This window comes from Actinokineospora inagensis DSM 44258 (assembly GCF_000482865.1).
In the GTDB taxonomy this organism is placed as follows: domain Bacteria; phylum Actinomycetota; class Actinomycetes; order Mycobacteriales; family Pseudonocardiaceae; genus Actinokineospora; species Actinokineospora inagensis.
Map to the genome: position 1 here is coordinate 1 of NZ_AXWW01000058.1, position 46,888 is coordinate 46,888.

The following is a 46,888-nucleotide window of genomic DNA, read 5'->3' on the forward strand; positions in this document are numbered from 1 at the left end:
CCCCCAAACAAAACAACTTCACCACAACGGGCGGTTGGTATCGGCGGGTTTCGAGGCGCGCGGTGCCGGTTGGTGGGCTTCGTCGATGGGCCGGGGGTTTGGTTTGAGGCGCGCGGGGCGGGTTGGCGCCCCTCGTCGATGTGGGGCGGGTTTCGAGGGGGGCGGGGGTGGGAGTGTGTGTGGTGGTGGGGCCTTTGAGCTGCGGGTTTGTTCTTGTGGTGGATGCCCCGCTCGGCACCGCTTGGGGGCTGGTGCCGGGCGGGGGCGTACCGAGGGGCGTGGTCAGCTCACGCTGAGGAGGTCGACGATGAAGATGAGGGTTTCGCCGGGTTTGATGGCGGCGCCTGCGCCGCGGTCGCCGTAGCCCAGGTGTGGGGGGATGACGAGGCGGCGGCGGCCGCCGACGCGCATGCCGGTGACGCCGTGGTCCCAGCCCGCGATGACGCGGCCGCCGCCGAGGGGGAAGGCGAAGGTTTCGCCGCGGTCCCAGGAGGCGTCGAACTGTTCGCCGGTGGAGTGGGCGACGCCGACGTAGTGGACTGAGACGAGCCTGCCCGGGGTGGCCTCTTCGCCGTCGCCGACTGAGAGGTCGTCGACGACGAGGTCGGCGGGTGGGGGGCCGTCGATCGGGTCGACCTCGGGCTTCTGCAGAGCCATGCGCGCTCCTCGCGTGGGGTGTTGGACCCGGTAATCCTCTCTTGGGCGGGTCGTGGCTGCGCGACGGACCCCGGGGCCTCAGCGGAGCACGAGGGGGAGGGCGCTGCGGACGACTTCCTCGGCGACCTGGGCGATTTTCAGGTTGTGGTTGCGGGCGAGGCGGCGGAGCTCCTGGAAGGACTCGGTGAGGCGGATGCCCTTGCGTTCGGCGAGAACGCCCTTGGCCTGTTCGATGACGACGCGGCTGTCGAGGGCGGACTGGAGTTGGTCGGCGAGGGTTTGGCGTTGCCGCACGGCGCGTTCGGTGGTGATGCCGATGGCGGCCATGTCGGCGAGGGACTGGGCGGCGGACAGCTCGTCGGCGGTGAAGGCGCGGTCCTCGACGCGGTAGAGGCACACGGCGCCGATGGGGGTGCCGCGCAGGCGCATGGGGATGCCGTGGGCGTGGTGGAAGCCCGCCGCGGTGGCGGTGTGCGCGAAATCGGGCCAGCGGGTGACGGGGCCGCCCTCGGGGACGCCGGTGGCGCAGGCGAGGGCGCCGGGGCCCGCGAGGCACTGGAGGTCGCGCAGGGCGGCCCGCCGGGGATCGCCCGGTCGGGCGTCGACCGTGTGCGGGGAGCCGTCGCTGTCGGCGATGAGGATGCCGGTGGCGTCGGCGTCGGCGAAGCGGGCGCAGTGGCCTGCCAGGACGCCGAGGTAGGTCGGCAGGTCGAAGCCGGGTGCCAGCGTGTCGGAGAGATCGATCAGCACATCGGCCGGCAGTGCCCGCGTCGCCATGGTTCGCGCCTCGCTTTGGATATTCGGAAATCAGTTCAGGTTATGCCCCGAATGGCGGTCACCCGACCACTGCGGGGTTGGTGCTTCCAGTGATACCGTTCCGCCTTGGCCAGGTCATCCTCGGAAGTTCAACGTTCGGTCAACGAGGAACGGAAGTGGAATCCGAAACCACCGACCGCCCCGCGGTGCTGCTCGTCGAGGACGAGCCCGACCTCGCCGCGATGGCGAGGGACTACCTGGTCCGCGACGGCTTCCAGGTGCTGCCCGCCGTCGACGTGCGGGCCGGGCTGCGGCTGCTCGAATCCGCGCACGTCGACCTGGTCGTGCTCGACCTCGGTCTGCCGGACGGCAACGGTCTGGACCTGTTGCGGACGTTGCGCGGCCGGGACAACCCGATGCCGGTCATCGTGGTCACCGGGCGCGGCGAGGAGGCGGACCGGGTCGTCGGCTTGGAGTTGGGCGCCGATGACTACCTGGTCAAGCCGTACTCCCAACGCGAGTTGGCCGCCCGCATCCGCGCCGTGCTGCGCCGGTCCACGGCCACACCGCCCGCGACGACGGCCATCCGGATCGGCGGTCTGGTGATCGACACCGGCGCCCGCGAGGTGCGCCGCGCGGGCACCCCGATCGCGCTCACCCCGCGCGAGTACGGCCTCGTCGAGTTCCTCGCTTCCGCGCCGGGGCAGGTGTTCTCCCGCGAACAGTTGCTGGACAACGTGTGGGGGTCGTCGTCGCGGTGGCAGGCGGCGACCACAGTGGACGAACACGTCTACCGGGTGCGCCGCAAGCTGCTCGCCGCCGGTGTCACCGAGCCGAGGATCACCACCGTGCGCGGGTTCGGCTACCGACTGGACCTGTGATGGACTTCCGCCTGCTGTTCGAATGCACCCCGTCGCCCTATTTGGTGTTGACCCCGGACCTGGTGATCTGCGAGGTCAACCCGGCCTATTTGACGGCGACAGCGGCGAAACGTGAAGACCTGCTCGGGAAACACATTTTCACCGCTTTCCCGGACAATCCCGATGACCCGGCCGCCGACGGTGTGCGGAACCTGCGCCGCTCGCTGGACGCGGTCCTGGCGACCGGGCGGCCGGACTCGATGCCGGTCCAGCGCTACGACATCGCGGTCGGTCCGGACGGTCGGTTCGAGGAACGGCACTGGAGCCCGGTGAACACGCCGCTGCTGGACGCGGACGGGGTGATCCGGTACGTGCTGCACCGGGTCGAGGACGTCACCGAGCTGGTCGGGTCGCGCGCGCCGGACGAGCGGGTGGAGCGGCTGGAGGTCGACCTGTTCGTCCGGTCCCGCGAGCTGAAGGCCGCCAACGACCGGCTGGCCGACACCACCGCCGCGCTGCGCCGCGAGCACCTGGCCAAGGACCGCTACTTCGCCGCTGTCGCGCACGAGTTGCGCAACCCGTTGGGCGCGCTGCGGGCCGCCGCCGAGGTGCTGGCCATGGACGTGGTCGAGCACCCGGCGCTGGGCGTGCTCGACCGGCAGGTGTCCGCGCTGAGCAGGCTGACCGGTGACCTGCTCGACGCGGGCCGGGTGATCGCCGGCGGGTTGCGGCTGGAGCGGGTGCCGCTGGACCTGCGCGGCCTGGTCCGGGAGTCGGTGGCCGACGGGGTCGACGGCCGGGTGGTGTCCCTCGCGGTGCCCGACGAGCCGGTGCGGGTGCTCGGTGACCGGGTGCGGCTGGGGCAGGTGCTGGGCAACCTGCTGTCCAACGCGGCGAAGTACAGCCAACCGGACACCGCCATCGAGGTCGGGCTCGGCGCCGCCGGGTCGACGGCCGAGCTCACCGTGGTGGACGCCGGGATCGGGTTCGACCCGGCCGCCGCGGAGTCGCTGTTCGAGGCGTTCACCCGGGTGGCGGAGTCGTACGCGGGTGGACTCGGGTTGGGCCTGCTCGTGGTGCGTGGCGTGGTCCGGGTGCACGGCGGGACGGTGGTAGCGCACAGCGACGGCCCGGGTACCGGTGCCCGGTTCACCGTCCGGCTTCCGCTCATCGGGTGACACCGTCCACTCCGGAGCGCCACCACCCGGGGACACCAGCCACGGCGCGTGCGGGTGGATCCCACTCGGCCCGGTAACACACCCCCCGCCCGTGGCGACACCACTATCGCGGCCCTGTCACCCCCCGACGGCAGGGCCGCTCTCTTCTTCCCGGGGCCGGGTACCGCCATCACCCCGCCATCGGGATGCTCCGCCAAGTTCATTCTTTAGTCGGTTACCGCATGGCACCCTTTCACTCGATAGTGAATGCCAAGTCACGCTCTGTCGACTTTGGTCACCTGTCGGGGAGAGGACACCGCCCGTGCGCTCCAGCCGCTGGTCCCTGTTAGCCCTGCTGGCCTGCCTCGCCACCGTCGTCGTGGCGCTGCAGGCCAGGCCAACCGCCGTCGCGACGCCGCTTGCCACCGCGCCGATCACTGTCGCGCAGGCCGTCGCCACCCAGAACGGCTCGTCGGCCACCGTCCGCGGTTACGTCGTCGGCCAGCCCACCGCGACCACCACCGTCATCCGGTCCGGCTACCCGAACGACTACGCCCTCGCGCTCGCCGACTCGGCCGCCGAGACGAACACCTCGCGCATGGTCTACGTCCAGATCACCACGTCGTTCCGCACCGGCTACGGCCTCAAGACCAACCCGTCGTTGCTCGGCGTCCAACTCGACGTCACCGGGGCCTTGAGCGCGTACTTCGCCCACCCGGGCCTCACCTCGACCACGGCGTTCGCCCGCGTCGACTCCGGGCCGACCACCACCACTCCACCGTCGACCACAACGCCGTCGACCACCACCGCGCCGCCCACAACCGGGCCGACCGATGACTACTACCGCTCCGCGCTCGGCAAGACCGGTCCGGCGCTCAAGACCGCGTTGAACCAGATCATCCGCACCAACGCCAAGGTCGGCTACGACCAGGTGTGGGACGCGCTCAAGGTCACCGACCAGGACCCGGCGAACTCGAACAACGTCATCGAGATCTACAGCGGCCGGTCCATCAGCAAGGCCAGTTCCGGCGGCGGCGCGCACGACTGGAACCGCGAGCACGTCTGGGCCAAGTCGCACGGTGACTTCGGCACCGCCACCGGCCCCGGCACCGACCTGCACCACCTGCGCCCCGAGGACGTCACGGTCAACAGCGAGCGCGGCAACAAGGACTTCGACAACGGCGGCAGCACCGTCGCCGACGCCCCGGGCAACAAGACCGACGCCGACTCCTGGGAGCCCCGGGACGCGGTCAAGGGCGACATCGCCCGGATGATCTTCTACATGGCCGTCCGCTACCAGGGCGGCGACGGCTTCCCGGACCTCGAGGTCGACGACACGGTCAACAACGGCACCCAGCCGTACATGGGCAAGCTGTCCACGCTGCGGCAGTGGAACGCCCAGGACCCGCCGGACGACTTCGAGCGGCACCGCAACCAGGTCATCTACGACACGTACCAGCACAACCGCAACCCGTTCATCGACCACCCGGAGTGGGTCGCGTCGATCTTCGGCTGAGGTTCTTCCGGCGGCCGGCCCGGGGATTGCTCCCCGGGCCGGCCGTTTCACATCCGGGCGTGGAACTCGTCGAGGGTGTCGAGCAGCCAGAACTCCTTGCCCTGGTTGGTTTCCCGGCGCAGCGCGCGAAGCGGTTCGCTGCGCGCCAAGTGCGCGGAGATGTCCCCGACGACGGCCAGCGGAATCCGGTACGACACGAACTTCCCCACAATCGCCCCGGCTATCCCACTGCTCAACGCGAAGAACGCCGGGTCGAGCCGCGACACCGGGACAACCACGGCACGCGCGCCGCGCCCCCACACGTCGCCGATGATGTCGACCGCGTCGCTCTCGCCTGCGAGCAGCGGACCATCCGGGGCCAGGTAAAGCACGTCGGGGTGGGTCATCAGGTCTCCTCACCGGGTTCGAGCACGGCACTGACCACGTTGAGCAAGTCGGCCGTGTCGGTGAGCCCACCGAGCAGCATCACCGTAAGACTCGCTCGTTCCTGGTTATAGGAGAGCTGCACGCGCGCGCCGCTCGCGGTAAGCAGAGTCGCCACCCGGTCCATGTCGGACCGCGTGATGGCGTCGACCCGAACCGTGGTCGCCACCTCCACCCGCCTGTGCGACGGCGGCGTCCCGGTGACGGCCTGCAGATCCCCACGCGCGATCCGGTACTGCTTCCCGATCCGGACCGCCTTGAGCTTCCCGTCCCGCACATACCCGCGCACGGTCCGCACATGGAGCCCCAACTCCTCGGCGACCTGCTCCACGGACAGCCACTCCATGTGAGTAAACTACCCTATGGGTGGCTCGATAGGGAAGTTTAGGGAGTGTTAAGGGTGGTTACGACTTTCTCGATCCGCCGCAGCCGAGTCGCCTCGGTCTTCGCGTCGGTCACCGACAAGACGTGCGCCCGCTGGTGGCTGTAGGAGAGCTTGTCGAACGCCGCCCTGGCGCCCCCCTCGGCCAACGCGTCCGCGAGGTCCTCGGGCACCTCCACAACCCGGGGCTCGGTGTCCAACTCGATGTCCACATCGACACTGTCCCCAGCCGCCACCCCAGCCGCCTTCCGGTTCTCCGCACTCAACGGCACGAAGTACCCACCCGCATGCGGCCCAATCGACGTGCGGTACGTGTACCCGCCCACGGTGACCTTGACGGCCACCCGCTTCTTCGACCCGAGCGCGACAAGAACGTCGTCAGGCACCCGAAGCCCAGTAGCACTCTTCCCGCTTTGCTCGACTGTCGTGGAAAATCGCATGGCGGGAGTATCACCCGGCTCCCACCGGTTCGGCAGCACCTGTGGCCCAACTCGTGTCGACGGCGGTGTGGGTCCTCTCGGTCCTCTCGGTGGCCGTCACCCGTGGTCGCAGACGAGTCGCCCGTACCGGCTTCGCCTTCGCCGCAACAACAAGGACCCAGCCCAGCCCCCACCCAGCCCCCACCCAGTCCCGGGGGGCGTCCCTGGTCCAGTCTACCGGCACCACCCGACGGGGCATAGGACCCGTCCGAAGCTGTGCACGATCGCCGTGGTTGTGGATAACTCGCCGAGCGTTGCCCACCCGCATCGGGTTGATGCAGGCACTCGACAGCGCGCGGTGGTCAAGCTGCTTTGACCTGGGCCGCGACCCCGTCCAGCATTGTGCGCAAGCCCGTGGTGAAGCTCTGGCGGGCCTCGTTCTCCATGTACGGCAGTGACTCGTCGAATTCCTTGTCTGACTCCAGGCGGGTCAGCAGGGGGTATCGGTCGGCGAAGTCGGGGGCGACGGTGGTAAGTTCGGCGGAGCGGGCGTACCACCAGTCCTCATCGGACTGGCCGGTTTCCCTCGCGGCGTGTCGGGCGTCGTTCATGAACGCGGCCGCGCCTTGGACGAAGTAGGTCAGGCCGCTGACCACGCCGCGGACGACGGGGCCGCGCAGACCGGCGGGTTCGAGGGCGCGGAGCAGGCGTTCGACGAGGTTCAGTTCGTGCGGTCCCAGCACCGGTCGCGCCATCGATACCTGTGCCGCCCAGGGGTGTCGGAGGTAGAACTCGAACAGTTCCTCCGCCCACGCCGTCACCCCGTCCCGCCAGTTCGGCTGGGCGTCGGCGACCAGTTCGCCGTGTACGTGGTCGTACATCAGGTCGAGCAGTTCGCTCTTGTCCGCGACGTAGGTGTACAGCGCCATCGCGGTGCGGCCCAGGCGTTCGCCGACCGCGCGCATCGATAGTCCCGCCATGCCCGCCGTGTCGGCGATCGCGATGGCGGCGTCGACGATCGCGTTCACGGTCAGCGACTGGCGCGGACCTGGGCGGACCGGCTCGTCGGTGGGTACCCGCCAGAGCAGGGCCATCGTCCGGCGCGGGTCGCCCTGGGCGGCGAAAACCCCCACGACTATCTCCTTATGGCGTAAAGTGACCGGGCCGATATCAGTTTACGCCGTAAGGACGCACCTCATGCAGCAAGCCCACCCCGCGGACCGGCACGACGTCATCCAGGTTCGCGGCGCCCGGGAGAACAACCTCGCCGACGTGTCGCTGGACATCCCGAAGCGGCGGCTGACCGTGTTCACCGGCGTTTCCGGCTCCGGCAAGTCCTCGCTGGTCTTCGGGACCATCGCGGCCGAGTCGCGGCGGATGATCAACGAGACGCACACCGCGTTCGTCCAGTCGTTCATGCCGCACCAGAGCAGGCCGGACGTCGACGCGCTGCGCAACCTCAGCGCCGCGATCATCGTCGACCAGGAGCGGATGGGCGCCAACTCCCGCTCCACCGTCGGCACCGCCACCGACGCGTTCACCATGCTCCGCATCCTGTTCAGCAGGCTGGGCACCCCGCGTATCGGCGGCGCGGGCCTGTTCAGCTTCAACCACCCCGAGGGCATGTGCCCGGAGTGCGACGGCATCGGCCGGGTGTCCACCATCGACGTGGACGCCATGGTCGACCGGGACCGCTCGCTCAACGAGGGGGCGATCACCGCGCCCAACTTCGGCGTCGACTCCTGGTACTGGCGGGTCTTCGCGGGCAGCGGCCTGTTCGACCCGGACACCAAGATCCGCGACTTCACCGCGGCGGAACTGGCCGACTTCCTGCACAAGCCCGCCACCAAGATCAAGGCGGGCGGGATCAACACGACCTACGAGGGCTTGGTCGTCAAGGTGCAGCGGCTGTACCTGGCCAAGGAGCGCGAATCGACGCAGCCGCACATCCGCGCGTTCGTCGACCGGGTCGCCACCTTCGGCACCTGCCCGGCCTGCGCGGGCGCCCGGCTCGGCGCGGCGGCCCGCTCGGTGACCATCGACGGCCGCACCATCGCCGAGTGCGCCGCGATGCAGATCAGCGACCTGGCCGAGTTCGTCGGCAAGGTCTCCGACGAGTCGGTGCGGCCGGTGCTCGCCGTGCTGGGCGAGACGCTGGACTCGCTGGTGGAGATCGGTTTGGGCTACCTGAGCCTGGACCGCGAGTCGGCGACCCTGTCCGGCGGCGAGTCGCAGCGGGTGAAGATGGTGCGCCACATCGGATCCAGCCTCACCGACGTCACCTACGTCTTCGACGAGCCGACCACCGGGCTGCACCCGCACGACATCGCGCGGATGAACGACCTGCTGCTGCGCCTGCGGGACAAGGGCAACACGGTCCTGGTCGTCGAGCACAAGCCCGAGGTCATCCGGATCGCGGACCACGTCGTCGACCTCGGTCCCGGTGCCGGTAGCGCGGGCGGGCGCCTCTGTTACGCCGGTGACTACGCGGGTCTTGCCGCGTCGGACACCTTGACTGGTCGTCACCTCGGTCACCGCGCGCGGCTGCGCGACAACCCGCGCGCCGCGACCGGTCAGATCCAGATCCGGGGCGCGAACACGCACAACCTGCGGGACGTCGATGTCGATGTGCCCCTTGGTGTTCTTACCGTCGTGACCGGGGTCGCCGGTTCCGGTAAGAGCTCGCTGATCCACGGGTCGATGTCCGAGCGCGGGGACGTCATTGTTGTCGACCAGTCCGCCATCCGCGGGTCGCGGCGCAGCAACCCCGCCACTTACACCGGCCTGCTCGACCCGATCCGCGCCGCCTTCGCCAAGGCCAACGGGGTCAAACCGGCGCTGTTCAGCGCCAACTCCGAAGGCGCCTGCCCGACCTGCAAGGGCATCGGGCTGGTGTACAGCGACCTGGCGATGATGGCCGGGGTCGCGTCGGTGTGCGAGGACTGCGACGGCCGCCGGTTCACCCCGGAGGTGTTGGCGCTCAAGCTCGACGGCCGCTCGATCGGCGACGTGCTCGGCATGTCGGTCACCGAGGCGCACGGGTTCCTCGCCCAGGGATCGATCAGGGGCCCGGCGGGCCGCAAGATCCTGGACCGGCTCGTCGACGTCGGCCTGGGCTACCTGACCCTCGGCCAACCCTTGACCACGCTGTCCGGCGGCGAGCGGCAGCGGCTCAAGCTGGCCATCCGGATGGCCGGGTCCGGCTCGACCTACGTCCTCGACGAACCCACCACCGGCCTGCACCTCGCCGACGTCGACCAGCTACTCGCCCTGCTCGACCGCCTGGTCGACGCGGGCAACACCGTCGTCGTCATCGAGCACCACCAGGCCGTCATGGCGCACGCCGACTGGATCGTCGACCTCGGCCCCGGCGCGGGCCACGACGGCGGCCGGGTCGTCTTCACCGGCACCCCGGCCGACCTGGTCGCCACCGGGGACACCCGCACCGCTCGGCACCTCCGCGAATACGTGTCTGTCACGTGACGTCCACGGCTGGACCGGCTGCGTAACATCGAACCCGGGTGGGGTTGACGCGCTGCTGGGCGAGGAGGCGTGTGTGGACGGCATCGGCATCTCGGTGACGCTGGACGGGGGCCACCTGTCGGTCACCCCCACCAACGCCATCGGCAGGCTCGCCCTCGGCGGTGGACCGCTGACCGTCGACCTGCGCGACATCGCCGCCGTCACCGTGCACGACGCCGGTCCGCTGCGCAACGGCAGGCTCGACCTGCGGCTGCGCGACGGCCGCAGCTACCAACTCGCGTTCACCCGGGCGCACCAGGACGAGTTCGCCCGGCTGCAGGGGATCCTCGCCGCGCGACGGGGGCCGCAGGTGCCGCTTCCGCGCGAGGCGGACCTGGCGACCCCGTTGCGCGGGAAGGGGTTCTTCACCCTGCCGGTGGTGGAGGAGCCCGCGGTGGTGCGCGCGCTCGCCGGTCCCGCGTGGGTGGGGGATCGGGTCTCCCAAGCGGAACTACGGTTGCGCGACGGTGAAATCCAGGTGTTGGTGGAGGGTTACGCGGTCGGCGTGCTGCCCGCGGACGCCGCTCTCGCCTACCGGGTGCCGCTGGAACGCGTTGGTGGATCTGGTCGATGTCGTGTGCGGTTGTGGTGGACTCGCGAACACCCCCGGTTCGCGGGCGCGGTCACCCTGGACATCGCCGAACCGGAGTTCGTGCTGCCGGTGAACACCGTGGACCCGCGCGCGCTGCGCGTCCCACCCGGGCGACCGTTCCAGATGACCCGCGAACGCGACCACATGGACGTCCTCGTCCCCCTGATGGACCGCGCCTACCTCCCCGGCAAGGCCCTCGTCGTCGCCAGCCTGCACCTGGAGGAGCGCCCCGGGCCGCGGTCGACCAGCGTCGTGGTCGCCCTGCGGGTCGACGGCGCCGAGATCGGCGAGCTGGGCAGGCAGACCTCGGGGCGGTTCCGCCCGCTCGTCGGACCGCTGGCGGAGGCCGGGCTGCCCTGCTACGCCGATGTCGTCCTGGTCGGCAACGCGTTCGCCGTCGAGGGCCGGGTGCTGCTGACCCCGCCGGAGGAGCTGCCGGACGAGTTCATCCAGCGCGTCCAGGGCCTTCTCCGCGCCTGACCTGCTGGATCAACCGGTCGAGCACCGTGCCGTCGCTGACCCGCAGGCCGTCGTGCTCGTACTCCGCCGTCAGCCACGGCCGCGCCCCCGCGATGGTCCGCGCCGTCTCCAACGACAACTCCCGCGCCACGTACATGTCGTCGTGGTACACCGCCGCCGCGACCGGGACCCGGTTGGCCCGCAGGCGCTCGACGTCGTACAGCTCCGGCCACTCCTCCCGCTCGGCCAGCAGGTGCGCGGTCTCCCGGAACGGCATCAGCGCCGGGTCCGTGTCGAACACCTCGGGGTAGATCATCTCCCCGGTGAACATGACCGGCCGGTCCTGCTCGAACTCCGGGAACTCCCGCCGTACCCGCCACGCCGCCCACCGCGTCGGCTGCCGCCCCTGCGCGTAAGACGCCTCGTGCAACAGGAAGTACAGCGGCGCCCCTGACGCCCACGACAACTCCCGTTCGACGTCCGCCAGGAAGGCGTCCGCCAACCGGCTCCCGTCGAACGCGGACTCCAGCAGGTAGTGCAACCGCGTGCTCCCGGTCGACGACCCCAGCAGGTTCCCCAGTGACTGGAAGGCCGCCACGGTCAGCGGGCGGCCGTTCGGCAGCAACTCCGGCTGCTGCCGCAACCTGCGCACCACCTCCCGCGCCAGCTCGACGTCCTCCGGGAACCGCTCGTAGTGCTTGGTGTTCTTCCCGACGACCGTCTGGTAGAGCACCCGGTACACATCGTCCGCAGTGGACTCAACCGGCGGCAATCCCCCGGTGACGAAGACTTCCGTGATCCCCTCGGGGGCGATCGACAAGTACGTCGTGGCGCAGTACCCGCCGAAACTCTGCCCCAGCACACTCCACTTGTCACCGCCCAACGCCGCACGCACCACTTCGGCGTCCCGCACAATGGAATCAGCCCGGAAATGCCCGAGGTACTCGGCTTGTTCGCGTGCGTTCCCCACCCCAGCAAGGGAATACCGGGTCACCGGCGCCGACCGGCCGGTTCCCCGCTGGTCCAACAACACCACCTGGTAGTCGGCCAACGCCCGCCGTAACCACCCCTCCCCGCCCAGCGGCCGCGGCGCCGGAAGTCCCGGACCCCCGTTCAGGTACAGCAGGTAGGGCAACTCCCGTCCACTCGACAGGATTCGCGCGTACACGTCGATGAACCCCCTACCGGGATTCCCGTGGTCCAACGGAACCGTGAACCAGCGGTCACCAGCCGCGAATTCCATTCGCCCCCCAATCCGGACCTCTTGGATCCGGACTGTACCCACTCTCCCCACACCGGCGACCGTTCCCGCTTGCCACTCATCCCCTGGGAACCCACCCCGACAGTCGGCGGGTTCCCAGGGGCCGACCACCTGGGCCGGGCGGCTCACCCACCGCCGTGGTCGGAAACCCGCCGTCGCGACCGGTGAACCACCGTTCAGCGGCCCGTGCCGCGTGCCTGCCCGAGGGCCGCCCGTGCCGCGTCCGGTCGGGTCTCGGCGGCGGGCGGGGGAGCTATCCGGACACCGGCGCCGGTCAAGATCCCCAGGTCGAGGTCCCAGGTCGTCCGCGACCGCCGCTGCCACACCGCGAACGCCTCTTGCACGTGGGCCTCCGCCGCGGCCTCGGACCACCCGGTGACCGCGACCAGGTGGGCCAGCGCCTGCTCGGCAACCCCCTTGACCTGCGCGAGTCCGAAGTGGGTCGTGCGGTGGCAGTCGGTGCACACGCAGATCAACCGGCGCAGGACCTGGACCGCAGGGGCCTCGTACGACCACCGTTCGTGCACCTCAAGCCACCGCTGCCCCGCGCGGTCCTCGCCGCGCAGGCAGATCTCACACGTCCGCCCGGCCCGTCCGACGACCATCCGCCGCAACCGCTCCCAGTCGCGCTGGTCCACACAGGACCGCACGTTGGTGAACCAGCACGAGCTCGGCACCAGGTCGACGAACAACCCCGAACCGAACCCGCGGTCCTCGCCGGGCAGCAACTCCGGGATCGCGGGCGCCGCCGCCCACCGGTCGAGCTCGGCTATTCCCGCCCGCGGCGCGTACCAGCGCTTGGCCCCGGGATCCCACTTCGCGCCGAGCGACTTGGCCTCGTCCTTGTCCTGGTACGGAACATCGAGCCACGTTCGATCACCCATGCCCGCAGTACAGCCGATCTCGGGCCGGTGCGGAACGCGACTGGCCGTGGCGCTCGTCGCGGGAACCCGACACGTTCCCGACGCGGCCGACCGTGGGCCCGGTCAGGCGGCTACCGCCTGGGGAATCCCGGGTCTACGCTCACCGCCGTGACGACCCGTGAGACCCCGGACTGGCCCGCGCTGGAGCACGCCTACGGGACCGCACAGGACATCCCGGAGTTGCTGGCGAGCCTGCGCGGGCAGGAGTGGGCGGAGGCCGTCGACGAGCTGTCGGCGTCGATCCTGCACCAGGGGAGTGTCTACCCGGCGACGGTGGCGGCGGTGCCGTTCCTGGTGGACGTGGCGCGCGACGCCGGGTCTGAAGGGCGGCTGGGGGCCTTGTGGCTGCTGACCTCCTACGCCGAGTCGATCGAAGCTGGGGCCAGTCGATCGGAGACCTACCTGCCCGAGGGCATCGACATCGAGGAGTTCGATCGGGACGCCCAAGCCGCGCTGGCGGCGGCGAACCGGGGACTACTGTCCCTTGTGGATGATCAGGACCATGAGGTGCGGTCGGCGGTGTACGGGTTCGTGGCGGTCGCGCCGGAATGCGCCGAGGAGGTGCGGGCGCGGTTCGATGTGGAGCGTGACGCCGCCGTCGCACTGGTGGAAGCGTTGGTACGACACAGGAAATTCGACGAACGCGATCTCGATGTGCTGCTGGAGCGCGGCGATGACGCCGTCACCTTCGCCGCGGCGTGGTCGGCGGTCGCGGTAGGCGCGGACATCCCCGACGCGGTCGACCACCTCGTACGGCTGTGGCCGGACCACGCCGAGGACTACCCGGGGTCCGGACCGTCCATCTACTTCCTGGCGCGAGCCGGAGGCGCCGACGCGATCGCTGCGCTGCGGCGACTCCAACCAGGTCTTGAGGTCGCGGAGGCCGCTCGCGCGTGGACCGAGATCGCGGGGGCATCCAGGTCGTCGGCATCGCCCGCCGTGGACGGATTGCTCGCGCTCGACCCGCGCACCGACGACGTCGTGACAGCGCTGGTCCAGGTCTTACCCGGCGCACCCGACCGGACCGCCGAGGTCTGCGACGCCGTCGCCGGTTTCGAAACCCCCGCCGCGGCCGCGATCCTGTTCACCGCACGAGATCCCCGATGGGTGCCGGTCGCCTCAGCGGTGATCGCCGGGTCCGAGCCCGGCAACGACTTCGCCTACGCCCTAGCTGGATACCCCGCACAGCGCCGGGACATCGAGTGGGCGGCTGCGGACCTGCTTGCCATCACCGCTCAGGCCATCGAGGCGTGGGGTCTGGCCACCTGGGTTGACCTGCTCGCGCTGTTCCCGCCATCCGAGGCCGTGCTCCGCGCCGCCCTGCCCGCCCTGGAGTCCGCGCCGAAGGCGGTGGCCCAGGTGATCGCCCGCACCCCGTCCGTGATCCCCCCGGACCTCCGCGCCCACCTCGACTCGGCCCTGTCGGCCGTCCACCCCGAGAACGACTCGACCGCGGGCTGGATCACCGCCGCCCTCAGCAACCCCGACTTCGCCGCCGCCTGGACCCTCACCGGCGAAGACACCAACCTGCTCAACGTATGGGCCGCCTACCCATCCCCATCCCTCGACGCCGCCTGCTTAGCACTACTCGACGGCACCGCCCGCACCTCTTACCCCGGCCGACAATGCCAACTCGCCGCCGCAAGAGCTCTCGATGACCCTGCCCGCTCCTGGCCCACCGTCCTCGCCATCGTCAACGAAGCCGGTCAACCCCTCGAAGACGCCATTGCCCTGGCCCGCACCTACGACCACCGCGACGCCCTCGTCACCACCCTCCGCGACATCGCCGACAACGGCCGCGACACGTGGTCCGGCCCCGACACCCGGGCCACCGCCATCGCCCTCGCCGCCCTCCAAGACCTCGGCGAACTCCCCCCGCCCGAGGCAGTGGACCGCGCCCTGGCCACCCTCCACTCCTCCCTCACCCACCTCACCACGGCCCGCACAGCCCCCACCATCGCCGCCATCCTCCACACCGCCCTGGCCGCCGACCCCACCCTCCGCCCCACCATCACCGCCGCCCTACACCCCTTGATCGACACCGACCACCGCTTCCCCACCACCAGCGAAACCATCGAGGACGACACGACCATCCTCACCGCCCTCCGCTCGGTCCTCGCCTGACAGCGGTCGTCGGTCGACAGCCGCCGTTGGTCAACGGTGTTCGGCCCGGTCGCCGTTCGCAGTGGTGATCTCGCCCCACCAGAGGAAATCCCTGGCCCGGGTCGCGGCGACCAAGTTCTGCCGGTCGCGCAGGTCCGCCTCCTCCTGTGCCGACTCCCGGTCCGACGGGTGGTCGGCGGCCTCGCGAACGACGAGCACCGCCTGGAAGTCCAGGCCCTTGGCCCGGTGCACCGTGCCGATCTTCAGCCGGTCGTCCCGCTCACCCCGGTACCCGGTCAACGACCTGGTCTCGATCCCGGCCTCGCGCAAGATCGCCTCGCACGCCTTGAGCTGCCGGTTGCTGAACGCGATCAGCGCTGTCTGGCCGAGCGGTACCGGCAGCCCGCGGATCACCTCGACCAGTTTCGCGGGCAACTCGCCCGGCGTCCCCTGCCAGGAACCCGCGGTGCCACCGGGGTTGACGGCCTCGGCGTCACGCAACGCCACCCCCGAACCGCCGTCCAGGTCGTCCACCTGGTTCTTCGCGTCGAACCGCTGGGCGAACCCCAACACGGTCGCCCGGTTCCGGTAGTTGACCCGCAGCACCTCACCCCGACCCTGGACGGAGATGTCCGCGTCCGAGAGCCGCCAGCCGCCCGGGTAGACCTGTTGTTGCCCGTCCCCGACGAGCAGCAACCGGTTGCTGCCGGTCCCCGCCAAGGCGTTGAGCAGACGCAGACCGACCAGGGTGATGTCCTGGACTTCATCGACGATCACCGCCGCGTACGGGTTCTCCAGCGGCCGCGCGGTCACCTCGTCGAGTGCCCTGGCGATCACGTCGTTGAAGTCGTCGACTTCCCGCTGCCGGAGCTTCTTCTGGTAGGTCTCGTACAGCGCCCACACGGCCTCGCGTGCCCGGGGATTCAACCCCCTTGTCCGGCCGAGGCGTTCCACGCCGCGGTATTCGTCGAACGTGCGCAGACCACGCCCCTTGAGCACGCGATCGATCTCCGACCGCCAGTAGTCGACCGGTTCGAGTTCCTCGAGCCTGTCGCGGTGGACCAGCCAGGCCCGGCTGAACGCGTCGTCGGCCTTGCCGTGGTTCAGCCGCGCGGCGCGGTCGCGGGACCGCAGGAAGTCGAGTGCCCAAGCATGCAGGTTGGTGAACTCCACCCGGTCGCCGATTTCCGGGGCGAAGTCGTGGAACAACGTCCGGTGCACGGCGGGCAACGTCCGCACGAAGGTGGTGAACAGCAACGGACCGGTACTCCGCCGGGCCAGGTACCGGAGCCGGTGCAGGGCGACCACGGTCTTGCCGGTGCCCGCCGGGCCGCTGATCCGGGCGGGGCCGCTGTAGTGGCGGGTGGCGACAGCGTGCTGGTCCGGGTGCAGGAACATCTGCCACGACTCGAAAGACCGCCGCTGGGCCGCCTCGACCTGGTCGGCGGCGAGGTCCTCCGCCTCGAGCAGCCCCGCAGCCTCGGCCGGGCGTTCGGGTGCCGTGACCCGCAGCCGCCGGTACCCGGTCAGGTGCTCCGCCGCCGCGTCGGCGAACCGCTCGGCCGAACGGCGGTCCAGTCGCGCGGCCGATCCGGTGAACAGCGACGGTAGTTCGCCCTCGGTGATCCCGTGGTATAGGCGGCTGTCCCGGGCGGGGTGGCCCGGCCCGGCGCCGGGCAGAACCACGACGAGGCTGACCGCCGACTCGGGCAACACCCGGCCGCCCGGACCGGGAACGCCCGCGCACCGCTGTTCCGCGTGCCACAGGACCGCCCTGGCCGCGGTGTCATCCGGGGGTTCGTCCGCGACCAGCACGGCGAACACCCCACCACGCCCGATCAGGAACGCCGTGGCCGTGTTCGGTGACCGGTCCGCCCGCACGAACAGGTGCCACCCCGTCGCGGTGTGGGTGAGCAGGGCGGTGAGCACCCGCCTTTCCGACGGGCGCGGCCACGGGAGTTCGCGGTTGAGCATTTCCCCGGCTTGTTTCGCGATCAGCCGTCGTGCCTGGCTGCTCAGCCCCATTCAATCCCCCCTCGCGCCCGTTGATCACCGTAGAGCGGAATGCGAACCGCGGACCGGCGGTACCGCGCAATCACTCGAATGTCCCAACGGGTGTTGTCGAACACCAGTTCGCCGATTCGGGGTTGTCCGGGTGCCGGGTTCCGCCGCGGCGGTGCTTGGTTTAATGCTTTCACCGCTGGACAGGCAGATCGTGGGGGACTGGTGTCTGACTGGAAGCACGAACTGCTCGATGCCATCGACGAGGTCTTGAGCAAGTCGACTCGCGACAAGCAGGGGGAATGGCGTTCGCTTGGCCGGGTGGTACCGCTGGACGGGGACGGCTGGTACTCGCTCGACCTGAGGGTCGGCGCGGGCAGGCCGCCGTCGGTGGACAGCCTCGACCAACTCTGCCTCGCCGACAAAACCGGGCCCGAACGCGGCACGCCGATCGCGGTCGAGCGCAGCCAGGTGGTCGACGAGGTCCTCAAGGTCCGCGTTTCCGGTCGGCTCCCGGCCGGTTGCGACATTCTCTGGACGGTCCGGCCGACCCCGCAGTACCTGTGGACGAAGTTGCGGCAGGGGATTGCCGGGCTCGACAACGCGCCATTGGCGGACAAACTGGCCGCGGGCGCGCTCGATCCGGTTCCGCGCCGCGCGACCGGATACCCGGCGGGATTCTTACCCGCCCAGACCTTCGCGTACGCGGCGTGTGTCGAACCGGGACTGCACGCGGTGTGGGGGCCGCCGGGAACCGGGAAGACGCGTGTTCCCGCGAGTGCGATTGAAGATTTGGTCAAAGCGGGCAAACGGGTGTTGCTGGTATCCACCACCAATGTCGCGGTCGACAACGCGCTCAAGGAGGCCGAACGGCTCCTGGTGCAGGGTCAACTCGAGGCGATGGGCGATGTGGACGAGCGACTGCGCGAAGCCGACCAAGTCCTCGCGAACTACGACCACGACGCCCACCTCGCCGCCCGCGCCCGCATCCGCAACGCCGACGACCTCTCCGTCATGACCGCCCGACTGCGCGCCGCGGAGTCCGACCACCGAGCGGCGGACGAAGAAACTGCGGTCGGCACGGGCGGTCGCCACGACGGCGGAGGCGCGGCGCCGGGAACTCGAACCCGTGTGGCAGGAGTTGGCCAGGGCCAAGGACATGGCGGACCGGCTGGCGGCCAACGACCGGGAACTCGACGGACTGGCGGCCACAGTCAAGGACCTCCAGTTCCGCGTCGACCGCGCGACGGGGGGCTGGCTGGCCAAGAGGCGCGCCGCGGGTGAACTCAAGCGCGGGCGGGCCGAACTCGCCCGGTTGGCCGACCACGTCCGCGGTCAACGCCGGGCGTTGGACCCGTTGATCGAACAGAGTCGAGCGGCGGCGCACCCGGTCACCGAGTCCGATGTGGTCACTCACGCCCAGCACCACGGGCGCGCCATGACCCGCCTCCGGCAGGCCACCGACCATGCGGCCGCGGGCGCCCGCCTGGTGGCCGAACTCGGTGCGCGGTGCGCCGGGATCGCCAAGCGCGGAGTCGCCACCCACGCCGACCCCGAGCAGGTGGCCGCCGACGAACGAGCGGATCTTCCCCTGCTGTACCACCGACGCGCCGCTCGGCGCGTCGAACACGAGGAGCGGCAACGGGAGCGGACCTGGCTGCAGGAGCAGTTGCGGGACCTAGACCAGCGGATGGCCGAGCTCCGCAGGGACGCCGAAGGTGAGATCGTCGCCAGGGCACGCGTCGTGGCGACCACACTCGCCCGGTCGCGGGCGCACCACGCGGTGGCGGGCCAGCGGTTCGACGTGGTGCTGGTCGACGAGGCCGGGGCGGCCGTGCTCGGCGAGGTGCTGCTCGCGGTGGGCCGCGCCACGACCACGGCGACGCTGCTCGGCGACTTCCTCCAACTCGGGCCAGCGAGGCCGAACGGCTCAAGAAGCCGTCAGTGGCCAAGTGGCTCGTCCCGGACGCCTTCACCCACTGCGGGATCCGGACGCCGGAGGACGTCGAGGACAACCCGGGCTGCATCGGCCTGCGGCACCAGTTCCGGTTCGGTCCGAGCCTGCGCAAGCTGGCCAACGACGTCGTCTACCGCGTGCTCGCGGACGGTTTCACCGAGACCGGCGGCAGACCGCCCGCGGACACCGAGATCGTGCTCGTTGACGTGCACGGGTTGGCCGAGATCAACCAGGTGCGCCGGAGCACGAGGTACGCGGGCTGGTGGGCGGTGGGTGCGCTGCTGGCCCGCGCGCTCGCTGAGCACCACGCCGCGGACCCCGATGGGTCGGTGTGGTGACCGCGTACCGGCAGCAGGTCGAGGCGACCCACGCCGCGCTGCAGGACGCGAACCGCAAACTCACCGTGCCGGTCGGCACGGTGCACTCCTTCCAGGGACGGGAGTTCGGCACGGTCGTGTTCGACCTCGTTGAGGACGGCCGGGGTTGGGTCGCGGCGGCCCGGTGGCGCGGCACGGACTTCGAACGCGCGGGTGTGCGCCTGTTCGGGGTGGGGATCACGCGAGCGCGGCGCAGGCTCTACCTGATCGTCGACCGCCACGCCGTGACCGGCGCCCAGGGCGATGCGCCCCTCGGGGCGGTGCGTCGGCTCGAGCGCGACAACCTCGTCCAGTGGTGCCGGGCGAGCGTGCTGCTGGGAATGGCCGATTCGGTGGACATCGCCCCTGCCTCACCGGTCGAGGCCGAACTCGGCGAGGTGCTGCGTGGACTGGTCGACGTGACCGACATCCACGACGAGTTCGCCTTCGACGAGGCGTTGCGCGAGCAGCTCACCGCCGCCAACACCTCGGTGTGGATGTGGTCACCGTGGGTCGGCCGCAAGAGCAGGATCTTCGTCGACCTCATCGCCGCGGCGCGCGGGGTGGCCGTCCGTGTTGCTCGGCAGCCAGAACCCGCTGTCCAGTACCGGAGCCGCGAGGTCATGCTCGCCATCCGCGGCGCCGCGTTCGCCACCCGGTTGCTCACCGACCTGAACGCCGAGGCCCACGGCGACCCACCGCACTGCGACACCTGCGACCGCGACTTTGGACTCTGGCGCTCGTCCGACAAGCGCAGGGGACCGACCGTACTTCTGGCGCTGCCCCACCTGCCGACGCGATCGACCGGTCCAACCGGCCACCGGCGGCCAGTGGCCGGTGGTTCGCCAGTGCCGCCGGTGTCCGATGTGGACTGTTACCAACCCCTGGCTCGCCATTCCGCCAGGTGGGGGCGCTCTGCCCCGAGGGTGGTGTCGTCGCCGTGGCCGGGGTAGATGGTGGTGGTGTCGGGGAGGTCGGCGAAGACGCGGGACTCGAGGTCGTTCATCAGGCTGGTGAAGTCTTGCCGGGTGGTGGTGCGGCCGGGGCCGCCGGGGAAGAGGGAGTCGCCGGTGAAGAGGTGGGGGGTTGGGGTTCGGTGGAGGAGGGCGATGGAGCCGGGGGTGTGGCCGCGCAGGTGGATGACCTCGAGGGTGACCTCGCCCACTTCGATGGTGTCCCCGTGGGTGACCAGGCGGTCCGGTGGTACGGGAAGGACATGGGCGTCGAGGGGGTGCGCGATGGTGTTGGCGCCGAACGCGCCCGCCGTGGCGCCCAGCGCCTGCCAGTGGTCGCCGTGCTGGTGGGTGGTGACGATGGTGCGCAGCGTCGGGCGGTCCTTGCCGTAGCCGATGAGGTCGGAGATGCGCTCCGGGTCGTTCGCGGCGTCGATCAGGAGGGCTTCGCGGGTGGCGCGGCAGGTCAGCAGGTACGCGTTGTTGTCCATCGGGCCGACCGACAGCTTGGTGACGGTGAGCGCGGGGAGGTCGCGGCGGGCCGCCGGGCCGCCGGGGTCGACATGGCCGGTATAGGTCTCAACGAGGTCCACGGGGCGCGACGCTACCTCTCAGGACCTCCTCAGGCGTACCACAGGTTAGCCCCTTATCCTGTTACCAGAGCGTGACCTAATATTCGCCCCCTGTCGCCGACACCTGGATGCTCGTGCTGAGACCTGAGACAGCGAACCAGAAGCGGTCCCCGCGGAAGATCAGCTGGGACGTGTTGCGCGTCGTGGCCGTGTACTCGGTCGTGGTGCAGCACATCACCCACCAGTCGCCGATCAACCACGCGGAACTGGGACCTTATCCGTTCAAGCTCCCGTTGCAGTTCGGCGCGAGCACCCTGCTGGTCATCTCCGCGTTCTTCGTGTGCGTGACGGTGCGGCGGGGCGCGACCAAGCGCTGGCTGTTCAACCGGGTGGCCCGACTACTGCCCGCGTACCTGGTCGCCGTCGTGGTCACGTATTGCGTGTCCCGGGCGACCGCCACCGCGTTCGGCTGGTACCTGCCAACGCACACCGATCTCCTCGCGAACCTGTTCCTCGTGCAGGCCTGGGCGCCGGACTTCCACTGGATCGATGCCTCGTACTGGACGCTGCCGGTGCAGTTGATGTCGTTCGTGGCCGCCGCCCTGTTGTGGCCGCGCGGCCGGCTGCGCGGCCGGGCGCTGACGGTCACGCTGTGGACGCTGGTCGTGGCGCCGCTGGTGATCCGCTACCTGTGGCGCGGCGACGACTCCGCCCAGTGGGTCAAGTCGGTGTTCGACGGCCTCGCCCTGCACCGGGTCGCCCTCTTCGGCGTCGGCGTGGCGATCTGGCTGTGGACCAGGCACCGCATGTCCGGCGCGCACCTCGCCGGGTACCTGGTGGCCGCGCTGGTCGCCCAGGACGCGCACGCCTACTTCACCGACACCCCGTCGACCGTCGCGTTCGGCGTGGTCCTGGTCGGCATCGTGGCCGCCGCGGGCGGGCCGGACTGGGACATCCCCGGCATCCGCCACCTGGCGGGTTCGATCCGCTGGCTCGCGGGCATCTCCTTCGGCGTGTACCTCGTGCACCAGGAGTTGGGTTTCGTCTTGGCCCGCTACCTGCTGGACGCGGGCATCGGCCCGTGGGGCCGGTTGTTCGCCTGCTCCGCCATGGCCGTACTCCTCGGTTGGGCGATCACCCACCTGGTGGAACGCCCGGCACACGCCTGGCTGGTCGCGCACGGCCCGACCGCCTGGGCCAGGCTGCGCGCCCTCGCGACGAACTTCGCCACGGTGGCCCGACCGCCGCACGAGGACATCAAGGGCAGAAAGGGCAGCGAAGACATCGAGGACGTCGTCGTCCCCGCCGCTCGCACCGACTCCCCCGGCGACCGGAAGTTGGACGAGGTGGCGATGGCCACCTCACCGGTGCGCTGACATGCGGAAATCAGCGCGGTCCGCGGGGCACTCGCCCCTCGGACAAACCCCGCGTGAACTCCCGCGCGTGGCGGTTCAGGCCCAGGCGTCCAGCTCCGGCGGCGTTCCGGCGAGCTTGTCGCCGGGGGTTCGGCCCATCAGCCAGCCCAGGACGGCGGCGGCCGGACCGGACAGTTCGCGTGAGCTGGTGGGGGTGGCGATGGGCAGTTCCCAGGTGCGTTGGCGGCCGTCCGGCAGGTCGGCGACCAGGCGCAACGGGGTGCCCGCGCCCCTGGCGCGACGTGGGCGGACGGCCAGGTCCAGCAGTCGGTCCAGGTGGCCCGCGGGGATGTCGGCGTAGGTGATGCCCGCGTCCAGGTCGACCAGGTGGTTCCACGCCTCGGACAGGGCCAGTTCGGGGACCTCGGCGGCGCTGATGGGCGCACCGGACGGGTGCAGCACGGTGACACCCCAGTCGGCGTCGGTCAGCCGGGCCGCCGCGGTGTGGAATCGGTCACAGGCGGCGTAGAGGTCCTCGCGGATGACCTGGACCAGGCGGCCCGCGCCGTCGGCGATGTCGGCGTTCCGGTCGGCGCGGCTGGCGTAGGCCGGGTGTTCGACGCCGGTGCGGGCCCAGGTCATCAGGTTGACCAGGGCGTCGGCGTTGCGGGCGAGGTGGGAGACGACGTGTGCCCTGGTCCAGCCGGGCAGCGTGCTGGACGCGCGGTACGCCGGGTCCGGCAGCTCCGCGACCACCCGGTGCAGCACGGTCCACGCCTCGCGGACCGCCTGGTGCCCGGCCACGGCCCGGCTCGCGCTGTCGGATCGGCGCTGACCAGGCAGTTCGGCCGCCGAGGCGGCCGCTCCGGTGGTCGTGCTCGCGCTCTCGGACGCGTGCGCGGATGTGTCGGACACGCTCATACCCACCCCCGGGACTGGTGCTGCTGGTGTGATCGGAGCAACGTGCTCCCACCCTCAGCGTAAGCCGTTGCGGTTACCGGTGGGTACCGGCCGCGCGGGTGCATCGGGTCTCCCGGTCGGTCAGAATTGTCGGTGCCCCCGTCTAGCATCCCCCTCGCAACCGCCCGTCCTCAGCCGCCAGCCGGGTAACCGGCCGGTGACGTGGGCATTCGTGTCCCCGGGGCGCGCACGACCTCGTGTCGTCCGCCGCGCACCAGGGGCCCGCCGGACCAGCGGGGGCACCCCGAGACAGTGAGCAAGAACCGCCAAGAGCACCGAAGTACCACCGAGCACACCGAGTACACCGTGTACGCCGAGTGCACCCCGGTACGCACCGGTGCTCAGCACTACTGAAGGGACCTCAGTGGCCGACCGCCTCGTCGTTCGCGGCGCCCGGGAGCACAACCTGCGTGGCGTGGACATCGACCTCCCGCGCGACAGCCTGGTCGTGTTCACCGGCCTGTCCGGCTCCGGCAAGTCCAGCCTGGCCTTCGACACGATCTTCGCCGAGGGGCAGCGCCGCTACGTCGAGTCGCTCTCGGCGTACGCGCGGCAGTTCCTCGGTCAGATGGACAAGCCGGACGTCGACTTCATCGAGGGCCTCTCGCCCGCGGTGTCCATCGACCAGAAGTCGACCAGCCGCAACCCGCGGTCAACGGTCGGCACGATCACCGAGGTCTACGACTACCTGCGGCTGCTCTACGCGCGCGCGGGCAAGCCGCACTGCCCCACCTGCGGTGAGCCGATCAGCAAGCAGACCCCGCAGCAGATCGTCGACCAGGTGCTGGCGATGGAGCAGGGGGTCCGGTTCCAGGTGCTCGCCCCGGTCGTGCGCGGCCGCAAGGGCGAGTACGTCGACCTGTTCGCGAACCTGCAGACCCAGGGCTACTCGCGGGCGATGGTGGACGGCACGGTGCACCCGCTGACCGACCCGCCGAAGCTGAAGAAGCAGGAGAAGCACGACATCTCGGTGGTGATCGACCGGCTGGCGGTGAAGGCGGCGTCCAAGCAGCGGCTCACCGACTCGGTGGAGACGGCGCTGCGGCTGGCCGACGGGCTGGTCGAGCTGGAGTTCGTCGACCTCCCGGAGACCGACCCGAACCGCACCAGGGGCTTCTCCGAGCACCTGGCCTGCCCGAACGGGCACCCGCTCGGCGTCGAGGACCTGGAGCCGCGGTCGTTCTCGTTCAACTCGCCCTACGGCGCGTGCCCGGAGTGCACCGGCATCGGCGTGAAGAAGGAGGTCGACCCGGAGCTGGTGGTGCCGGACGACGAGCTGTCGCTGGCCGACGGGGCGATCGCGCCGTGGGCGGGCGGGCAGACCGCCGAGTACTTCATCCGGCTGCTCACGTCGCTGTCGGAGTCGGTCGGGTTCCGGATGGACGCCCCGTGGCGCAAGCTCCCGGCGAAGGCGCAGAAAGCGGTGCTGCACGGCGTCAGCGATCAGGTGCACGTGCGCTACAAGAACCGCTACGGCCGCGAGCGCTCGTACTACGCCGCGTTCGAGGGCGTGATCCCGTTCCTGGAGCGGCGGCAGGAGCAGACCGACTCCGAGTACATGCGGGAGAAGTATGAGGGCTACATGCGGGAGGTGCCGTGCCCGTCGTGCCGCGGTACCCGCCTGAAGCCGGAGATCCTGGCGGTGACGCTCGCGCACGCCAAGCAGGGCGACAAGTCCATCGCCGAGGTCTCCAACATGTCGATCGGCGAGTGCTCGGCGTTCCTGGACGGCCTGAAGCTGGGCAGGCGCGAGACGATGATCGCGGGTGCCGTGCTCAAGGAGATCCAGGCGCGGCTGCGGTTCCTGCTCGACGTGGGGCTGGACTACCTGTCGCTGGACCGCGCGTCCGGCACCCTGTCCGGTGGCGAGGCGCAGCGGATCCGGCTGGCCACGCAGATCGGCTCCGGCCTGGTCGGCGTGCTGTACGTGCTGGACGAGCCGTCGATCGGGCTGCACCAGCGGGACAACCACCGGCTGATCGAGACGCTGACCCGGCTGCGTGACCTGGGCAACACGCTGATCGTCGTCGAGCACGACGAGGACACCATCCGCGCGTCGGACTGGGTGGTCGACATCGGCCCCGGCGCGGGGGAGCACGGCGGCAAGGTCGTGCACAGCGGCACGTTCAAGGAGTTGTTGAAGAACAAGGAGTCGCTGACCGGGGCGTACCTGTCCGGGCGCAGCGAGATCCCGATGCCCGACGTGCGCAGGCCCATCGACAAGAAGCGGCAGTTGACCGTGGTGGGCGCGCGCGAGCACAACCTGCGCGGCATCGACGTGTCGTTCCCGCTGGGCGCGCTGGTGTCGGTGACGGGGGTGTCCGGCTCCGGCAAGTCCACCTTGGTCAACGACATCCTGGCGACGGTGCTGGCGAACAAGCTCAACGGCGCGCGGCAGGTGCCCGGTCGCCACACCCGGGTGAAGGGCCTGGAGCACGTCGACAAGCTGGTGCAGGTCGACCAGTCGCCGATCGGCCGCACGCCGAGGTCCAACGCGGCCACGTACACCGGCGTGTTCGACCACATGCGGAAGTTGTTCGCGTCCACCACCGAGGCGAAGGTCCGCGGCTACCAGCCCGGCCGGTTCTCCTTCAACGTCAAGGGCGGCCGCTGTGAGGCCTGCGCGGGCGACGGCACCATCAAGATCGAGATGAACTTCCTGCCCGACGTGTACGTCCCGTGCGAGGTCTGCAAGGGCGCCCGGTACAACCGGGAAACCCTGGAGGTGCACTACAAGGGCAAGACGATCGCCGAGATCCTGGACATGCCGATCGAGGAGGCAGCCGAGTTCTTCGAGCCGATCAAGGCCATCCACCGGCACCTGGCCACCCTGGTCGACGTCGGCCTCGGCTACGTCCGGCTCGGCCAGCCAGCGCCGACCCTGTCCGGCGGCGAGGCACAGCGGGTGAAACTGGCCAGCGAGCTGCAGAAGCGCTCCACCGGCCGCACCGTCTACATCCTCGACGAGCCCACCACCGGCCTGCACTTCGAGGACATCCGCAAGCTGCTCGGCGTGATCAACGGCCTGGTCGACAAGGGCAACACGGTGATCGTCATCGAGCACAACCTGGACGTGATCAAGGGTTCGGACTGGATCGTCGACATGGGCCCCGAGGGCGGCTCCGGCGGCGGCACGGTCATCGCCGAGGGCACCCCGGAGGACGTGGTGAAGGCGGACGGCAGTTACACCGGCGAGTTCCTCGCGCACGTCATGTGAGCGCGGCGACTACCCCGGGAGCACGCCCGGTTTCGGGTGGTAACCAGCGGAAATGACAACTGGACACGGTGTATCCCGGTCGCGGATGCTGGCTCTTACCTCGTAGTCGCGGCCACCCGGGCCCGCGGCCGGGAGGGGTCTGTCCGTGTCCGACACCAGGGAGCTCGAAGCCAGAGTCGTGCAGCCGCACCGCGCCACCGCCGCAGCGCTGGCCCTCGTCCACGGCGACGAGCGGCTGCGCCGCTGGGACGCGCGCAAGGGCATCACGGCCCCCGCCGAGTTCCGCCTGATCGCCCCCGGCCGCCACCACCTCCGCCGTGACAACGACCACAGTGGACCCCAGCCGTGCGGCCCGCCGCGTGGGTGGTGACCAGGTGCCCACCGACGACACCACCGGCTGGGCCGCCAACTCCGGCGCGGTCGACACCCGACCCCCGCCACCCGCGTCCACCTCGGCCTCACCCGAGGTGGACGAGACCCAGGTGGTGCGGCCGGGTTCGATGATCGGGTCGGTCGTGGTCGACGCACCCGGGGCCGCGTCGTCCGAGCCGGAGGCGACGCAAGCTGTCGCGGTCGATGAGGTGGACGAGACCCAGGTGGTGCAGCCGGAATCGGTCGCGGTGGAGCCGGAGACGACTCAGGTTGTTGGCGGCGGCGAAACGGATGACACCCAGGTGGTGCGGCCCGAGTCGATCATCGTGGTCGAGTTGCCCGCCTGGCCTGAAGAGGCCGACGCGACTCAGGTCGTGCCGCCGGAGTCGATCGGTGTCGAGTCGGAGGCCACCCAGGTGGTCGATGGCGATGGGATTGACGCCACTCAGGTGGTTTCGCCGGATGTCCTCGCGATCGAGTCCGCGACGACGGCGGTTGGGGTGGACGCCGGTGAGGTTACCCGGGTGTTCGCTGTTCCGGCGGAGTTCCGGCAGCAGAAGGTCGTCCCCGTCAAGCCGCCGGTGAAGGACTTGCGGCAGTGGGTGCGGCACGAGTTCGGTACGACCGTCGCGTTGGCCGGGGGACCGGTGCTGCCCACGGCGAAGCTCGCGGTGGTTTTCGGGGCGGATCCGGTGTTCGAGCGGCAAGCGCGAGCGGCGAAGGTGCGGGCGTTGACGGTGGCCGTCGAGGACGGCGTGGTTGTCGTCGGGCCGTTGGCGGTGCCCGGGGAGCCGGGTTGCGCGGCGTGTGCGCGGGCCCGGGTGCTCGCCGCTGCCGCGTCCTCGTCCCGTCCGGTCGACGTCGAGGCGACCGAGGTGGTGGTCGCCAGGCCGATCCCGGCGACCGTTGTGTCCACAGTGGACGAAATGCTGCGGGCCGCGATCGGCGGTGACCGGGCGTTGCGGAACTTCGTGGTCGAAGTCGGGGACGCGTTGTGGCACAAGGTGATCCCACTCGCCGACTGCGAGCACTGCGGCGGCGCGGACGGCATCGCGACCCTCGGTCTCCCCGAGGACGAGGACGACCCCGAAGCGCTCCTGCAGGCCCTGGCGGGCTGGGTGGACCCGCTGACCGGCGTCATCCCGTGGGTCTCGGTGTCGGAACCGCTGCGGGGTGGGCCGTTCGTGGCGACCGCGGCGCCGCCGCACATCGCGCAGGGGGTGGACGTGCGGGCCACGCCGATCGGCTGGGGCAAGGGGATGACCCGGCACGAGGCGATCTTGTCCGCGGTGGGGGAGGCGGTCGAGCGGTACTCGGCGTCGCTGCCGGACCCCGACCGCGTCGTGTGGGCGCGGTCCGCCGACCTCGACGGCGAGATCCTGGACCCGCGCGAGTTCGCCCTCTACGAACCGCAGCAGTACGCCACGCAGGGCTTCCCGTACGTGCCCTACGACCGCCGGGTCGACCACCCGTGGGTGCGCGGCACCTGGTTGGGCGCGGACCGACCGGTGTGGGTGCCCGCCGTGTTCGCCTTCCTCGCCATGGGGCTGCTCAAGGAGCACCTCATCTGCCAGGGCACCTCCAACGGTCTCGCCGCGGGGGCCAACGCCGACATCGCCGCCGTGTCCGCGACGCTGGAGCTCGTCGAGCGCGACGCGATGATGTCGGCGTGGTTGACCGGCGCCAAGGGGCGGTTCGTCGAGCTGGACGACACGCTCGACATCGAGGTGGCCGACGTCGTCGAGGCGATCCGCGAGGCGGGACCCACCGTCGAGATCTACCTGCTGCCCACGTCCGCCTACGGCAGCACCGCCGTCGCCCTGGCCATCGGGGACGGCAGGCGGTGGCCGGGCGTGGCGATGGGGTTGGGCGCCGACCGCTCCCCGCGCGCCGCCATCCGCTCCGCCGTGCTCGAACTCGCCCAGACCGGCCCGCACCTCGCGGCGCTGCTGCGCGACCGGCACCGGGTGCCGCGCGACCCGACCGAGGTCCGCGACATGCTCGACCACGCCGCCTACTACTTCCCGCCCGACCGCGTCGACGCCTTCGACCGCCTCCGCTGCGGCGGCACCTCGCGCCTGGCCGACCTGCCCGAACCCGCCTTCGACACCTCGCTGGCCGACCTGGGCGCGCAGTTGGGCGGGGCAGGCGTGCGGGTCGCGGTGGTGGACGTGACCAGCGCCGACGTGGCCACCAGCCCGTTCCGGGTGGTGCGCGCGGTCAGCCCGGACCTGCAGCCGATCAACTACGGGTTCGGCACCGACCGGGCCCTGGTCAGCAGGCTCCGCCACCGCGGCTTGCCGGTCCGCCGGGTGATTCATCCGATTTGGTGATGTCGCGTTCACCGGCCGGTCAGCGGCGGTGGGCACGATCACACCCCATGCGCCGTACCGCCGCCGTCCTGGCGTCCCTGGCCCTGCTCCCCGTCCTCACCCTCCCCGCGACCGCCGACCTGCCCCAGGTCCGCGCGGTCACCGAGACCCCACCGAACTACGACGACAAAGCTGGTGGCAAGGCCGACGCCGACGACCCGGCCATCTGGATCAACCGCGAGCACCCGGAGCGCAGCCGCGTCATCGGCACGCTGAAGAACGCGGGCCTCGACGTGTTCGACCTGGCGGGCAACCGCCTGCAGCACTTCGCCCCGCCGCCCGCGCCCACCCCGGACGCCGAGGCGGGCCGGTTCAACAACGTCGACGTGGTGCAGGCCGCCCGGGTCGGCCGCCGCACGCTGGACCTCGCCGTCGTGTCCGACCGGGGCCGCGACCGGATCCGGGTCTACGCCATCGATCGGTCCGGCGTGCTGACCGACGTCACCACCGCCACGCCGCCGCGCGCGTTCAGCGCCACCGAGGCCGAGGTCGACGACCAGCGCACCGCCTACGGCCTGGCCGTGGTGCCGGACCCGGCGGGTGGCGCCCCGTGGGTGGTCACCAGCAGGCGGCACGAGACCCGGATCGGCGTGTTCCGGCTGGCCGACGACGGCACCGGCCACATCACCTACCGCCGCGCCGATCTGCTCGACCTCCCCGCGACCTTCCCGGTCCCGGGCGGTTCGTGGTCGCCGTGCGAGGACCCGGGGGAGGGGCCGCAGGTCGAGGGCATGGTGTTCGACCCGACCGACGGGGTGCTCTACGCCGCGCAGGAGGACGTCGGCGTGTGGCGGATCCCGTTGCGGGACGGTCGGTTCGGCAAGCCCGCCCTGGTCGACAGGGTCCGCGAGTTCGGGCGGCCCGCCGGTTACGACGAGACCGCCGAGGAGTGCGTGTTCACCGGCCCGCCGTCGCCCGCCGCCGGTCGGTACATCTCCGCCGACGCCGAGGGCCTGACGATCGCCTACGGCAGGCACGGCGAGAAGACCCTGCTCGCGTCCAGCCAGGGCGACAGTACGTTCGTCGTCTACGACATCAGCCGCGGCTTCCGGCACACCACCGGGTTCGCCGTCGCCGATGGCTCCACTGTGGACGGTGTGCAGCACAGCGACGGCGGCGCGGTCACCTCGACCCCGCTCGGCCGGGACTTCCCGCACGGGCTGCTGGTGCTGCACGACGGCGAGAACACCCCGGACGACGGCCGGGTGAGCACCAACTTCAAGTTCGTGCGCTGGGAACAGGTTCCCGGGTCCGGCCGAGCAGGGCGCTGACGCCGACGAACGCCGCCGCCAAGACCAGGGCCGCCGCGACCCACCAGGTCGGGTGGCCTTGGTCCACCAGCGGCGGGCCGAGCAGGTCCCGGTCGCCGATCGGGCCCGCGGGCGCCCCGACCAGGCCGAGGACCACCACCAACACCAGCGGCGCCCCGCCCACCTGGTCCGCCGCGACCGCGCCCGCCAACACGACGAGCCCGATCCCCACGGCGAGCAACACCGGCGCGTGCCCGCCGACGAGCGGCAGTTCCACCCCGGCCACCGTCGCCGTGATCGCGAACAGCGCGGCCCGCCACCGGCTCAACCCCAGCGCGCCGAACACCAGGCCGCCGACCACCAGCGCGGCCCAGGCGAACACGCTCGGCCGGGACCCCAGGCCCATGTCGATCCGCGCCCCGGCGCCGACCAGCGCCACGCCGACGACGCCGACCACCATCAACGCCACCGTCTCCGCCGCCGCGTGTACCGCGACGAACACGGCCACCCCCAGCAGCACCACCAGAGCCGACACCCCCACCGGCTCGACCCCGACCCCGGCGGCGAGCACCCCGGCCACCAGCAGCCACGGCGACCCGGGCCGCGCGCCCGCGTCCCGCCTGCTCATCAGCACGCCGCTCGCCGCGCCCGCCACCGCGAGACCCGCCGCCACGAACGGCACTATGTCCCATGTGGACGGTGCAAAGCCGTTGCCCGCCAACGGACCGCTCACCGCGAACGCGCCGACCGCGATACCGCCCAGCGCCGAACCGTAGGCCCGGTGCCCACCCGCGAGCAGCCGCGACGCCGCGCCGAGCGCGCCCAACACCAGCAGGACCGCGGCGACCGAGGTCAACACCGACACGAGCCGCAACCGGGCGGCCGGGTCCTCGGGCAACGGGCTGCTGTCCACCCACAACACCGCGTCGGCCAGGCTCAACGCCCCGCCGACCACCAACACCCAGGGCCAGGCCCGACCGGGGAATCGCCACAACGGCACCAGCGCGCCCACCGCGACCAACGGCGGCACCCACCACAGCCCGCCGAGCCCCCCGGCGGGCGCGGGATGGCGCAGCAGCAGCGCGCCGGTCGTGGCGAGGGCGGCCAGGAAGGCCCACCGAGAGGTCATGATCGCGATCGTACATCGTACGAAGTAGGCGGGCCCCCGCCTTCGCCCGCCGACCACGCGGTCGCCACGACGGCGCCCGAACCCGCGTCGTCCGACCCCGGAGGCGCCGAACCGCCCGCACCGGGGGCATCGGTGGCGGGCGGCTCGGCCGGTACAACGAACGACGTCGGCGCCAGGCTACGCCTCACGCGCGTTTTCCCGTGCGTTCGCCCGTGCGGCCGAATCCGAAGCGGGTTCCGCCGTCGGTTCGTGCGCACCGTCATCGGGGTGTGCGTCCACCTGGGTCGCCTCGTCAAACGGTTGGCGGCCGGAGAGGACGGCGGCGGCGCGGTCCCGGTCCAGGCCGCCGGTCCACGCGCCGACCAGGACCGTGGCCACCGCGTTGCCCGCGAAGTTGGTCAACGCCCGCGCCTCGGACATGAACCGGTCGACGCCCACGACCAGGCCGACGCCGGGCACCAGGTCCGGCCGGTGCGCCTGCAGACCGCCCGCCAGGGTCGCCAGGCCCGCGCCGCTGACCCCGGCCGCGCCCTTGGCGGCCACGACCATGAACGCCAGCAGGCCGAACTGCTCGGCGACCGACATCGGCCTGCCGGTCGCGTTGGCGACGAACAGGGTCGCCATCGTCAGGTAGATCGCGGTGCCGTCGAGGTTGAACGAGTAGCCCGTCGGCACGGTGATCCCGACGACCGGCTTGCTCACCCCGAGGTGCTCCATCTTCGCGATCAACCGCGGCAGCGCCACCTCCGACGACGACGTGGACAGGATCAACAGGAACTCGCGGCCGAGGTAGCGCAGCAGCGCGAACAGGTTCAGCCGGGTGACCGTCCACAACAGCGGCCCCAGCACGACCACGACGAACAGCGCGCAGGTGGCGTAGAAGCCCACCATGATCACGGCGAGGCTGGTGAGCGCGGCCACCCCGGTCGCGCCGACCACCGCCGCGATCGCGCCGAACGCGCCGACCGGCGCCGCCCACATGATCATCGCCAGTACCCGGAACACCAGGCGCTGCAGGTGCCCGATCCCGCGCCGGACCGGCTCGCCCGCGGCGCCGCTGAACTGCAGGGCGAACCCGACGAGCAGCGCCACCAGCAGTGTCTGCAGCACGTTGCCCTCGGTCAGCGCCGACACGAGCGTCGCCGGGATCAACCCGAGCAGGAACTCGGTGGTCGACGCGCCGCTCTTGGCCTGGGCCTGGCCGGTCGCCCGCAGCGCGTCGGTCAGGTGCAGGCCGTCGCCGGGGTGCAGCACGTTGCCGACCAGCAACCCGATCGCCAGCGCGACCGTGGACATCACCAGGAAGTAGCCCAGCGCCAGGCCGCCGACCCGGCCGACGCTGCTCGCCCTGGCCACCGAGCCGACCCCGAGCACGATCGTGCAGAAGATGATCGGGCTGATCATCATCTTGACCAGCGCGACGAACCCGGTGCCCAGCGGCGCCAGCGCCTTGCCGGTACCGGGGAACAGCAGGCCCACCGCGATGCCGAGCGCGACCGCGACCACCACGGCCAGGTACAGCAGGTGGGTGTGGTCACGCCGGGCGCGCGGCGGGGGAGCGTCCTCGGCTGGGCTGCTGGTGCTCACGGGGCCGCCTCCTGAGTCCGGGGTCGCAGGCCCCCTCATCATGTGGCAGCGGCCACCCGTGCGGGTGCGGAGTTGGTCATTTCCTCACTGACCGCGCCCGGCGTCACCCGGGTGGGCGAGTGGTCAGTACACCGGGCCGGTGAACTTCTCGCCCGGACCCTGACCCGGCTCGTCCGGGAACGCGGACGCCTCGCGGAACGCCTTCTGCAGCGACTGCAGGCCGTCCCGGATCGGCGCGGCGTGCGGGCCGAGGTACTCGACCGAGGCGGTGACCAGACCGGCCAGCGCGGTGATCAGCCTGCGCGCCTCGTCCAGGTCGCGCCGCGGGCTGGTGTCCGGGTCGGGGTCGGCGAGGCCGAGCCGCTCGGCCGCGGCCGACATCAGCACCACCGCGGCCCGGCTGATCACCTCGACGCTGGGAATGTCGCCGAGGTCGCGCGGGTTGGGACCGGTGTCGTCCGAGGTGGCGGGGCCGGGTGCGGCGGGGGAGTCGTTCACGGTCTGCTACCCTTGCACGTGCGACCAGCCCCCGTCAGTGCGGGGGCGGCAAAGTGGAGCCCCCGCTCCCACCCGAGTCACCGCGAGGAGGCCGGGTCCGGTTGCCGCGAACCGCCGGGAATTCTCGGTGGAACAGTGGTGTCCCCGGTGCGCGTCGGCTCCATGCCGCCCGCGTCGGGCAATCGGTCGGAAGCGGGCCCCGCGCTGCCAGCAGGCAGGACGGGGCTCGAGGTGTTTTTCGGGGCCCGCACGCGCCGCGCACGTCGCAGGATGGACGTGTGACGTGTCCGCCCGCCCGGGGCGGCCGCGGATCGCAACCGGACCAAGGAGGCCCCATCAGCACGGAGACACGCATCAACGACCGCATCCGCGTGCCGGAGGTCCGACTCGTCGGACCCAACGGCGAACAGGTCGGGATCGTCCGCATCGAGGACGCCCTCCGCCTGGCGCAGGAAGCGGATCTTGATCTCGTCGAGGTCGCCCCCCAGGCACGCCCGCCGGTCTGCAAGCTCATGGACTTCGGCAAGTTCAAGTACGAGAGCGCGCAGAAGGCCCGCGAGTCCCGGCGCAACCAGGTGCTCACCGTCATCAAGGAGCAGAAGCTCCGACCGAAGATCGACTCCCACGACTACGAGACCAAGAAGCGCAACGTGGTTCGCTTCCTCGAGCACGGGAACAAGGTCAAGGTCACCATCATGTTCCGCGGCCGCGAGCAGTCCCGCCCCGAGCTGGGCTTCCGCCTGCTCAAGCGGCTCGCCGAGGACGTGCAGGAGCTGGGCTTCGTCGAGTCGTCCGCCAAGCAGGACGGCCGCAACATGATCATGGTGCTGGCGCCGCACAAGAACGTTCGGCCCAAGCCGAAGTCGACCTCGGCGAACTCCACCGACGACCAGCAGGACATCGACGTCGACAGCATCGACCCGATCGAGGCCATCGACACCGTCGCGGCCATCGAGACCGTCGAAGCCGTCGACGCCGACTCCCCGGGCACTGGCGAGACCCAGACCGAGGAGTGACCAGCCGGGCCCCGGCCCGCACCCCCGAAGGCCGCCCGCGCGCCCCGCGCCCGCGGGCGGCACGACGACGAGGAACCACCATGCCGAAGATGAAGACCCACTCCGGTACCGCCAAGCGCGTGCGGATCACCGGCAAGGGCAAGCTGCGCCGCCAGCAGGCGGGCCTGCGCCACAAGCTGGAGAAGAAGTCCAGCACGCTCACCCGGCGCCTCACCGGCACCGAGGAAGTGGCCAAGTCCGACGTGCGCCGCCTCAACCGGCTGCTGGCCCGCTAGTACCCCACCCTTGACCACCTGGGCGTCGCCGAGCGCCCTCTAGATCGACAGGACGGATACCGTGGCACGCGTCAAGCGGGCGGTCAACGCCCAAAAGAAGCGCCGCACGACCCTCGAACTGGCCAGCGGTTACCGCGGCCAGCGCTCGCGGCTGTACCGCAAGGCCAAGGAGCAGGTGCTCCACTCGCTCAACTACGCCTACCGGGACCGTCGCGCCCGCAAGGGTGACTTCCGCAAGCTGTGGATCCAGCGGATCAACGCCGCGGCCCGGCAGAACGGCATGAGCTACAACCGCTTCATCGAGGGTCTGCGCGTTGGCGGGGTCGAGGTCGACCGCAAGATCCTCGCCGAGCTCGCGGTCAGCGACCCTACCGCCTTCACCGCCCTGGTCGAGTTGGCCCGCGTCAACGCGGGCGCCCAGGGCAAGGCCGCTTCCTGAACAGCCGTCCGCGACCCGGGGCCGTGTCGTTCGACCAGCCGCCCACCCGGCGGCCGTTCACCGAACGCACACCCCGGGTCGTCGCCGCTCGGGCGTTGACCCGCCGTCAGGGCCGCGACCGGGCGGGCCGCTTCCTCGCCGAGGGCAGCCAGGCCGTCCGGGAGGCCCTGTCGTTCGGCGTCGTGCACGAGCTGTTCGTCACCGCCGCCGCTTCGGCGCGGCACCCCGAGCTGGTCGAACTGGCCGAGGGGTCCGGCGTCCTCGTCTCCGAGGTCTCCGACCGCGCGGCCGACGGCCTGTCGGAAACCGTGACGCCGCAAGGCATCGTCGCCGTGTGCGACCTGGTGGACCGTCCGGTTGGGACTGTCCTGGCCGAACGCCCGCGCTTGGTCGCCGTGCTCGTCGGGGTGTCCGACCCGGGCAACGCGGGCACGGTCACCCGGGTCGCCGACGCCGCCGGGGCGGGTGCTGTCCTGTTCGCCGGGGACACTGTGGACCCGCACAACGGCAAGTGCGTGCGCGCCTCCACCGGCAGCGTTTTCCACCTGCCGCTGGCGCGATCACGGGACGTGTCCGGGGTTCTGGACTCCTGTCGGGCGGCCGGGTTGCGCCTGGTCGCCGCCGACGGGCACGCGCGGCTCGACCTGGACGACGCCCTCGACTCCGGCGTGCTCGCCGAGCCGACGGCGTGGGTGTTCGGCAGCGAGGCGCACGGGCTGCCCGCCGATGTGCTGTCCCAAGTGGACGACTCGGTGCGGGTTCCGCTCCACGGCAAGGCGGAGAGCCTGAACCTGGCCACCGCGGCCGCCGTGTGCCTCTACGCGGGCGCCCGCGCCCAGCGCTGATCACTCCAGCCGGTTGGTCAGGTCCTTGATCAGCGGATCGGCCTCGACCGGCTTCCCCTGCTCCTCCAGCGCCCGCGCCAGCGAACCGAGCACCGCGCCGACCGTCTGGCCGTCGGTGTCCGCGCCGAGCAGCGCGGCCGCCCGGCGGGCCTCCGCCTCGGCGGCGGTGGTGTTGCCCAGGTCGAGGTGCAGCCGCGCGGCCCGGCCCGCCAGGAACGCGTGCCAGTCGGCGTTGCCGAGGCGGACCGCGTACTCCTCGGCGGTCGCGTTGACCGCCAACGCCTCCTCGTACCGCTCGTGGTGGGCCAGCAGGGCGGCCCGGAACCCGGTCACGTCGGCCAGTTGGTCCAGCGCGCCGTCGACCGGGGTGTCCGCGACCATGGCCGCCGCCTCGTCCAAACAGGACAGACCATCGGCCAGGTCGAGCAGGCCCCTGGCGTGCGCCAGCCGGACCATCGACTCGGACGCGGCGACCGGGTGCCCGGCCACCCGCCAGCGGTCGACCGCGTCCGCGAACACCGCCGCCGCGCCGACCAGGTCGTCGCGTTCCAGCAGGATCTCGCCGATCTGGTGCAGCACGTGGCCGAGGAACGCCGGGTCCGCCGAGGTGGCCACCACCGCCCGGAAGTGCCGCTCGGCCGACTCGTCCTCACCGAGCCTGCGGCAGGTCACCGCGAGCGCGTAGCGGATGTCGCGCACCAGCCCCTCGGCCGACGCGGGCGCCAGCCGCAGCGCCTCCTCCAGGGTCTCCGCGGCCTCCAGGTCCCGGCCGGTGCTCAGGTAGCCCGACGAGAGGTACAGGCACGCCTTGGCCGAGCTCGCCGGGTACAGCCACTGCCGGGTCGCGGCCGCCGCGTCCAGCAGCACCCGCATCCGCTCACCCGCCAGACCCGCTTGGTCGACGAAGGCCGCGTACTGCAGCAGCGAGTCCGCCAGCCACGGTCCCGGCACGGCGCGGCACCGGGTGACCAGCTCCTCGAACCAGGCGATGGCCTCCTCGCCCCGGCCGAGCCCGGCCAGCAACCGCGCGCGGTGGCCGGTCAACCGCAACTCGGTCGACTCCGACCAGTCCTCCACCCCGTCCAGCAGGCCCTCGACCATCGCCAGCGCGCCCGCCAGGTCGCCACCGGCGGCCAGCAGGTTCGCCCGGCACATCCGGACCGTGCCCAGCGCCCGCGGCCGCGCGGACGTCGCCAGGTCCTCCGCGGCGTCGACGGCGGCCAGCGCCCCGGCCGGATCGGTCGGCCCGAGCAGCTCCGCCACCGCCAGGTGCCCGCCGACGACCACGTCCGGGCGGTCGACCGCCGCCCCCTCGATGATCGCCAGGCGCGCGTGGTCCATCGCCTGCGCGGGGTGGTCGGCCATCCGGTACATCCCGGACAGCGGGTGGTGCAGGCCCGCCGCGTCCCGGGTCGCGCCGACCGCCAGCAGCCGCTCGCGGTGCGCCACGATCCGCTCGGCCGAGGCCACCGGGTCCGGGCACCGGCCGAACACGTCCCGGTACACCGCCACCATCGTCGCCAGCGGCTCCGGCAGGTCGGCGTCGAGCGGGACCCCGCCGAGCAACCGGGTGCCGGTGAGCAACTGCCCCCGCTCCATCTCCGCGCACGCCGCCCCGGCCGCCGCCACCGGGTCCACGGCCACTGTGCCTGCTGTGGTCACTGCGTCCGTCTTGACCGCCGCCCCGGGCGCCGCGGCCTCGACCGGCCGCGGCGCGGGCACGGCGACCAGCACCGGCGCGACGTCCGGCAGGTCCAGCGTCCGGCGCACCCGGTGGCTCACCGCGTCGGTGCCGTTGCGCCGGTCGAACTCGGCCGCCGTGGCCACCGCCCGCTCCGCGCAGAACCGGCGCAGCGCCTCCCCGTCGAACACCCGCTCGCCCACGGTGAACACCCGCTCCGCGCGATCGGGCACCCGGCTCAGCAGCAGCGCCGCCGCGGCCGCGAACTCCTGCAGCACCTTCGGGCTCGGCGGCTCGGCCAGCACGTCCAGGTTGTCGGCCAGGATCTCCATGCCCCGCCCGGCGTTGTCGGTGATCGCGCAGAACCGCAGGTGCGCGTGCAGCGCCGAACGGCCCTGCGGGGTGCCGCGCACCACCCGGTACGACACGAGGTGCGCCCGCGCCGCGTCGGCCAGCCGCCCGGTCGCCAGATACGCCTCGATCAGCGACGCCAGCACCCCGTGCGGCTGCTCCGCGCAGTCCGACGGCTCGGTCAGCACCGGCTGGGCGACCGCGATCGCCTCGTCGAACCGCCGCCGCGACACGAAGTAGCCGACCTGGCTGTCCACCACGCACGCCGGGCAGTCGCTCATCTCGTCCGGCTCGGCCGCCCGCCACGCCGCGAAGTGCCCGTCCGCCGCCGCCGTGTCCCCGATGTGGTGCGCCACCGCGCGCCGCTTGTCGTGCACCGGGTGCGGCGAGTACCCGTGCAGCCGGTACCGCTGGTCCAACTGGTCCACCAGCGCGGTGATCTGCCCCAGGGTGAACCGCGGGTCGCCGAGCAGCCCGGTCGGCAACCACTTGTGCATCCAGGTGAACTGGTGCACCGCCCAGTCGTCGAACGCCTCCGGCTGCCTGGTCTCGGTCGCCCGCAGCCAGGCGAACGGGGTCAGCATCAGGTCGTAGCGGCGGATCTCCCGGTAGGCGTTGATCAACACCAGCCGGGCGGCCACCCCCAGGTCGACCAGGCCCTCGGTGTCCGCCGCCCGCGCCACCCGCTCCAGCGCCTCGCACTTGACCGCGCTCGCGGGCAGGTCGTCGGCCGACTGCAGCCGCCGGGACAACCGATCGTGCGTCCGCGCCCGGTCCGGCTCCTCCGGATCAGCCACGGGAACCCCCGATCGCCCGCTCCAACAGGTCGAGGAACGACCCGGTGAGCGCGGCGGTGTCCTTCGGGCGCAACGGCCGGTGCGACTGCAGCAGGGCGTTGACGTAGAGCGCGCGCACCGCCGACTCCACCAGCTCCGGGTCGGTGATCCCGGCCAACCGGGTCACCAACGGGTTGCGCGTGTTGAGCACCAGCCGCTGCGCCGCGCCGGACCCGGCGTCCACCAGGTGTCCGAGCAGGTCGCTCCACAGCGGATCGGCCTCCGCCTGCGCCTGCGCCGCGTCCTGCCTGCGAGCGCCGTCGGCGTCGGCGATCAGCAGCGCGGGCAGCGACACCGGGTCGAACTCGCGCAGCGTCGGCTCGCAGTCGTGGTCGAGCAACACCGCCGTGGCCACCAGCACGGTGTCCGCCAGCGCCGCCTCTGTCGCCGGGTCCGGGCGGCCCAGCGCGGCCAACAACTCGCGCGGGTCCACCCGGCGCGCGGTGTCCGGGCCGTCCCGCTCGGCCAACCGGCGCAACAGGTCCGTGTCGTAGGCGTAGCCCGCGTTCACCAGTCCGATGTCCTGCGCCGCGGCGACCGGGGCCAACTGGCGGAACTCGTCTACGTCCGGGGTGTACAGCACGGTCGGGTGGCTGCGCCGGAACTGCCGCAGCGGCATCGCGCCGCGCGTCGTCTCGTACGGCAGCCACCGCTCCGCCAGGCCCAGCAGCTCGTCGTCCACCAGGGCCAGTGACTTGATCCCCATGTGGTGCGCGGCCAGCAGCGCGCCCGCCCGCTCCGGCTCGGTCGCGGCCAACCGCACCAGCCAGTCCCGGATCCGCTCGCCCAGCGCGTCGCGGACCGCCAGCAGCGTCTCGTCCTCGTAGAGCGACTCGCGGCTCGCCGTCGGCCGCAGCGCCGAGGTGTCCACCACGCACCGCACGAAGTAGGCCCAGTCCGGCAGCAGACCTTCGATCGCGGTGCCGACCAGCATCCGCTTGAGGTACACCCGGTGCGCCTGCCGCGCCCCCGGGTGCGCGCCCGCCGGGAGCACGAACGCCACACCGGTCAGCCCGATCGCGCCGAACTCCAGCGGCAGCGCGTCGAACGGCTCGAACCCGAACACCGACCGGCAGTACCCGCCCAGCCGGGCCCGGTGCGCCGCCGAGGTCTCACCGTCCACCCGCACCCACGGCAGGCCACCCAGGGTCACCACCGTCGAGTCGGTCTCGCCGACCACGCGGACCTGGTAAGGCAGCAGCGAACCGAACTCCGCGGCCAGCGGGGCCACCGTGGCGTGCTCGGTCCAGTGGTCGCTGTCGTGGCGGGGGAGCAGCGTCAGCGTCGTGCCCACCTCGTCGCGCGCGGAATCATCCACTTCGACCGTGTAGGTGCCGTCGTTGCGGCCGGTCCAGCGCACCGCCCGGCCGCCGCGGGCCGACCGGCTCACCAGCCGCACCTCGTCGGCGACCAGGAAGCAGGACAGCAGCCCCACCCCGAACTGGCCGAGGAAGTCCTGCCTGGCGAACCCCAGTTCGTCCCGTTTGGACGTTCCACCCAGGGTGGACAGCAGCGTGTGCACCTCGGCCTCTTCCAGACCGATCCCGGTGTCGCACACCCGCACCGTGCCGTCACCGGTGTGCTCGGGGCACTCCACGGTGATCCGGCCGGGGGCGCCCGGGTCGAGCAGCCTGCGCGCGGTCACCGCGTCCACCGCGTTCTGCAGCACCTCGCGCACGTACACCCGGGGACTGCTGTAGAGGTGGTGGCTGAGCAGGTCGATGACGCCGCGCAGGTTGACACCGAATGTCTGAGCCAAGGTGGACCTCTGCGGCCTAGTCGACGGACGGGGCTGGCGGGCGCGGGGACCTCGAACCGGGACCGGGATGCGACCCGAGGTCACAGTACAGGCGTCCCGCGATCTCGGCCCGGCCTTCACCCGGTCGCGGGCGGTGCCGGGCGCCCGGTCGGGCGGTCCCCGGGCACACCGCCGACCCCCTTCACCCGGCCGCGCGAACCGCTGCCGCCACCCGGGCGAACCCCGGCCCGCCCGCGCAGGCCGAACTCGGTGTCGACGGCCCGCGCCGATCACCTAGGATCGACCCTGCTCACCCGCCGCGCCGGGTGGCGCAAGTCCGCACCAGGACCCCGGGGAGCTGTCCACCAACCATGTCCGGAGCCAACGAGTCGTACGACCCCAAGGAGGTCGCGGCGCTCTCGCCCGACGTCCTCCAGGCCGCCGTGCAGAAGGCCCGCGAGGAGTTCGACTCCGCCGCCGACCTCGACGCCCTCGCCGCGATCAAGCCCGCCCACCTGGGTGACCGCTCGCCGCTGCTGCAGGCCCGCCGGGAGATCGGCGCGCTGCCGCCGCAGGCGCGCTCCGAGGCGGGCAAGCGGGTCAACGAGGCGCAGGCCCTGGTCAAGGCCGCCTTCGACGAGCGCAGGTCCCGGTTGCAGGTGGAGCGGGACGAGCGGGTGCTGCGCGAGGAGGGCGTTGACGTCACCCTGCCGTGGGACCGCGCCCCGCGCGGCGCCCGGCACCCGCTGACCACGCTGTCCGAGCGGATCGCCGACGTGTTCACCGGCATGGGCTACGAGGTCGCCGAAGGCCCCGAGCTGGAAGCCGAGTGGTTCAACTTCGACGCGCTCAACTTCAAGAAGGACCACCCCGCGCGCACCATGCAGGACACCTTCTACGTCGGGGAGCCCGACTCCGGGCTGGTGCTGCGCACGCACACCTCGCCGGTGCAGATCCGCGCCCTGCTCGAGCGCGACCTGCCGGTGTACGTGGTGTGCCCCGGCCGCACCTTCCGCACCGACGAGCTCGACGCCACGCACACCCCGGTGTTCCACCAGGTGGAAGGGCTGGCCATCGACAAGGGCCTGACCATGGCCCACCTCAAGGGCACCCTGGACGCGTTCGCCAAGGCCATGTTCGGCGACGAGGCGCGCATCCGGCTGCGGCCGTCGTTCTTCCCGTTCACCGAGCCCTCCGCCGAGCCGGACGTGTGGTTCGCCGAGAAGAAGGGCGGCCCCGGCTGGGTCGAGTGGGGCGGCTGCGGCATGGTCAACCCGAACGTGCTGCGGGCCTGCGGGATCGACCCCGACGTCTACTCCGGGTTCGCCTTCGGCATGGGACTGGAGCGGACCCTGCAGTTCCGCAACGGCATCCCGGACATGCGCGACATGGTCGAGGGCGACGTCCGGTTCACCCTTCCCTTCGGCACGGAGGCGTAGTGCGGATCCCCGTGAGCTGGCTCGTCCAGCAACTGGAACTGACCGAGGACCACCGCGGCATCACGGCGACCGAGATCGCCGAGGCGTTCATCCGGGTCGGCCTCGAGGTCGAGGAGGTCAGCCCGCTCGGCCCGGTGTCCGGTCCGGTCGTGGTTGGCCGGGTGGCCCAGATCGAGGAGCTCACCGGGTTCAAGAAGCCGATCCGGTTCTGCACCGTGGAGATCGGCGAGTCCGACAACGACTCGGCGGACGCGGCGGACTCGGCGGCGGAGGGGCCGGAGACCACGCAGATCGTCTGCGGTGCCACCAACTTCGTCGAGGGCGACCTGGTCGTGGTGGCGCTGCCCGGCGCGGTGCTGCCCGGCGACTTCACCATCAGCGAGCGCAAGACCTACGGCCGGGTCAGCCGCGGCATGATCTGCTCGGCCGCCGAGCTCGGCCTCGGCGACGACCACGCCGGCATCCTGGTGCTGCCGGTCGAGGACGACATCGCCCCCGGTGACGACGCCGCCGACCTGCTCGGCCTCACCGACACCGTCATCGAGCTGTCGCTGACCCCCGACCGCGGCTACTGCCTGTCCATGCGCGGCCTGGCCAGGGAACTGGCCTGCGCGCTCGACGTCGGCTTCATCGACCCGGCCGCGATCGAGGTCCCGGCCGCCGACGCCGCGTCGGTCCCGGTCACCCTGGCCGACCCGACGGCCTGCTCGCGGTTCGCGGTGCGCCGGGTCACCGGCGTCGACCCGACCGCGCCCACCCCGTGGCACATCCGGCGCACCCTGATGCTGGCCGGGATCCGGTCCATCTCGCTGGCCGTGGACATCACCAACTTCGTGATGCTCGAACTCGGCCAGCCGATGCACGCGTTCGACACGGCCCGGGTGCGCGGCGGCCTGACCGTGCGGCGGGCGCGGGCGGGGGAGAAGCTCACCACCCTCGACGACGCCGAGCGCGCGCTCGACCCGGACGACGTGGTCATCACCGACGACAGCGGCCCGATCTCGCTGGCGGGCGTGATGGGCGGCGCGAGCACCGAGGTCCGCTCGGACAGCACCGACATCCTGCTCGAAGCGGCCATCTGGGACCCGGCCACGATCGCCCGCGCGGTGCGCAGGCACAAGCTGCCCAGCGAGGCCGCCCGCCGCTACGAGCGGGTGGTCGACCCGGCGCTGCCGCCGGTGGCGCTGGAGCGGGCCGCGCGCCTGCTGCGCGAGTACGGCGAGGGCAGCATCCAGCCCGGCCGCACCGACGTCGGCACCCCGACCGCGCCGGACCCGGTCGTCATGGCGATGGACCTGCCCGACCGCGTCGCCGGTGCCCGCTACGCGCGCGGCGTCACCGCGGCCCGGCTGCAGCAGATCGGCTGCCGGGTGGAGGTCGGCGCCGCCGAGGACGGCACGCCGGTCGTCACCGCGTACCCGCCGAGCTGGCGCGGTGACCTCGGCCAGCCCGCCGACCTGGTCGAGGAGGTCCTGCGGCTGCAGGGCTACGAGACCATCCCGCTGGAACTGCCGACCGCCCCGGCGGGCACCGGTCTCACCGCCGCGCAGCGCAGACGCCGCCGGGTGTCGCGCACCCTCGCCGAGCACGGCTACGTCGAGGTGCTGCCGTTCCCGTTCGTCTCCGCCGGGGTGTGGGACGCGTTCGGCCTGTCGGCCGACGACGTCCGTCGGCGCACCCTGCCGGTGCGCAACCCGCTGGAGGCCGAGCGCGACCAACTGGCCACCACGCTGCTGCCCGGCCTGCTGGACATCCTGGTGCGCAACGGGTCCCGGGGCGCCCGGGACCTCGCGCTGTTCCACATCGGACAGGTCGTGCTGCCGCGCGCCGACGCGCCCCCGGTGCCGGACGTGCCGGTCACCGGCCGCCCGGACGACGAGCAACTGGCCCGGTTGGCGGCGGCGTTGCCCGCCCAGCCGGTGCACGTCGCCGTCGTCCTCGCGGGCAACCGGCAGCGGCCCGGCTGGTGGGGCGCCGGTGAGCAGGCGGGTTGGGCCGACGCGGTGCAGGCGGCCCGGGTCGTGGCCGAGGCGGCCGGGGTCGAGTTGACCGTGTCGGCGGACGCGCTCGCCCCGTGGCACCCCGGTCGGTGCGCGCGGTTGAGCGTCGGCGGTTTCCCGGTCGGCCACGCGGGCGAACTCCACCCGAACGTGGTGGAGGCGCTGGGGCTGCCCAAGCGCACCTGCGCGATGGAACTCGACCTCGACCTGCTTCCTTTGCGGGAGCTGCGACCGGTGCCGAAGGTCTCGCCGTACCCGCCGGTCCTGCTGGACGTGGCGCTGGTGGTCCCCGACGAGGTGCCCGCCGCCGAGGTGACCGACACCCTGCGCGACGGTGGTGGCGAGCTCTTGGAGGAGCTGAGCCTGTTCGACGTGTTCACCGGTGCGCAGGTCGGCGAGGGCAAGCGGTCGCTGGCGTACTCGCTGCGGTTCCGCGCGCCGGACCGCACGCTCACCGTCGAGGAGGCCACCGCGGCCCGCGACGCCGCTGTCTCCGCCGCCGCCGAACAGCACGGCGCCGCCCTGCGCGGCTGATGGAGCGGGTTTTTCACACTTTTGACCGGGGGTGGTCCACGCGGACCGCCCCCCGATCGGGTTGTCATCCGGGCACGGACCGTGATGAGTCCTCAATGGACGGTCCGATATTCCGGGAATCACCCGGTTTCGAACCGATAACCGACGTTTCGGCATGGCAAATATCGGCACCCCGCTATTCCCAACCGCGCGAACCTGGGGCAGCATCGGGCGGTCCGCGACACCATCCCGGTCCGGGCGAGGCATGACGAAAAGGGGCAATGTGAAGAAAATCGTGGCGGCACTCGCCGCGGCGGGTGTCGTGGTGGGTGGTGCGGTGCTCGCTCCGTCCGTCTCCGCGGCGCCCGCGGCGAAACCCGCGCCCAACCAGGTGAACTACGACCCCGCGCCGATCGCGTGGGGCACCTGCGCCAGCCCAGGACTGCAGCGCCGCGGCGCCCAGTGCGGGTTCCTCGAGGTGCCGCTGGACTACGCCAAGCCGACCGGCACCAAGATCAAGCTGGCGGTCTCCCGGATCGCCGCGAAGGTCACCCCCGACAAGTACCAGGGCATCATGCTCACCAACCCGGGCGGCCCCGGCGGCTCCGGGCTCACCCTGTCCGTGCTCGGCGAGTACGTGCCCAACGGCGCGGGCGCCGCGTACGACTGGATCGGCTTCGACCCGCGCGGTGTCGGCTCCAGCCAGCCGTCGCTGTCCTGCGACGGTGGCTACTTCGGCTACAACCGGCCGGACTACATCCCGGTCACCTCGAAGCTGGAGCAGACCTGGCTCAACCGCTCCAAGGGTTACGCCGCCGCCTGCGACAAGGCCGGTGGTGACCTGCTCGACCACGTCAAGACCACCGACTCGGTCAACGACATGGACGCGCTGCGCAAGGCCCTGGGCCAGGAGAAGATCAACTACTACGGCTTCTCCTACGGCACCTACCTCGGCCAGGTCTACGCGACCACCTACCCGGAGCGCGTGCGCCGGATGGTGCTGGACAGCAACGTCGACCCGCGCGCCGTCTGGTACCAGGCCAACCTGGACCAGGACGTCGCCTTCGGCGGCAACATCAAGATCTACTTCGACTGGGTCGCGAAGTACGACAGCGTCTACCACCTCGGCAAGACCGAGGCGGCGGTCGAGGCCACGTTCTACCGCGAGCAGAACAAGTTCCGCACCAAGCCCGCGGGCGGCATCATCGGCCCGGACGAGTTCACCGACATCTTCCTGCAGGCCGGGTACTACGTGTTCGGCTGGGAAGACATCGCGAACGCCTTCTCCGCGTGGGTCAACAACGCCGACTACTCGGGCCTCAAGTCCCTGTACGACGCGAGCAACGCGCAGGGTCCCGGCGCCGACAACGGTTTCGCCATGTACCTGGCCACCCAGTGCACCGACGTCCAGTGGCCCACCTCGTGGAACAAGTGGCGGATCGACAACTGGATCACCTTCCTCCGCGCCCCGTTCGAGACCTGGGGCAACGCCTGGTTCAACGCCCCGTGCGTCTACTGGGCGGGCAAGGTCGGCAAGCCGGTCCAGGTCGACGGCGCCAAGGCCCCGCCGATCCTGCTGGTCGACGAGACCAAGGACGCCGCCACCCCCTACGAGGGCAGCCTCGAGGTCCGCAGCCGCTTCCCCAAGTCCTCCCTGATCGAGGGCGTCGGCGGCACCACCCACGCAGGCACCCTGAACGGCGACGCCTGCATGGACAACCAGATCGCCGACTACCTGGCCACCGGCACCCTCCCCACCCGCAAACCCGGCCGCCGCTCCGACACCCAGTGCGACCCCCTGCCCCAGCCCGTCCCGGCCCCCGCCGCGACCGAGCGCAAGGCAGCCATCGCCCCAAGTGCCACCAGCACCGACATCACCCGCGCCGACATCCAGAAAATCATCCTGGGCGTCCGGGGCTAACCTGAAGTACACGTCGTAGCTCCACCCGCAACACCCAATACGCCTGAGGGCGGGGAGTCCCACTCCCCGCCCTCAGCCGCGTCTTACCCGAATAATTCCCCCGAAGCGCTTCATCACACTCCCGCACCGCGCACCCAAATGCCCCACCCCTCATCGACGAAGCGCCACACCCAACACACCGCCCCCCCCCAAAAAAAAAGACTCCACCCCATATCGACGAAGCCC

General features: G+C 71.5%; 36 protein-coding genes and 2 pseudogenes. 22 read left to right on the top strand and 16 right to left on the bottom strand.

What is annotated here, in order from left to right; all coding sequences use genetic code 11:
- Positions 1 to 282: 282 nt before the first annotated feature.
- Positions 283 to 657 carry an FKBP-type peptidyl-prolyl cis-trans isomerase gene (locus H504_RS0121130; protein ID WP_035305197.1) on the bottom strand — a complete coding sequence of 125 codons (375 nt, stop codon included), beginning with the start codon at positions 655 to 657 and terminating at the stop codon, positions 283 to 285.
- Between the two features lie 78 nt (positions 658 to 735).
- Complete coding sequence (locus H504_RS0121135) at positions 736 to 1,434, bottom strand: GAF and ANTAR domain-containing protein (protein ID WP_026424396.1); 699 nt, start codon at positions 1,432 to 1,434, stop codon at positions 736 to 738.
- Positions 1,435 to 1,589: 155 nt separating this feature from the next.
- Between H504_RS0121135 and H504_RS0121140 the strand changes: the two genes are divergently transcribed.
- From H504_RS0121140 to H504_RS0121150, 3 genes are all read left to right on the top strand, one after another.
- On the top strand, positions 1,590 to 2,294 hold the full coding sequence (locus H504_RS0121140; RefSeq protein WP_026424397.1) for a response regulator transcription factor: 705 nt from the start codon (positions 1,590 to 1,592) through the stop codon (positions 2,292 to 2,294).
- The gene (locus tag H504_RS36220; protein ID WP_051386092.1) at positions 2,294 to 3,451 is read left to right on the top strand and encodes a sensor histidine kinase; all 1,158 of its coding nucleotides are present in this window, start codon (positions 2,294 to 2,296) and stop codon (positions 3,449 to 3,451) included. Before H504_RS0121140 ends, H504_RS36220 begins: the two co-directional genes overlap by 1 nt.
- Positions 3,452 to 3,752: 301 nt before the next feature.
- A complete protein-coding gene (locus H504_RS0121150) occupies positions 3,753 to 4,946 on the top strand; it encodes an endonuclease (protein ID WP_026424398.1) in 1,194 nt (397 codons plus the stop codon).
- Positions 4,947 to 4,993: 47 nt separating this feature from the next.
- Here the strand turns inward: H504_RS0121150 and H504_RS0121155 are convergent, their stop codons facing one another.
- From H504_RS0121155 to H504_RS0121170, 4 genes are all read right to left on the bottom strand, one after another.
- The gene (locus H504_RS0121155; RefSeq protein ID WP_026424399.1) at positions 4,994 to 5,332 is read right to left on the bottom strand and encodes a DUF4180 domain-containing protein; all 339 of its coding nucleotides are present in this window, start codon (positions 5,330 to 5,332) and stop codon (positions 4,994 to 4,996) included.
- Positions 5,332 to 5,715, bottom strand: coding sequence for a helix-turn-helix domain-containing protein (locus H504_RS0121160; RefSeq protein WP_026424400.1), 384 nt, complete (start codon positions 5,713 to 5,715; stop codon positions 5,332 to 5,334). Before H504_RS0121160 ends, H504_RS0121155 begins: the two co-directional genes overlap by 1 nt.
- A gap of 38 nt (positions 5,716 to 5,753) precedes the next feature.
- A complete protein-coding gene (locus tag H504_RS0121165) occupies positions 5,754 to 6,191 on the bottom strand; it encodes a YdeI/OmpD-associated family protein (RefSeq protein ID WP_026424401.1) in 438 nt (145 codons plus the stop codon).
- A gap of 341 nt (positions 6,192 to 6,532) precedes the next feature.
- Positions 6,533 to 7,303, bottom strand: a complete 771-nt coding sequence (locus H504_RS0121170; protein WP_026424402.1) for a TetR/AcrR family transcriptional regulator — start codon at positions 7,301 to 7,303, stop codon at positions 6,533 to 6,535.
- Between the two features lie 64 nt (positions 7,304 to 7,367).
- On the opposite strand from H504_RS0121170, the gene H504_RS0121175 reads away from it, so the two are divergent.
- Together H504_RS0121175 and H504_RS0121180 are read left to right on the top strand one after the other, a co-directional pair.
- A complete protein-coding gene (locus H504_RS0121175; protein ID WP_026424403.1) occupies positions 7,368 to 9,653 on the top strand; it encodes an excinuclease ABC subunit UvrA in 2,286 nt (761 codons plus the stop codon).
- 73 nt (positions 9,654 to 9,726) lie between these two features.
- On the top strand, positions 9,727 to 10,764 hold the full coding sequence (locus tag H504_RS0121180; RefSeq protein ID WP_026424404.1) for a DUF4429 domain-containing protein: 1,038 nt from the start codon (positions 9,727 to 9,729) through the stop codon (positions 10,762 to 10,764).
- Here the strand turns inward: H504_RS0121180 and H504_RS0121185 are convergent.
- Positions 10,730 to 11,986, bottom strand: coding sequence for an alpha/beta fold hydrolase (locus tag H504_RS0121185; protein WP_026424405.1), 1,257 nt, complete (start codon positions 11,984 to 11,986; stop codon positions 10,730 to 10,732). The genes H504_RS0121180 and H504_RS0121185 overlap by 35 nt on opposite strands.
- A gap of 194 nt (positions 11,987 to 12,180) precedes the next feature.
- Positions 12,181 to 12,888: a DUF5710 domain-containing protein gene (locus H504_RS0121190; RefSeq protein WP_026424406.1), complete on the bottom strand. Its 708-nt coding sequence runs from the start codon at positions 12,886 to 12,888 to the stop codon at positions 12,181 to 12,183.
- Between the two features lie 147 nt (positions 12,889 to 13,035).
- On the opposite strand from H504_RS0121190, the gene H504_RS43680 reads away from it, so the two are divergent.
- Positions 13,036 to 15,051 carry a hypothetical protein gene (locus H504_RS43680; RefSeq protein WP_026424407.1) on the top strand — a complete coding sequence of 672 codons (2,016 nt, stop codon included), beginning with the start codon at positions 13,036 to 13,038 and terminating at the stop codon, positions 15,049 to 15,051.
- A 30-nt stretch (positions 15,052 to 15,081) separates the two neighbouring features.
- On the opposite strand, the gene H504_RS0121200 is transcribed toward H504_RS43680, so the two are convergent.
- Positions 15,082 to 17,055 (bottom strand): UvrD-helicase domain-containing protein, encoded by a 1,974-nt coding sequence (locus tag H504_RS0121200; protein ID WP_026424408.1) that lies wholly within the window; start codon positions 17,053 to 17,055, stop codon positions 15,082 to 15,084.
- 201 nt (positions 17,056 to 17,256) lie between these two features.
- On the opposite strand from H504_RS0121200, the gene H504_RS0121205 reads away from it, so the two are divergent.
- From H504_RS0121205 to H504_RS42625, 4 genes and pseudogenes are all read left to right on the top strand, one after another.
- Positions 17,257 to 18,315 carry an AAA domain-containing protein gene (locus H504_RS0121205; protein WP_026424409.1) on the top strand — a complete coding sequence of 353 codons (1,059 nt, stop codon included), beginning with the start codon at positions 17,257 to 17,259 and terminating at the stop codon, positions 18,313 to 18,315.
- Between the two features lie 154 nt (positions 18,316 to 18,469).
- A pseudogene (locus H504_RS44090) lies at positions 18,470 to 18,949 on the top strand (AAA domain-containing protein); the annotation flags it as partial.
- A 26-nt stretch (positions 18,950 to 18,975) separates the two neighbouring features.
- On the top strand, positions 18,976 to 19,326 hold the full coding sequence (locus H504_RS42110) for a hypothetical protein (RefSeq protein ID WP_026424411.1): 351 nt from the start codon (positions 18,976 to 18,978) through the stop codon (positions 19,324 to 19,326).
- The gene (locus H504_RS42625; RefSeq protein ID WP_026424412.1) at positions 19,323 to 20,297 is read left to right on the top strand and encodes an AAA domain-containing protein; all 975 of its coding nucleotides are present in this window, start codon (positions 19,323 to 19,325) and stop codon (positions 20,295 to 20,297) included. The genes H504_RS42110 and H504_RS42625 overlap by 4 nt, the downstream gene beginning before the upstream one ends.
- On the opposite strand, the gene H504_RS0121225 is transcribed toward H504_RS42625, so the two are convergent.
- Positions 20,219 to 20,890, bottom strand: coding sequence for an MBL fold metallo-hydrolase (locus tag H504_RS0121225; RefSeq protein WP_026424413.1), 672 nt, complete (start codon positions 20,888 to 20,890; stop codon positions 20,219 to 20,221). The two genes, H504_RS42625 and H504_RS0121225, sit on opposite strands and share 79 nt — an antisense overlap.
- A gap of 107 nt (positions 20,891 to 20,997) precedes the next feature.
- Here H504_RS0121225 and H504_RS36225 point away from each other — a divergent pair, with 107 nt between their 5' ends.
- Positions 20,998 to 22,245 carry an acyltransferase family protein gene (locus H504_RS36225; RefSeq protein ID WP_051386093.1) on the top strand — a complete coding sequence of 416 codons (1,248 nt, stop codon included), beginning with the start codon at positions 20,998 to 21,000 and terminating at the stop codon, positions 22,243 to 22,245.
- 75 nt (positions 22,246 to 22,320) lie between these two features.
- Here the strand turns inward: H504_RS36225 and H504_RS36230 are convergent, their stop codons facing one another.
- Positions 22,321 to 23,139: a maleylpyruvate isomerase family mycothiol-dependent enzyme gene (locus H504_RS36230; protein WP_035305208.1), complete on the bottom strand. Its 819-nt coding sequence runs from the start codon at positions 23,137 to 23,139 to the stop codon at positions 22,321 to 22,323.
- 409 nt (positions 23,140 to 23,548) lie between these two features.
- Between H504_RS36230 and uvrA the strand changes: the two genes are divergently transcribed.
- From uvrA to H504_RS0121255, 4 genes are all read left to right on the top strand, one after another.
- Complete coding sequence (uvrA, locus tag H504_RS0121240) at positions 23,549 to 26,401, top strand: excinuclease ABC subunit UvrA (protein WP_026424414.1); 2,853 nt, start codon at positions 23,549 to 23,551, stop codon at positions 26,399 to 26,401.
- Between the two features lie 145 nt (positions 26,402 to 26,546).
- On the top strand, positions 26,547 to 26,771 hold the full coding sequence (locus H504_RS0121245) for a hypothetical protein (protein WP_026424415.1): 225 nt from the start codon (positions 26,547 to 26,549) through the stop codon (positions 26,769 to 26,771).
- A 4-nt stretch (positions 26,772 to 26,775) separates the two neighbouring features.
- Entirely contained in the window at positions 26,776 to 29,106 is a 2,331-nt protein-coding gene (locus tag H504_RS0121250; protein ID WP_157440549.1) for a TOMM precursor leader peptide-binding protein, read from the top strand.
- 47 nt (positions 29,107 to 29,153) lie between these two features.
- The gene (locus H504_RS0121255) at positions 29,154 to 30,416 is read left to right on the top strand and encodes a phytase (protein WP_026424417.1); all 1,263 of its coding nucleotides are present in this window, start codon (positions 29,154 to 29,156) and stop codon (positions 30,414 to 30,416) included.
- Here the strand turns inward: H504_RS0121255 and H504_RS0121260 are convergent.
- The 3 genes from H504_RS0121260 to H504_RS0121270 form a co-directional block, all read right to left on the bottom strand.
- Entirely contained in the window at positions 30,364 to 31,524 is a 1,161-nt protein-coding gene (locus H504_RS0121260) for a hypothetical protein (protein ID WP_026424418.1), read from the bottom strand. The two genes, H504_RS0121255 and H504_RS0121260, sit on opposite strands and share 53 nt — an antisense overlap.
- Before the next feature lie 177 nt (positions 31,525 to 31,701).
- Positions 31,702 to 33,111 (bottom strand): cation:dicarboxylate symporter family transporter, encoded by a 1,410-nt coding sequence (locus H504_RS0121265; RefSeq protein ID WP_051386095.1) that lies wholly within the window; start codon positions 33,109 to 33,111, stop codon positions 31,702 to 31,704.
- 123 nt (positions 33,112 to 33,234) lie between these two features.
- Positions 33,235 to 33,609 carry a DUF1844 domain-containing protein gene (locus tag H504_RS0121270; protein ID WP_026424420.1) on the bottom strand — a complete coding sequence of 125 codons (375 nt, stop codon included), beginning with the start codon at positions 33,607 to 33,609 and terminating at the stop codon, positions 33,235 to 33,237.
- A 278-nt stretch (positions 33,610 to 33,887) separates the two neighbouring features.
- Between H504_RS0121270 and infC the strand changes: the two are divergent.
- The 4 genes and pseudogenes from infC to H504_RS0121290 form a co-directional block, all read left to right on the top strand.
- A pseudogene (gene infC, locus H504_RS36235) lies at positions 33,888 to 34,484 on the top strand (translation initiation factor IF-3); the annotation flags it as partial.
- Positions 34,485 to 34,705: 221 nt separating this feature from the next.
- On the top strand, positions 34,706 to 34,900 hold the full coding sequence (gene rpmI, locus H504_RS0121280) for a 50S ribosomal protein L35 (protein ID WP_026424421.1): 195 nt from the start codon (positions 34,706 to 34,708) through the stop codon (positions 34,898 to 34,900).
- A gap of 61 nt (positions 34,901 to 34,961) precedes the next feature.
- Complete coding sequence (gene rplT / locus H504_RS0121285; RefSeq protein WP_026424422.1) at positions 34,962 to 35,339, top strand: 50S ribosomal protein L20; 378 nt, start codon at positions 34,962 to 34,964, stop codon at positions 35,337 to 35,339.
- A 23-nt stretch (positions 35,340 to 35,362) separates the two neighbouring features.
- Entirely contained in the window at positions 35,363 to 36,184 is an 822-nt protein-coding gene (locus H504_RS0121290) for a TrmH family RNA methyltransferase (RefSeq protein ID WP_026424423.1), read from the top strand.
- Here H504_RS0121290 and H504_RS0121295 read toward each other — a convergent pair whose 3' ends face one another.
- Both H504_RS0121295 and H504_RS0121300 read right to left on the bottom strand, forming a co-directional pair.
- Complete coding sequence (locus H504_RS0121295; RefSeq protein ID WP_026424424.1) at positions 36,185 to 39,013, bottom strand: tetratricopeptide repeat protein; 2,829 nt, start codon at positions 39,011 to 39,013, stop codon at positions 36,185 to 36,187.
- The gene (locus tag H504_RS0121300; RefSeq protein WP_026424425.1) at positions 39,006 to 40,811 is read right to left on the bottom strand and encodes an HSP90 family protein; all 1,806 of its coding nucleotides are present in this window, start codon (positions 40,809 to 40,811) and stop codon (positions 39,006 to 39,008) included. The genes H504_RS0121295 and H504_RS0121300 overlap by 8 nt, the downstream gene beginning before the upstream one ends.
- A gap of 350 nt (positions 40,812 to 41,161) precedes the next feature.
- Between H504_RS0121300 and pheS the strand changes: the two genes are divergently transcribed.
- From pheS to H504_RS0121315, 3 genes are all read left to right on the top strand, one after another.
- Positions 41,162 to 42,229 carry a phenylalanine--tRNA ligase subunit alpha gene (pheS, locus tag H504_RS0121305; protein ID WP_026424426.1) on the top strand — a complete coding sequence of 356 codons (1,068 nt, stop codon included), beginning with the start codon at positions 41,162 to 41,164 and terminating at the stop codon, positions 42,227 to 42,229.
- Complete coding sequence (gene pheT, locus H504_RS0121310) at positions 42,229 to 44,763, top strand: phenylalanine--tRNA ligase subunit beta (RefSeq protein ID WP_026424427.1); 2,535 nt, start codon at positions 42,229 to 42,231, stop codon at positions 44,761 to 44,763. Before pheS ends, pheT begins: the two co-directional genes overlap by 1 nt.
- A 262-nt stretch (positions 44,764 to 45,025) precedes the next feature.
- On the top strand, positions 45,026 to 46,663 hold the full coding sequence (locus H504_RS0121315) for an alpha/beta hydrolase (protein ID WP_026424428.1): 1,638 nt from the start codon (positions 45,026 to 45,028) through the stop codon (positions 46,661 to 46,663).
- Positions 46,664 to 46,888: the final 225 nt, after the last annotated feature.

Bases quoted from the DNA above. Each gene is read 5' to 3' on its own strand.
- rpmI (WP_026424421.1), top strand. From the start codon at position 34,706: ATGCCGAAGATGAAGACCCACTCCGGTACCGCCAAGCGCGTGCGGATC.
- H504_RS0121200 (WP_026424408.1), bottom strand. From the start codon at position 17,055: ATGGGGCTGAGCAGCCAGGCACGACGGCTGATCGCGAAACAAGCCGGG.
- H504_RS0121190 (WP_026424406.1), bottom strand. From the start codon at position 12,888: ATGGGTGATCGAACGTGGCTCGATGTTCCGTACCAGGACAAGGACGAG.
- H504_RS0121255 (WP_026424417.1), top strand. From the start codon at position 29,154: ATGCGCCGTACCGCCGCCGTCCTGGCGTCCCTGGCCCTGCTCCCCGTC.
- H504_RS0121175 (WP_026424403.1), top strand. From the start codon at position 7,368: ATGCAGCAAGCCCACCCCGCGGACCGGCACGACGTCATCCAGGTTCGC.
- H504_RS0121260 (WP_026424418.1), bottom strand. From the start codon at position 31,524: ATGACCTCTCGGTGGGCCTTCCTGGCCGCCCTCGCCACGACCGGCGCG.
- H504_RS0121185 (WP_026424405.1), bottom strand. From the start codon at position 11,986: ATGGAATTCGCGGCTGGTGACCGCTGGTTCACGGTTCCGTTGGACCAC.
- H504_RS36225 (WP_051386093.1), top strand. From the start codon at position 20,998: ATGCTCGTGCTGAGACCTGAGACAGCGAACCAGAAGCGGTCCCCGCGG.
- H504_RS0121135 (WP_026424396.1), bottom strand. From the start codon at position 1,434: ATGGCGACGCGGGCACTGCCGGCCGATGTGCTGATCGATCTCTCCGAC.
- H504_RS0121165 (WP_026424401.1), bottom strand. From the start codon at position 6,191: ATGCGATTTTCCACGACAGTCGAGCAAAGCGGGAAGAGTGCTACTGGG.
- pheS (WP_026424426.1), top strand. From the start codon at position 41,162: ATGTCCGGAGCCAACGAGTCGTACGACCCCAAGGAGGTCGCGGCGCTC.
- H504_RS0121130 (WP_035305197.1), bottom strand. From the start codon at position 657: ATGGCTCTGCAGAAGCCCGAGGTCGACCCGATCGACGGCCCCCCACCC.
- H504_RS0121155 (WP_026424399.1), bottom strand. From the start codon at position 5,332: ATGACCCACCCCGACGTGCTTTACCTGGCCCCGGATGGTCCGCTGCTC.
- H504_RS0121160 (WP_026424400.1), bottom strand. From the start codon at position 5,715: ATGGAGTGGCTGTCCGTGGAGCAGGTCGCCGAGGAGTTGGGGCTCCAT.
- H504_RS36220 (WP_051386092.1), top strand. From the start codon at position 2,294: ATGGACTTCCGCCTGCTGTTCGAATGCACCCCGTCGCCCTATTTGGTG.